General features: G+C 70.0%; 51 protein-coding genes, 1 rRNA gene and 1 riboswitch (1 of these 53 cut by a window edge). Of the genes, 26 read left to right on the forward strand and 26 right to left on the reverse strand.

Annotated elements, in window-relative coordinates; genetic code table 11:
* The first annotated feature begins 3 nt into the window (after positions 1–3).
* A 5S ribosomal RNA gene (gene rrf, locus ABGA98_RS43210) occupies positions 4–120 on the forward strand.
* Positions 121–176: 56 nt separating this feature from the next.
* Here rrf and ABGA98_RS43215 read toward each other — a convergent pair.
* Together ABGA98_RS43215 and ABGA98_RS43220 are read right to left on the reverse strand one after the other, a co-directional pair.
* Positions 177–659, reverse strand: a complete 483-nt coding sequence (locus ABGA98_RS43215) for a GNAT family N-acetyltransferase (protein ID WP_347624293.1) — start codon at positions 657–659, stop codon at positions 177–179.
* 218 nt (positions 660–877) lie between these two features.
* The gene (locus tag ABGA98_RS43220) at positions 878–1,642 is read right to left on the reverse strand and encodes a PhzF family phenazine biosynthesis protein (RefSeq protein WP_347624359.1); all 765 of its coding nucleotides are present in this window, start codon (positions 1,640–1,642) and stop codon (positions 878–880) included.
* 168 nt (positions 1,643–1,810) lie between these two features.
* Between ABGA98_RS43220 and ABGA98_RS43225 the strand changes: the two genes are divergently transcribed.
* Positions 1,811–2,194, forward strand: coding sequence for a cell division protein SepF (locus tag ABGA98_RS43225; protein ID WP_132331033.1), 384 nt, complete (start codon positions 1,811–1,813; stop codon positions 2,192–2,194).
* Positions 2,195–2,658: 464 nt separating this feature from the next.
* Here the strand turns inward: ABGA98_RS43225 and ABGA98_RS43230 are convergent, their stop codons facing one another.
* From ABGA98_RS43230 to ABGA98_RS43250, 5 genes are all read right to left on the reverse strand, one after another.
* The gene (locus tag ABGA98_RS43230) at positions 2,659–3,948 is read right to left on the reverse strand and encodes a hypothetical protein (RefSeq protein WP_347624294.1); all 1,290 of its coding nucleotides are present in this window, start codon (positions 3,946–3,948) and stop codon (positions 2,659–2,661) included.
* Positions 3,949–4,109: 161 nt separating this feature from the next.
* Positions 4,110–5,837: an arginine--tRNA ligase gene (gene argS, locus ABGA98_RS43235; RefSeq protein WP_347624295.1), complete on the reverse strand. Its 1,728-nt coding sequence runs from the start codon at positions 5,835–5,837 to the stop codon at positions 4,110–4,112.
* Positions 5,834–8,176, reverse strand: a complete 2,343-nt coding sequence (locus ABGA98_RS43240) for an HAD-IC family P-type ATPase (protein ID WP_347624296.1) — start codon at positions 8,174–8,176, stop codon at positions 5,834–5,836. The genes argS and ABGA98_RS43240 overlap by 4 nt, the downstream gene beginning before the upstream one ends.
* Positions 8,177–8,187: 11 nt before the next feature.
* The gene (plsX, locus tag ABGA98_RS43245) at positions 8,188–9,207 is read right to left on the reverse strand and encodes a phosphate acyltransferase PlsX (RefSeq protein ID WP_347624297.1); all 1,020 of its coding nucleotides are present in this window, start codon (positions 9,205–9,207) and stop codon (positions 8,188–8,190) included.
* Positions 9,208–9,382: 175 nt separating this feature from the next.
* On the reverse strand, positions 9,383–9,940 hold the full coding sequence (locus ABGA98_RS43250) for a DUF1707 domain-containing protein (RefSeq protein WP_347624298.1): 558 nt from the start codon (positions 9,938–9,940) through the stop codon (positions 9,383–9,385).
* 176 nt (positions 9,941–10,116) lie between these two features.
* Between ABGA98_RS43250 and ABGA98_RS43255 the strand changes: the two genes are divergently transcribed.
* A complete protein-coding gene (locus ABGA98_RS43255) occupies positions 10,117–11,433 on the forward strand; it encodes a lysine 2,3-aminomutase (RefSeq protein ID WP_347624299.1) in 1,317 nt (438 codons plus the stop codon).
* A 460-nt stretch (positions 11,434–11,893) separates the two neighbouring features.
* Positions 11,894–12,718: a hypothetical protein gene (locus ABGA98_RS43260; protein WP_347624300.1), complete on the forward strand. Its 825-nt coding sequence runs from the start codon at positions 11,894–11,896 to the stop codon at positions 12,716–12,718.
* A 785-nt stretch (positions 12,719–13,503) separates the two neighbouring features.
* Here the strand turns inward: ABGA98_RS43260 and ABGA98_RS43265 are convergent.
* The 3 genes from ABGA98_RS43265 to ABGA98_RS43275 form a co-directional block, all read right to left on the reverse strand.
* Positions 13,504–13,677, reverse strand: a complete 174-nt coding sequence (locus ABGA98_RS43265; protein ID WP_165975076.1) for a hypothetical protein — start codon at positions 13,675–13,677, stop codon at positions 13,504–13,506.
* Between the two features lie 169 nt (positions 13,678–13,846).
* Positions 13,847–14,713, reverse strand: a complete 867-nt coding sequence (locus tag ABGA98_RS43270) for an ABC transporter ATP-binding protein (protein ID WP_347624301.1) — start codon at positions 14,711–14,713, stop codon at positions 13,847–13,849.
* On the reverse strand, positions 14,706–15,641 hold the full coding sequence (locus ABGA98_RS43275) for an ABC transporter permease (protein ID WP_347624302.1): 936 nt from the start codon (positions 15,639–15,641) through the stop codon (positions 14,706–14,708). Before ABGA98_RS43275 ends, ABGA98_RS43270 begins: the two co-directional genes overlap by 8 nt.
* Before the next feature lie 472 nt (positions 15,642–16,113).
* Here ABGA98_RS43275 and ABGA98_RS43280 point away from each other — a divergent pair, with 472 nt between their 5' ends.
* The 5 genes from ABGA98_RS43280 (at position 16,114) to ABGA98_RS43300 (ending at position 21,846) form a co-directional block, all read left to right on the forward strand.
* Positions 16,114–17,754, forward strand: a complete 1,641-nt coding sequence (locus ABGA98_RS43280) for an ABC transporter substrate-binding protein (RefSeq protein ID WP_347624303.1) — start codon at positions 16,114–16,116, stop codon at positions 17,752–17,754.
* Between the two features lie 126 nt (positions 17,755–17,880).
* Positions 17,881–18,825, forward strand: coding sequence for an ABC transporter permease (locus ABGA98_RS43285; protein ID WP_347624304.1), 945 nt, complete (start codon positions 17,881–17,883; stop codon positions 18,823–18,825).
* A complete protein-coding gene (locus tag ABGA98_RS43290) occupies positions 18,818–19,786 on the forward strand; it encodes an ABC transporter permease (protein ID WP_347624305.1) in 969 nt (322 codons plus the stop codon). The genes ABGA98_RS43285 and ABGA98_RS43290 overlap by 8 nt, the downstream gene beginning before the upstream one ends.
* A 13-nt stretch (positions 19,787–19,799) precedes the next feature.
* Positions 19,800–20,846 (forward strand): ABC transporter ATP-binding protein, encoded by a 1,047-nt coding sequence (locus ABGA98_RS43295; protein ID WP_347624306.1) that lies wholly within the window; start codon positions 19,800–19,802, stop codon positions 20,844–20,846.
* The gene (locus ABGA98_RS43300; protein WP_347624307.1) at positions 20,830–21,846 is read left to right on the forward strand and encodes a dipeptide ABC transporter ATP-binding protein; all 1,017 of its coding nucleotides are present in this window, start codon (positions 20,830–20,832) and stop codon (positions 21,844–21,846) included. Before ABGA98_RS43295 ends, ABGA98_RS43300 begins: the two co-directional genes overlap by 17 nt.
* 52 nt (positions 21,847–21,898) lie before the next feature.
* Here ABGA98_RS43300 and ABGA98_RS43305 read toward each other — a convergent pair whose 3' ends face one another.
* The 4 genes from ABGA98_RS43305 to ABGA98_RS43320 form a co-directional block, all read right to left on the reverse strand.
* On the reverse strand, positions 21,899–23,083 hold the full coding sequence (locus ABGA98_RS43305) for a lipid-transfer protein (RefSeq protein WP_347624360.1): 1,185 nt from the start codon (positions 23,081–23,083) through the stop codon (positions 21,899–21,901).
* The gene (locus ABGA98_RS43310) at positions 23,080–23,484 is read right to left on the reverse strand and encodes an OB-fold domain-containing protein (protein WP_347624308.1); all 405 of its coding nucleotides are present in this window, start codon (positions 23,482–23,484) and stop codon (positions 23,080–23,082) included. Before ABGA98_RS43310 ends, ABGA98_RS43305 begins: the two co-directional genes overlap by 4 nt.
* Before the next feature lie 25 nt (positions 23,485–23,509).
* On the reverse strand, positions 23,510–24,658 hold the full coding sequence (locus ABGA98_RS43315) for a S8 family serine peptidase (RefSeq protein ID WP_347624309.1): 1,149 nt from the start codon (positions 24,656–24,658) through the stop codon (positions 23,510–23,512).
* A gap of 361 nt (positions 24,659–25,019) precedes the next feature.
* Entirely contained in the window at positions 25,020–25,826 is an 807-nt protein-coding gene (locus tag ABGA98_RS43320; protein WP_347624310.1) for an SAM-dependent chlorinase/fluorinase, read from the reverse strand.
* 117 nt (positions 25,827–25,943) lie between these two features.
* Here ABGA98_RS43320 and ABGA98_RS43325 point away from each other — a divergent pair, with 117 nt between their 5' ends.
* Together ABGA98_RS43325 and otsB are read left to right on the forward strand one after the other, a co-directional pair.
* Positions 25,944–26,246, forward strand: a complete 303-nt coding sequence (locus ABGA98_RS43325; protein WP_347624311.1) for a DUF3263 domain-containing protein — start codon at positions 25,944–25,946, stop codon at positions 26,244–26,246.
* 39 nt (positions 26,247–26,285) lie between these two features.
* Complete coding sequence (gene otsB, locus ABGA98_RS43330; protein ID WP_347624312.1) at positions 26,286–27,056, forward strand: trehalose-phosphatase; 771 nt, start codon at positions 26,286–26,288, stop codon at positions 27,054–27,056.
* Positions 27,057–27,160: 104 nt separating this feature from the next.
* On the opposite strand, the gene ABGA98_RS43335 is transcribed toward otsB, so the two are convergent.
* On the reverse strand, positions 27,161–28,585 hold the full coding sequence (locus ABGA98_RS43335; protein WP_347624313.1) for a trehalose-6-phosphate synthase: 1,425 nt from the start codon (positions 28,583–28,585) through the stop codon (positions 27,161–27,163).
* 178 nt (positions 28,586–28,763) lie between these two features.
* Between ABGA98_RS43335 and ABGA98_RS43340 the strand changes: the two genes are divergently transcribed.
* The 6 genes from ABGA98_RS43340 (at position 28,764) to ABGA98_RS43365 (ending at position 33,857) form a co-directional block, all read left to right on the forward strand.
* Positions 28,764–29,318 carry an RNA polymerase sigma factor gene (locus ABGA98_RS43340; RefSeq protein ID WP_132511701.1) on the forward strand — a complete coding sequence of 185 codons (555 nt, stop codon included), beginning with the start codon at positions 28,764–28,766 and terminating at the stop codon, positions 29,316–29,318.
* A gap of 79 nt (positions 29,319–29,397) precedes the next feature.
* Positions 29,398–29,539, forward strand: a riboswitch (SAM riboswitch).
* A gap of 13 nt (positions 29,540–29,552) precedes the next feature.
* Positions 29,553–30,785, forward strand: coding sequence for a threonine synthase (thrC, locus tag ABGA98_RS43345; protein WP_347624314.1), 1,233 nt, complete (start codon positions 29,553–29,555; stop codon positions 30,783–30,785).
* A 24-nt stretch (positions 30,786–30,809) separates the two neighbouring features.
* A complete protein-coding gene (locus ABGA98_RS43350) occupies positions 30,810–31,085 on the forward strand; it encodes a MoaD/ThiS family protein (RefSeq protein ID WP_132331077.1) in 276 nt (91 codons plus the stop codon).
* 241 nt (positions 31,086–31,326) lie between these two features.
* On the forward strand, positions 31,327–31,527 hold the full coding sequence (locus tag ABGA98_RS43355; protein ID WP_106250594.1) for a cold-shock protein: 201 nt from the start codon (positions 31,327–31,329) through the stop codon (positions 31,525–31,527).
* Positions 31,528–31,879: 352 nt separating this feature from the next.
* Positions 31,880–33,508 carry a chaperonin GroEL gene (groL, locus tag ABGA98_RS43360; RefSeq protein WP_347624315.1) on the forward strand — a complete coding sequence of 543 codons (1,629 nt, stop codon included), beginning with the start codon at positions 31,880–31,882 and terminating at the stop codon, positions 33,506–33,508.
* Positions 33,509–33,659: 151 nt separating this feature from the next.
* The gene (locus ABGA98_RS43365) at positions 33,660–33,857 is read left to right on the forward strand and encodes a hypothetical protein (protein WP_347624316.1); all 198 of its coding nucleotides are present in this window, start codon (positions 33,660–33,662) and stop codon (positions 33,855–33,857) included.
* A 52-nt stretch (positions 33,858–33,909) separates the two neighbouring features.
* Here the strand turns inward: ABGA98_RS43365 and ABGA98_RS43370 are convergent, their stop codons facing one another.
* Positions 33,910–34,440, reverse strand: a complete 531-nt coding sequence (locus ABGA98_RS43370; RefSeq protein WP_347624317.1) for a YbhB/YbcL family Raf kinase inhibitor-like protein — start codon at positions 34,438–34,440, stop codon at positions 33,910–33,912.
* Between the two features lie 64 nt (positions 34,441–34,504).
* Positions 34,505–36,568, reverse strand: coding sequence for an AAA family ATPase (locus ABGA98_RS43375; protein WP_347624318.1), 2,064 nt, complete (start codon positions 36,566–36,568; stop codon positions 34,505–34,507).
* Positions 36,569–36,689: 121 nt separating this feature from the next.
* On the opposite strand from ABGA98_RS43375, the gene ABGA98_RS43380 reads away from it, so the two are divergent.
* Positions 36,690–37,025, forward strand: coding sequence for a hypothetical protein (locus ABGA98_RS43380; RefSeq protein ID WP_347624319.1), 336 nt, complete (start codon positions 36,690–36,692; stop codon positions 37,023–37,025).
* A gap of 222 nt (positions 37,026–37,247) precedes the next feature.
* Here the strand turns inward: ABGA98_RS43380 and ABGA98_RS43385 are convergent, their stop codons facing one another.
* The 3 genes from ABGA98_RS43385 to ABGA98_RS43395 form a co-directional block, all read right to left on the reverse strand.
* Positions 37,248–38,894, reverse strand: a complete 1,647-nt coding sequence (locus tag ABGA98_RS43385; protein WP_347624320.1) for a DNA repair helicase XPB — start codon at positions 38,892–38,894, stop codon at positions 37,248–37,250.
* A gap of 146 nt (positions 38,895–39,040) precedes the next feature.
* Positions 39,041–39,397: a DUF4190 domain-containing protein gene (locus ABGA98_RS43390; RefSeq protein ID WP_347624321.1), complete on the reverse strand. Its 357-nt coding sequence runs from the start codon at positions 39,395–39,397 to the stop codon at positions 39,041–39,043.
* A gap of 94 nt (positions 39,398–39,491) precedes the next feature.
* Positions 39,492–40,970, reverse strand: coding sequence for an AMP-binding protein (locus ABGA98_RS43395; RefSeq protein WP_347624322.1), 1,479 nt, complete (start codon positions 40,968–40,970; stop codon positions 39,492–39,494).
* Between the two features lie 340 nt (positions 40,971–41,310).
* Here ABGA98_RS43395 and ABGA98_RS43400 point away from each other — a divergent pair, with 340 nt between their 5' ends.
* Entirely contained in the window at positions 41,311–41,994 is a 684-nt protein-coding gene (locus tag ABGA98_RS43400) for a hypothetical protein (protein WP_347624323.1), read from the forward strand.
* A gap of 27 nt (positions 41,995–42,021) precedes the next feature.
* Here ABGA98_RS43400 and ABGA98_RS43405 read toward each other — a convergent pair whose 3' ends face one another.
* Entirely contained in the window at positions 42,022–44,541 is a 2,520-nt protein-coding gene (locus tag ABGA98_RS43405) for a helicase C-terminal domain-containing protein (protein ID WP_347624324.1), read from the reverse strand.
* A gap of 45 nt (positions 44,542–44,586) precedes the next feature.
* Here ABGA98_RS43405 and ABGA98_RS43410 point away from each other — a divergent pair, with 45 nt between their 5' ends.
* Complete coding sequence (locus ABGA98_RS43410) at positions 44,587–45,537, forward strand: hypothetical protein (RefSeq protein WP_347624325.1); 951 nt, start codon at positions 44,587–44,589, stop codon at positions 45,535–45,537.
* Here the strand turns inward: ABGA98_RS43410 and ABGA98_RS43415 are convergent.
* Positions 45,530–46,147 (reverse strand): helix-turn-helix domain-containing protein, encoded by a 618-nt coding sequence (locus tag ABGA98_RS43415; RefSeq protein ID WP_347624326.1) that lies wholly within the window; start codon positions 46,145–46,147, stop codon positions 45,530–45,532. The two genes, ABGA98_RS43410 and ABGA98_RS43415, sit on opposite strands and share 8 nt — an antisense overlap.
* A 61-nt stretch (positions 46,148–46,208) precedes the next feature.
* Positions 46,209–46,604, reverse strand: coding sequence for a hypothetical protein (locus ABGA98_RS43420; protein WP_347624327.1), 396 nt, complete (start codon positions 46,602–46,604; stop codon positions 46,209–46,211).
* Positions 46,605–46,717: 113 nt separating this feature from the next.
* Between ABGA98_RS43420 and ABGA98_RS43425 the strand changes: the two genes are divergently transcribed.
* Complete coding sequence (locus ABGA98_RS43425) at positions 46,718–47,326, forward strand: HAD hydrolase-like protein (protein WP_347624361.1); 609 nt, start codon at positions 46,718–46,720, stop codon at positions 47,324–47,326.
* A 94-nt stretch (positions 47,327–47,420) separates the two neighbouring features.
* Complete coding sequence (locus ABGA98_RS43430; RefSeq protein ID WP_347624328.1) at positions 47,421–47,816, forward strand: cold-shock protein; 396 nt, start codon at positions 47,421–47,423, stop codon at positions 47,814–47,816.
* Positions 47,817–47,821: 5 nt separating this feature from the next.
* On the opposite strand, the gene ABGA98_RS43435 is transcribed toward ABGA98_RS43430, so the two are convergent.
* Positions 47,822–49,348, reverse strand: a complete 1,527-nt coding sequence (locus ABGA98_RS43435) for an MFS transporter (RefSeq protein WP_347624329.1) — start codon at positions 49,346–49,348, stop codon at positions 47,822–47,824.
* 125 nt (positions 49,349–49,473) lie between these two features.
* Between ABGA98_RS43435 and ABGA98_RS43440 the strand changes: the two genes are divergently transcribed.
* Positions 49,474–50,274, forward strand: a complete 801-nt coding sequence (locus tag ABGA98_RS43440; RefSeq protein WP_347624330.1) for a DUF3027 domain-containing protein — start codon at positions 49,474–49,476, stop codon at positions 50,272–50,274.
* A gap of 220 nt (positions 50,275–50,494) precedes the next feature.
* The gene (locus tag ABGA98_RS43445; RefSeq protein WP_347624331.1) at positions 50,495–53,527 is read left to right on the forward strand and encodes a hypothetical protein; all 3,033 of its coding nucleotides are present in this window, start codon (positions 50,495–50,497) and stop codon (positions 53,525–53,527) included.
* A gap of 61 nt (positions 53,528–53,588) precedes the next feature.
* Here the strand turns inward: ABGA98_RS43445 and ABGA98_RS43450 are convergent, their stop codons facing one another.
* Positions 53,589–55,052, reverse strand: a complete 1,464-nt coding sequence (locus tag ABGA98_RS43450) for an alpha/beta hydrolase (RefSeq protein WP_347624332.1) — start codon at positions 55,050–55,052, stop codon at positions 53,589–53,591.
* 116 nt (positions 55,053–55,168) lie between these two features.
* Positions 55,169–55,381: a DUF2530 domain-containing protein gene (locus tag ABGA98_RS43455; protein WP_347624333.1), complete on the reverse strand. Its 213-nt coding sequence runs from the start codon at positions 55,379–55,381 to the stop codon at positions 55,169–55,171.
* Between the two features lie 82 nt (positions 55,382–55,463).
* Between ABGA98_RS43455 and ABGA98_RS43460 the strand changes: the two genes are divergently transcribed.
* Complete coding sequence (locus ABGA98_RS43460; protein ID WP_347624334.1) at positions 55,464–56,906, forward strand: NCS2 family permease; 1,443 nt, start codon at positions 55,464–55,466, stop codon at positions 56,904–56,906.
* 360 nt (positions 56,907–57,266) lie between these two features.
* Positions 57,267–57,400, forward strand: partial view of a MarR family transcriptional regulator gene (locus tag ABGA98_RS43465; protein ID WP_347624335.1) — the 5' portion only. The gene runs 214 nt beyond the window's last position; the window shows 134 of its 348 coding nt (coding positions 1–134); its start codon is at positions 57,267–57,269; its stop codon lies off the right edge, out of view.

The following is a 57,400-nucleotide window of genomic DNA, read 5'->3' on the forward strand; positions in this document are numbered from 1 at the left end:
GGTTACGGCGGTTATGGCGGGAAGGAAACACCCGGTTACATTCCGAACCCGGAAGTTAAGCTTCTCTGCGCCGATGGTACTGCACTCGGGAGGGTGTGGGAGAGTAGGTCACCGCCGGACAATCTTTCTGGAGGGGGTTTCGACGCGCACAGCGTCGAAACCCCCTCTTTTTTGTGTTACTCGAAGGGCTTGGGGGGAACGGCGAGGCGGTAGACCTGCCGGGAGCCGCCTTCCGGCCCGGGATCGGTGGCCTCGGCAGGAGTGAAGCCGAGCCGCTCGTAGAAGGCGCGTGCACCGCTGGCGGAAGCGCCAGGGTGGTCAGCGCCGAAGGTGACCACCTCGACGCTGCCCGGGCCACGTACGTACCTGCGCATCGCGTCCGCCATCAGCGCCCGGCCGATGCCCTGCCCCCGCGCCTGCTCCGAGACGACGAGCCAGCGGATGTGGTATGTCGGGGCATGTGAGGTTCCGAACAACAGTCCGCCGAGGAGACCCGGGCCCGAAGAGACTGCGACGAGCGCCGTCGACCGGCGGAGGTTCTTGTGCACGGCGTCGTGGAAGCCGGGCTCCACGACCATGGGCCCGAACCAGTGTTCGACCTCAGAGGCCAGGCTGAGGAAACCGGGGAAGTCGTGCTCGTCCGCGACTCTGACCATCATTCATGCAGTGTGCCAGTTGTGCGGTGCACGTCGCTGAGAGGGGAGCGCATCCCCATGGTGCTGGCAGAGCAGAGGTACGGCGATGCTGCGCTCGGCAGGTTGATGTGACGAGCCTGTTCGGCTCGTTCGCTTTCGGAGAGGCGGCATGACGAACAGAGGGTGTCCGCGCACGAGACGCTCGCGGTCGGGGCGCAGGCCGCCTCCCCTAGACGGAGCTTTCAGACGTCCAGGATGCCGGAGAGTACCGTTACGGCCCGGCCGGCCAGGTGGACGCGGTCGCCGTCGTGAGTCACGTGCACGAGGCCCCCTCTCTCCGACAACTGGGCCCCCACCAAGGAAGGGCGGCCGAGGCGGGACGACCAGTAGGGAGAGAGCGCGCAGTGGGCCGAGCCCGTCACCGGGTCCTCCGGGACGCCGACATTGGGGGCGAAGAAGCGGGAGACGAAGTCGGTCTCCGTGCCCCTCGCGGTGACGATGACACCTCTCGCGTCGACGGCGGCCAGGGCTGAAATATCGGGGGTCAGCGACCGTACCGATTCCTCTGACTCGAGCTCGACCAGCAGGTCGAGGTGGCTTTTTCCGACGCGGACCGGGGTCGCGCCGAGCGCTTTCTCCAGGCCTGCGGGAACGGTGGAGGGGGTCACCTCCTTCGCCGGGAAATCCATGGTGATCATGCCGTCGGAGCGACGATTCACGGTAAGCGTCCCGCTGGCCGTGGTGAATTCGAGCCGGCCGCTCGCCGCCCCGGTCGAATAGAGGACGTGGGCGGTCGCGAGGGTGGCGTGACCGCAGAGCGTGACCTCGACCACGGGCGTGAACCAGCGTAGAGAATCTCCGAGCAGGTAGGCGGTCTCGGAGAGGTTCATCTCGGCGGCTACGCTCTGCATCCATCGGTCAGTAACCGGAGAGTCCAGCAGGCAGACCGCTGCGGGATTACCCTTGAAAGCTGTGTCCGTGAAGGCGTCCACAGTGAAGAGGCGCATGTGCTCGATGCTATCCAGGGGTCGGATATCCAGCTGCAACCGGGCTGCAAGCCGTACAAAATGGAATTAGTCCTGGGCGTGTCGCGTGGCGAATGCGGAATCGTCGGTTACCGTCCAATGTGTAGGGACGTGCCGATTACGGTGAGTTCCTGAGGAAAGGACAAGCCGATGGGGGCTGTGCGCAAGGTGGTGAGCTACCTTGGCCTGGGCGGAATCGACCAATACGACGAGGGCTACGACGACGACGGGCACTACGAGGACGAATACGTGCCGGCTACGGAGCGGGCCGCCAGACGGTGGCGCGCGAACGTCGACTCGTCACGCATCGTGATGGTCCAGCCGCTCAAGTACAACGACGCGCCGATGATCGGTCAGCACTTCCGCGACGGGCAGACGGTGATCATGGACGTCACGGGCATGCCGATGCCCGAGGCGACGAGGATGGTCGACTTCGCCGCAGGGCTGGCCTTCGGGTGTGAGGGAAGGATCGAGCGCATCGCCGACCGCGTCTTCCTGCTCGCGCCGGCACACGTGGAGATCGAGGTTTCGTAGGAGACCCGCTGTGATGCGGGCCGCGGGTCTCCTGGCGGGACCAGAGCTCCTTGTCGCGCGCGGGCGCGACGGGACAGCGGCCGGGTCACACCGGGAACGGGCAGCGGTGCGTTCGCACGTTCAGCCCCGCAGGCCAGGCCTGCAGGTCAGTCGCGATGGCGGGCCGGTGAAAGCCCCACGTGTGCGGGTCTCAACCCCACGTGCGGGCGGGGGAATCCCGGCGCGGGCCCTTGCAGCACGGTACGGGCAGGGAAGCCCAGCGCGGGCCCTGGAGCACTGTACGAGCGGAGAAGCCCGATGCGGGCCCTGAGGCTCCGTACGGGCAGGGAAGCCTGCTGCGGGCCCATGAACCACTGAGTGGCGAGGAAGCCCAGCACCGGGGCTGCGGCAAAGTCGGCTGCGCGTTCTCAAGTCCACCGTGGGCAGGAAGCCAGGTGGTCAACCTTTTCGTACGGGCGGGAAGGTCAGCCTGCGCGTGGGCCGCGGCGGATCAGCCGGGCCAGCTCCACCGCGTCGGCGGCGGCCTGCTTCGCGCGGGCGTCGGCTTCGCGGGCGTAGGCGTGCAGGGCCCACACCGCCCCCTCGGCCAGTTCTTTCAGCTCGCCCACCTGGGCCGTCACGTAGCGGGCGTCGGCTTCGACGAGCTTGCGGCGCAGCCAGAGCTGCCAGCCCGCCAGGCCGATCATGGCCACGGCGGCCGCGACGAGCAGGTGGTTGAGGAAGACCGCGCCGACGAGGCAGGCGACCCCGGCGACGATCAGCACCATGGCGGCCCATGGCCGGCCGCGCGGCACGACCCCGTCGGCGACGATGGCGTCCTCGGCGGCGGTCATCGAGAGCTCGTCGGGGCCCTCGGGCCGCAGGTGGATGCGGTGGCCGAGCAGCGGCACCGTCAGCGTCTCCGGCGGCTCCAGGCGGCTGTCGGCCTCCAACTCCTCGGCGACGCCCCGCAGGATGGGCGCCGCCACGTGGAGGGCGATCGCCGCCAGATGCGGGTCGGCGCCGGGGCGCAGGTCGTCGAGCAGGTGTGAGCTGAGCGAGGCCATCGGGCCGGCCGGTCCGCTCTGGCCGATCAGCGAGCGCAGCACGGCGAGTGGTTCGTCCTCGGCCCAGGACGTGGCGGGGCTGCCGGTGCTGTTGTCGAGCGGAGCGGAGGAGTCGTGGTCGGACTGCCGGGCCGAGGTGATCTCGGAGACGCGGCCGCGCAACCTCGCCAGGCGGGCGGCGGCCACCGCGGGCTTGGCCAGCTCGGGGATCTCGGCCATCTCGGGGAAGTCGACCAGGGACGGCGGCACGACGACCGACGGCTCGTCCGGCACCAGCGACCGCATCCACTGCCGCGGGTCGGCGTGTTCCTGCACGGCCAGTACGTCGAGCTTGCGCAGCACGAAGATCTTGCCGGCGGGGCCGTAGGCGCCTCTGGCGGCGGCCAGCCAGAGCGAGCGCTGCCCGTGGGTGACCGGCCGGTCGAGGGACAGCTCGCCGAAGGCGGTGCCGAGCCATGAGGCGTGGATGCGGCTGCCCTGCCCGGACACGGCCAGGGCCAGGCAGAGGAAGAGCGCGGTCTGTTGCTGGTCGCGCCCCGCCGCCCTGCTCAGCGGCTCGAGGGGGTCGTCGCCGGCGAGGATGGCGACCAGCGCCTCGACAGCGGGAGGCAGCCAGTAGCCGGGGATGTCGCGGAAGCCCGGGGCGGCGGGAGGTGCGGAGCCGTTGGCGGCGAGGTGTGCCAGCAACGCCTCCGCGTAGCGATGCACCTCCGTCGCTGCTTGGGGGCTCGCAGTCAGGTCCGTGCTCAAGGCAGAGAACTCCCCCATTTCGGCCTCAGTTCATGACCGCGTAAAGCCTAGCCGCTGGGGCGCGCCAACTCGGTGAAGGCGCGCCCACGACGGAACGGGAGCTTTGGGTCAACTGCGTGTTACATGCGCTCGGGAACGGGGACGCCCAGCAGGTCGAGCCCGGTCTCCAGCACGGCCATGGTCAGCGCGCACAACGCGAGGCGGGAGGCGCGCGTCTCCGGCGGCACTTCCGGCCGGAGCACCGGGCACTGCTCGTAGAACGTGCTCAGGAGGCTGGACGTCTCGTAGAGGAAGGCGCACAGCCGGTGGGGTTCGGACTGCTCGGCCACCTGCTCGACGAGCGAGCCGAAGCCGAGCAGATGGAGGGCCAGGGCGCGCTCGGCGGGGTCGCCCAGCAGGATCGGGCCCTTCGCGTCGGAGGGCTCGATGCCGGCCCGGCGGAAGATGGAGCGAATCCGGGCCGTGGCGTACTGCATGTAGGGGCCGGTGTTGCCGGTGAAGGCGAGCATGCGGTCGAAGTCGAGGACGTATTCGCTGTCGTGGCTGACCGACAAGTCGGCATATTTCACTGCGCCCATGCCGACAGCACGCGCGATCTCGCTCTTCGTGGCCTCGTCGTAGCCCCGGTCGGAGATCGCCGCCGTGGCCCGGTCGATGGCCTCCTGCAGCAGGTCGACCAGCTTGATGGACTCGCCGGAACGGGTTTTGAACCGGCGGCCGTCCTTGCCGAGCATCATGCCGATCTGGACGTGCTCGGCTGAGACCGTGTCGGGCAGCCAGCCCGCCACCCGCGCCGCCGCGAACACCATGCGGAAGTGCAGAGCCTGATCGGAGCCCACGACATAGAGGATGCGGTCGGCCTTGAGGTCGTGGACGCGGTAGCGGATGGCCGCCATGTCGGTGGAGGCGTAGCCGTAGCCCCCGTCGCTCTTCCTGACGATGAGCGGCAGGGGCTTGTCGTCGGAGCCGGTGAAGCCGGGCGGGAACACGCAGAGCGCGCCGTCGCTGATCACCGCCGCCCCGGAGGCCTCCAGGTCGTCGCACGTCTTCTGGAGCATGGGGTTGTACATGCTCTCGCCGGCGAGATCGGCGTCGGTCAGCGTGACACCGAGCAGCCGGTAGATCTTGTTGAAGTAGCGGACGGTGGCGTCCATGAACACGTGCCAGAGCCGCATCGTGTCGGGGTCGCCGGACTGCAGCGTGGTCACCCGCACCCGGGCGCGCTGCTTGAACGCCTCGTCGCTGTCGAACTTGGCCCGCGCCGCCTGATAGAACTCCGTGCCCATGCCGGCCTCGAGCTGCTCGACCGCGGCCTCCTCGCCGATGTCGAGCAGGTGCTCGACGAGCATGCCGAACGGGGTGCCCCAGTCGCCCAGGTGGTTCTGCCTGATCACGGTGTTGCCGAGGTGCTCGTGCAGGCGGGCCAGCGAGTCGCCGACGATCGTCGTGCGCAGGTGGCCGACGTGCATCTCCTTGGCCGCGTTGGGCGCGGAGTAGTCGATCACCACGGTCTGTGAGGGCGTGATCGAGCCGACGCCCAGCCGCGGGTCGGCCAGCACGCGCTGGGCCTCGGACTCGATCCACGAGTCGTCGAGGGTGATGTTGAGGAAGCCGGGGCCGCTGACCTCGACCGTGCCGGGGAAGTCGGACAGCGCGCCCTTGATCGCCTCGGCGACCTCCCGCGGTGCCCGTCGCAGTCGCTTGGCCAGGCTCATCGCGACGTTCGCCTGGAAGTCGGCGAACTGGGAGGGCCGGATCAGCGGGTCTGCGTCGGCGTGCTCGGGGCCGAACGCGTGCGCCAGCGCCTGCTGGACGCGCTCGGTGAGCACAATCTGCGGGTCGGTCATGCTTTAAGGGTACCGGCGAGCCTGACCGCGATGCTGATCGCCGCGGCCGCCACGACGGAGATGCCGACGGCCGTCAGATCCCTGGCGACGTCGCCGGGCTGGAGCGCGAAGAACTCCCTGACGAAGGGCAGCGTCAGGCTGACGGCGAACAGCACGGCCATGACGCCGACGAGGACCGTACGCCACCAGTTGAGCGGCCTGGCGATCAGCACGAGCACCCACCAGGTGGTGAGGAAGAGAGCGATCACCGCGGACGTCTGGGCCTGGACGAGCGTCGTCGTGCTGTCGTGGGCGACCCAGAACGCCAGCAGCACCGCCGCCGCGCACAACACCCCGGCGGGTACGGCGAAGCGCAGCACCCTGGGGACGAACCCCGGTCTGGCGCGTTCGAGCGTGGGCGTGAGCGCGAGGAAGAGCACGGGGATGCCGATGGTCAGGGCGTTCGTCAGCGTCGAGTGGCGTGGCGCGAAAGGGAACATCAGCCCCGCCAGCCCGACGACCACCGACAACACGATCGCGTAGAAGCTCTTGGTGAGGAACAGGTGGGAGACGCGTTCGATGTTGGCCAGCACCCGGCGGCCCTCGCCCACGAGGTGCGGCAGCGTGGCGAACTTGTCGTCCAGCAGCACCACCTGGGCGACCGCCTTGGTGGCCGGGCTGCCCGCCCCCATCGCGATGCCCAGGTCGGCGTCCTTCAGCGCGAGCACGTCGTTGACGCCGTCGCCCGTCATGGCCACGGTGTGGCCGCGGGACTGGAGGGCGGCGACGAACTCGCGTTTCTGCCGCGGGGAGACCCGGCCGAAGACCGTGTGGGAGTCCAGCAGCTCGCCGAGCCTGTCCGGGTCGTCGCGTGGCAACGTCCTGGCGTCGATCGAGCGTTCGCCGCCGGGGATGCCCAGGCCGGTCGCGATCGCCGAGACCGCGTCGGGGTTGTCTCCGGAGATGACCTTGACCGTCACGCCCTGCTCGCCGAAGTAGCGCAGGGTGTCTCGTGCGTCGGGCCTGACACGCTGCGTGAAGGTGACGAGGGCGACGGGCTCGGGCTCCGCCCATGACGCGTCCGCCGACAGGACGTCCGTACGGCACAACAGCAGCACGCGGGTGCCGGCGGCGGCCAGCTCGGCGGCCCTGTCGTAACACTCGCCCCCGTCGAGCAGCACGTCGGGAGCCCCCAGCACCCAGGTGCCGCGCTCGCCGAAGTCGGCGCCGCTCCACTTGCGCGTGGAGGAGAACAGCACGGTCGCGCGGGCCACCCACCCGTCCTCGACCTCGGGGAAGCGGGCGCGGATGGCCTGGGCGGTGGCGTTGGGCCGCTGGTCGAGGTGGGCGAGGGCGGCCAGCGCCGCCTCGACCGGCTGGCCGTCGCTCAGTGGCAACACCTGGTCGAGGTCCATCCCGCCGGCCGTGAGGGTGCCGGTCTTGTCCAGGCAGAGCACGTCGACCCTGGCCAGCCCTTCGACCGCGGGCAGCTCCTGGACGAGGCACTTGCGCCGCCCGAGGCGCACGACGCCGACGGCGAAGGCGATCGAGGTCATCAGCACCAGGCCCTCGGGGATCATGGTGACGATGCCCGCGACCGCGCCGGTGACCGCGGTGCCGAGATCGGCGGAGTTGCTGAGCTGGCTGTAGAGCAGCAGGCCGCCGACCGGGACGAGGAGCCAGGTGACGTACTTGATGAAGCCGGCGATGCCGTCCCGCAGCTCGGAGCGGGCGAGGTGGAATCTGCTGGCCTCCTCCGCGAGCCGCACGGCGTACGCGTCGGTGCCGACCTTCGTGGCCACGAACGCGCCGGAGCCCGCCACCGCGAAGCTGCCCGACAGGACCTCGTCACCCGGCCGCTTGTGCACGGGGTCGGCCTCGCCGGTCAGCAGGGACTCGTCCACCTCCAGCCCGTCGGACTCGACGACCTCGCCGTCGACCAGCAGGCGCTCGCCCGGGCCGAGCAGGATGAGGTCGCCCAGGACGATCTGGCGGGCCTCGATCCGCTGCTCCTCGCCGTCGCGGCGAACGCGTACGGGGGCCTCGTTGATCACCGCGAGGCGGTCGAGCGTGCGCTTGGCGCGCAGCTCCTGGACGATGCCGATCAGCGCGTTGGCCACGATGATCAGCCCGAACATGACGTCCTGCCACTCGCCGAAGACGAGCACGAGGACGCTGAGGACCCCGATGACGAGGTTGAACAGCGTCAGGACGTTGGATCTGAGGATCGCGCTCAACGACCTGCTCGAGCGGCGCGGGATGTCGTTGGTCTGCGCCTGCGCCACCTGTGCGGGAGTCAGGCCCCGCAGCGTTGAGGCAAGCCCGTCCACATGTCCCCCTGTCGCGTGGATCGGTCTCACACCCTAAAGGGTCACCACAGCCTGTGGGAGCGATGCGTGGCGGCGATCCGCTCGCCGACCTCGGTGACGGTGCCGCTCGACGACAGGTCGTCCGCGAGCCGGCAGGCCGCGCTGATCCCCTGGGCCCTGGACGAGCCGTGGGCGATGACGACGGTGCCGTTCAGCCCGAGCAGGACGGCGCCGCCGTACGCCTCGGTGTCGAGGCGGCGGCGCAGCTCGCGCAGGCGCGAGCGCTGCATGGCGGCGCCGAGCCTGGCCAGCCTGCTGTCGCCGATGCTCTCCTGGAGCTCGGCGAACGCGTAGCGGACCGCGCCCTCCATGGTCTTGAGCGCCACGTTGCCGGTGAAGCCGTCGGTGGTGATCACGTCGGCCCGGCCGGTCAGCAGGTCGTAACCCTCGACGTTGCCGGTGAAGTGGATGCCGGGAGAGCCCTGCAGCAGCTCGTGTGCGCGCTTGACGAGCTTGTTGCCCTTCTCGGCCTCTGCGCCGATGGTCAGCAGGCCGACCCTGGGCTGCTCGACGCCGTGGGCCAGCTCGGCGTAGGCGGCGCCGAGATGGGCGAACTGGACCAGCATCTCCGGCTTGGCCTCGGCGTTGGCCCCGGCGTCGAGCAGCAGGGTGGGGTGCGGGAGCGTGGGCAGGGCGACGGCTATGGCCGGCCTGAGCACGCCCTGCTGGCCTTTCAGCCTGAGCCTGCCGGTGGCCACGATGGCCGCGGTGGAGCCGGCGGAGACCACCGCGCCGGCGTCGCCGCGGCGTACGAGGTGGCAGGCGACGGCGAGGCTGGAGCGGGGGCGGCGCAGGCTGGCCAGCGCGCCCTCGTCCATGGCCAGGGCCTCCTCGGCCCGGACGATCGGGATCTCCCTGGTCGCGTCGTGGTCGGCGAGCGCTTCGTAGAGCACGCGGGGCGAGCCGACGAGAACGACGCGCAGGCCGCGCTCGCGTACGGCGTGGACCGCTCCCGCCACGGTCTCGTGCGGTGCGTGGTCGCCGCCCATGGCGTCGAGCGCGATGGGCCTGCTGTCGAACAATGATCACCTCGTACGGCATCGAGCCCGCCGTCATGGCTTGGCCGGAACGCGGGCTCGGATGTCCGCATCGTAGGCACGGCAGTGCCAGGTTAACCGGCGGGTAGGCCCTCTTGGTTCCCGCATGGGGCGCTTCCAGTCGTGCCAGGCCCGCTCGCCGTCGCGAGGTGGGGCGCCGTCAGCGCAGGTTCCAGTCGGACATCCCGCGCGACACGATCACCTTGGAGAACTTCGACGCACCCGTGACCCGGATCAGCGGACCGTCGGCCTCGGAGCCGCCGGTCACGTTGCGCTTGCCGAACATCGAACTGCCCTCGTCGATCACGTGGGCGTTCTCGGGGACGCGCACGATCAGCTTGCTGAACCAGGCGTTCGTCTCGATCGTGATCTCGCGGCCGGGCAGGACGGCGTCGGACAGGTCGATGATCAGCGCGCCGAACCGCGCGGACAGCCTGGTGTTCCTGGAGGCGACCCAGCGGCCCTTGCGCACGACCTTGCTGAACTTCGAGTCGATGACCTGCTGTTCGATGGCGGCAGGCACGTTTGCCGCGGCCACGTGGGGCAGGTCTTCGGTGATGGGGACGAGCTCTCCGACTGTTTTCGCGGTGTAGGTGAGATCGAGGCGGTCCGCGTGCTCGACGCTGGTGAGTCTTCCTGCGGCGAGTGCCTCGGACAACACGGCGGCCACGCGGTCGCGGTCGGCGTCGGAGGCGCGAAGGTCCGGATTGTCAGTCACGAGACGAGTGTAGGCCCATTCGCGATATGTCGCGAGTGTCGCCAAACCTCCAGAGAAACTTGGAGCCCGGTGGAACCGGTGACGCGACTGGGAGCGTCCGGGTATTAAGAACCGTAGACGCGCGACAGGGTCGTGAGGTTTACATCAGATCGAACAAAAAAGATGGGACAGGCCTAGTGATCTTGAACCAGGCAGGCACCCGACGCTTCAAGGCGTACACGTCCAAGCATCTCGACGAGCTGCTGCAGCGTGCGGGGCTCGGCGATGAGGAGCGGCTGAAGGTTCGCGCCGTGGCCACGGTGTTGCCGTTCCGGACGAACGCCTACGTCGTGGAGGAACTCATAGATTGGTCGGCCGCGCCCGACGACCCGATATACCGGCTCGTCTTCCCTCAGGAGGACATGCTGCCCGCCGAAGACGTCGCCCGGCTGGCCGACCTGCTCAAGGCCGAGGCGCCCAACGCCGAGATCCAGGCTGAGGCCAACCGCGTCCGCGCACAGCTCAACCCGCATCCCGCGGGCCAGAAGGAGCTCAACGTCCCGAAGATCGACAATGAGCCCGTCCCTGGCATGCAACACAAATATCCCGAGACCGTGCTGTTCTTCCCCAAGCAGGGGCAGACCTGTCACGCCTACTGCACCTACTGCTTCAGGTGGGCGCAGTTCGTCGGCGACGCGGACCTGAAGTTCGCCTCTGACGACATCGGCCAGATGGTGAGCTACCTGCGCAGCCATCCCGAGGTCACCAGCGTCCTGATCACCGGCGGGGACGCCATGATCATGGGCGAGCCCGTCATCAGGCGATATATCGAGCCGCTGCTGGAGCTGGAGCAGCTCGAGTCCATCCGCATCGGCACCAAGGCGCTGGCCTACTGGCCGCAGCGCTTCGTCACCGACCCCGACGCCGACGCCACGCTCGGCCTGTTCGAGGAGGTCACGAACGCCGGCAAGAACCTCGCGTTCATGGCCCACTTCTCGCACCCGCGCGAGCTGGAGTCGCCGCTGGTGGAGTCGGCGGTCAAGCGCATCCTCGGCAGCGGCGCCACGATTCGCACCCAAGCGCCGCTGATCAGGTCCATCAACGACGACCCCGCCGTGTGGGAGCGCATGTGGCGGCGGCAGCTCAGGATGGGCATGATTCCCTACTACATGTTCGTCGAGCGCGACACCGGTCCCCAGGACTACTTCGCGGTGCCGCTGGCCCGTGCGTACGAGATCTTCCGGGACGCCTACGCGTCCGTCTCCGGGCTCTGCCGCACGGTCCGCGGTCCGTCGATGTCCGCCACGCCCGGAAAGGTGTGCGTCGACGGCGTCACGGAGATCGCCGGGGAGCGGGTCTTCATGCTCCACCTCATCCAGGCGCGCGACCCCTCACTCGTGGGGCGGCCGTTCTTCGCGCGCTACGACCCGACCGCGGTGTGGCTGAGCGACCTCCGGCCGGCCTTCGCCGATCGTTTTCCGTTCGAGCAGGAGGAAGCCCTGCTGCCCGTCTGACGGTCGCGCGCGTCCAACGCGACCGGAAAATTACGCCCCGGCCCGTGACATTTGTTTTCGCGACCCATTGTTCACGGGCCGAAGGGTGGTTATGAGGCGGCCCGCGCGAAGTGCGCCGCGCGGGCGTGCGCTATCAGAAACAAGACCCTCCTATTTCCGTTTTGTCTTCCCGCTCAACGCTCCCCCCTCACTCGGTAACCGTGCTGCAAACCCCTTCCACATGGGCATTCATGAGCCTGCGGCCGGTCACAGCGAGTGATAGAACTGCTGGCGTAGCTCAGCCGTGACGGCACGCCCGATGTGGTGCCCATAGCGTGTACGCCACGGCATTCGGGGGTTATCGATTCGCATTTCCACCGCATTCGAGAGCGATCGATCACGAGCCGGGAAGGCAATCATGAATCGAGTAGTCAAGGCGGCGGTAGCCGTCACAACATTTGGCTTGGCGGCGGCTTTGGCCGTGCCGGCCCAAGCGGACGTCCTCTCCGGCAGCCGGAGCGCAGGCACCACCGCGACGAGCCCGCTCAGCGGCGGGATCACCGGCGAGCTGATGAGCGCGCTCTTCGGCGTCCCCGCCCAGCCGCAGGGGCTGACAGAGGCCGAGAAGGACGCCCTGGCCGAGTACAGGAGGATAGCCGACAACCAGCGGCGGACCATGGGCACGCCCAACTCGGCCGAGGACGTCACCAAGGGCGGCGACCCGCTGGCCGAGCTGTCGCCGATCGTCGGCGGGATGGGGCTCAGGAACAGCCGCGGCGTGACGTCGTCGCTGCCCCTGCTGCCGGGCGCGGCCCGCATGGCGGAGGCGGCGAACCCGTCGGCCAAGACGTTCCGGCAGGGCAGGAGCGAGGTCACCACCCAGGCCGCGACCGTGCACGGCGTCGTCGCCGCCCTGGCCGGCCTGGCCGAGTCGTCCCTCGGCGACACGCTGGTCAAGCTGCCAGCCACCGAGGGCGCGCCCGTCAAGGGCGTCGCGGCGCAGACCTCCATGTCCGGTCTCACGGAGGTCGCCAAGAACGCGCTGCCGGGCATCCCCGGTGGACGGCTGTCCACGGTGATCGGGAAGGTCGCGCCCGCCGAGGTGGCCCCGGTCGCCGAGGCGCTGCCCGGCGTGCCCAGGGCCGCCACCCTGGACGAGCTCACGCCGCTCGTCCAGGAGGCTTCGGGCGCCGTCGAGACCAGCGGCACCAAGGCCGCCGGGTCCTACCGCGACGTGATGACCGCGCTGGGATGGTCCACCAGCGCGCTGACGAGCTCGGTGCGGAAGTCCTGGGACCGCGACTAGCCACGACGGAGGCGCCGGCGAGCGTGGCTCGCCGAGGGCCGGCATGAGGGTTCGCGGGCGTCACAGGTGCCGACGCCGGGAGCCAGGTCGTGCCGGTGACCCGTAGGCCGTCTCCTCTGCAGGAGGAGCGGCACATCGCCGTCCACGGATCGGGATCTCACCGTGGCCGGGACGCCGTCGCGCTGACGTGCCAGGCCGGTGGAGCGCTCACAGGTGCCGAGCGCTCCGGGCCGGCCGGGCATGGGTCGCGAGTCGTCGCGCGTACGGGCCGCGCACGCGGGTGGTCTCATGACGGGCGAGGGCGGACGCGTCCGCGCCCGGGGCGAGCTCGCGCACCGCGCCGCCACTGCAGGGCGGCGGCGCGCCGCACGAGCCGCCCGCCGCCGGCCCCACCCCGGGGTCGGCGGCCTGCTTTTTTCCTTCCCTTACGGCACCGCCAAGGTCACCCCACCCCGCGCACGTGGCTGAGGGCCTCCAGGGAGACGCCATCTGACCGCCACGTGGCGGGCCGCCGACACGCTCGCATCGCCGGCCGTCCAAGGCTGGACCTGCCGCCCGGAGGCGCCCGGGAGCGCGTTGACGACGCGGGTGGCTCGATGAGCGGCGAGCGCATGAAGTGCGGGCCCGAGAGGACCCTTTCCCGCGGCGTGGTGGAACCATGGCGTTCCGTCTCGTCAGTACGGCGTGTCGCGGCGGGGCGGGGGAGGCCGGACGACGCCGTGCGGCGGGGTCAGGGCAGACCAACGCGATGCGGCCGGGCCAGGGCGGCCTGGCGCCGTGCGGGGTCAGGGGAGGCGGACGCCGGTGCGGCGGGCTATCTGGGCCTGCAGCCTGGCCATCTGCCAGTGCAGCTCCAGGAGCTGCTCGGCGAGCTGCATCCGCGGGATCTCGGACACGTCTTCGGTGGCCAGGTGGTCAATCGCGGCCGAAAGCTCTCCCATCGCGCGCTCCCACTCCATCGCCGTTCCTCAGATCGAATTGGCGTTCGAATTCTATCGGAACGGCAGGCTCGCTGTCAGTCATTAACCCCTCCCGTCGCCCGTGTTTCGTACACGAGATCGAATGCTGGGCAGGGCGAAAGGCGCCACACCGGCGGCGGGTCGGTGCGGCGGCGGGGTGGGAGCGGGGTCAGCCCTTGTTGTAGGCGGCGATGACCTCTTTCGGGTCGCCGTCCATCTTGATCTTGCCTTTGTGCAGCCAGATGACGCGGTTGCAGGTCTCCTCGATGACCTTGTGGTCGTGGGCGACGAGGAAGACCGTGCCGGCCGACTCGCGGATCTTGCGGATGCGCTCCTGGCTCTTCTTGCGGAACTCGCGGTCGCCGGTCGCCAGGGCCTCGTCGATGAGCAGGACGTCGTGGGTCTTGGCGGAGGAGATGGCGAAGCGCAGGCGGGCGCCCATGCCGGAGGAGTAGGTGGACATGGGCAGCTGGACGAACTCGTCGATGCCGGAGAAGTCGACGATCTCCTGGTATTTCTCGCGGACCTCGGCGGGTGTCATGCCCATGGCGTAGCAGCCGAGCACGATGTTGCGCTCGCCGGTCAGCTCGCGCATGAGAGCCGCGTTGACGCCGAGCAGCGACGGCTGGCCGTCGGTGTAGACGGCGCCCTTGTGCGGCGGTAGCAGGCCCGCGATGGCCCGCAGCAGCGTGGACTTGCCCGAGCCGTTGCGCCCCACGATGCCGATGGCGTCGCCGTGGTAGGCCACGAACGTGACGCCCTTGACCGCGTGGACCTCTTTCATCTGCGGGCGCCCCTGGCGCTTCAGAAGGCGCGTGAGGGCGTTGACCGCGTTGCCCTTCTCGCTCTCCGAGGCCGCGCCGTAGACGCGGTAGACGATGTGGAGGTCGTCGACGATGACGGTCGGAGTGCCCGTGGGGACGTCAAGAGGCCGCTTGCCCGAGGGCTTCGGTTCGGGACGCGCCTTCGCATCCTTGCCCGGGACGGCGGGCTTCTCGCCCTTCACCTGTGACAGCTCCTTGGTCAGTTCAGCCACGCCCGTACCTCTCCTCGGACCGCCAGAAGTACCAGAAGCCGAAGCCGAGTGCGAACACCGCCCAGAATACGCAAGACAGCACCACTGTTGCCGGGGGGTGGTAACCGTACTGCGGGTTGTGCGACCCGATGAGGATCTCGCGCATCCACTCGATGTAGGAGGCGGCTGGGTTGAGGTACATCACGTCCGCCACCCACTGCGGCAACTCCGCCTTCCCGACGACCTTGTCCTGGATCGAGAAGAACACGCCCGAGGCGTAGAGCCAGGTGCGGGAGATGAACGGCAGCAACTGGTTGAGGTCGCGCATCTGCGCGCCGAGCCGGGCGACCACCAGGCCCATCCCGACGTTGAACATCGTCTGGAGCAGCAGCACCACCGGGATCATGAGCCAGAACCAGGTCGGCCACTCGCCGGTGGCCCAGACGATGGTGAGGAGCACGCCCATGGAGATGGCGAGCTGCTGGAGCTCCTGGATCGTGTACGCGAGCGGCAGCGAGGCCCTGGGGAAGTGCAGGGCCCGGATCATCGACAGGTTGCCGGAGATCGACTTGGCGCCGGCGGTGACCGTGCGCTGCGTGTAGGTGAAGATGAACATCCCGGTCAGCAGGAACGCCGGGTAGTTGGTGATGCCGTCTCGGCCGCCGAGGACGACGCCGAACATCACGTAGTAGATGCCGGCGTTGAGGAGGGGAGTCAGCACCTGCCACAGCTGGCCGAGCGCCGAGCTCGAGTATTTCGAGACGTTGCGCGAGGTCGCGTATGTCAGGATGAAGTGGCGCCGCTGCCACAACTGGCGCAGGTAGACGGGGAACCTCGGCCGCGCGATGGCACGGCGAAGCCCATATCGCTTGGCGAGCTTGGCCAGCGGCTCCTGCCCGCTCCGGCCGCCCGCCTGGGCGTCCGCGACAGCGGATTCCGGCTGGCTCATGGCAAGGACTCTATTGGATCCCGGTCGGTGAGGTGCCTGTCGCACGGGTCGGCGACAGTCAGTTGGACGGAGTCTCGGGACGCTGGGTTCCAAGGCGTCGTCAAGACCTGCTCAACCGTAGCCCAGCCGGGCGGGGTGTGACGGCAAGGGCGCGAGCGCCTTCGTGTAGGGGGTAATTTTCATCGACAGTTCACGTCCATGCAGGACCTGCTTGGGGTGTTCTGGGCGGTTTCATACCGATAGGGCTAATTGTCTGTGACGGTGGATAGGCGTACGTGTGACCGAACTGCAACGCGCCAGAGACGTCCTGGTGGCAAGTAGTGAGGGATAGTCGCGATCGACTGGCAGGGCGTCGGCTGGTTTGACCATGTCAGCCAAACCCGGGGGGATACCAGGACCCCCCCGTCAGGCTGCTCACGATCACCGCAGCTCAGCGCTTACGCCCACCTGTAGAGGGAGGAATTCTTTCACCATGCGTGTTACTAAGGGCGCACAGATCGTCGCCGGTACCGCGCTGCTCGCCCTCGCGGTTGCCGCGTGTGGCGGCGGTGCCTCGGACAGCGGTGGCACTGCCGCGGGCGGCGGGGACACCACGCCGGTCCGCATGGAAGTCGGTGAGCCTCAGGAGCTGCTGAACCCGCAGAACACCACCGAGACCGAAGGCGCCGAGGTTCTCGCCGCGCTCTTCTCTCCGCTCGTCGACTACGACGAGAACAAGCAGCCAGTCGAGGAGGCCGCCGAGTCGATCACGACGGAGGACAGCAAGGTCTGGACGATCAAGCTGAAGTCCGGCTACACGTGGCACGACGGCACCGCCGTGACCGCCGCCGACTACGCGCGCGCGTGGAACTATGGCGCGCTCCAGGACAACGCCATGAGCGCGTCCTACTTCTTCGGTCGCATCGACGGATACGAGGACGTCCACCCGGGCGAGGGCAAGAAGCCGTCAGCCAAGGAGATGAAGGGCCTCAAGGTCGTCGACGACCTCACCCTCGAGGTCACGCTCGCGGCGCCGTTCTCGCAGTTCAAGACCATGCTGGGCTACACCGCCTTCTACCCGATGCCGGAGTCGGCCCTCGGCCCCGACGGCAAGGTGACCCAGGCCTACGGCGAGCAGCCGATCGGTCAGGGCCTGTTCAAGCTGGACAAGCCCTACAAGAAGGGCACCGACGCGACCATCGAGATGTCGGTGTACGACAAGTTCCCGGGCAAGAAGCCCTCGAACTGGACCAAGCTCCAGTTCAAGCTCTACACCAGCGCCGAGACCGCGTACAACGACCTCCAGGCCGAGAACCTCGACGTCGACGACTCGCTGCCTCCCTCCGCGATCGCCAGCGCCAAGGCCGCGCTCGGCGACCGCTACTTCGACGAGCCCGACGCCTCGATCGGCTACATCGGCGTCCCGCTGAAGTACAACCCCGACTTCCAGGACGTGCAGGTCCGCCGGGCGATCTCGCTGGCCATCGACAGGAAGACCATTGCCGAGACGGTCTTCTCCGGCACCCGCGCGCCCGCCGACGACTTCATCAACCCGGCCATCCCCGGCTACCGTCAGGGCGCCTGCGACGCCTGCACGTACAACCCGGCCGAGGCCAAGAAACTGTACGACGAGGCCGGCGGCCCCAAGACCATCGAGATCGGCTACAACGCCGACGGCGGCCACAAGGAGTGGATCGAGGCCGTCGCCAACAACCTCCGCGCCAACCTGGGCATCGAGGTCACGCCCAAGCCGTTCGAGAAGTTCCAGGGCATCCTGGACGCGCTCGACAACAAGGAGTACAAGGGCCTGTTCCGCATGGGCTGGTCGATCGACTACCCGGCGGCCGAGAACTACCTGACCCCGATCTTCGGCACCGGTGCCATCGAGTCGGGTTCCAACTACGGCGGCTACTCGAACAAGGAGTTCGACGAACTGGTCAAGAAGGGCGACCAGGCGACCGACGCCGCCGAGGGTCTGAAGTACTACCAGCAGGCCGGCGACATCCTGATCAAGGACCTCCCCTACATCCCGGTCTACTTCTACCGGAGCAACTTCGGGCACTCCACTAAGGTGAAGAACGTCAAGCTCAACCTGCTCAACCAGATTGACTGGGCAGACGTCGAGAAGGCCTGACGTCGTTCGCCGGGGTGGACGGCCACGCCGTCCACCCGTCGGAGGGCTGAACTTGGAGGCAGCCACTCGAGCCGGGTAGATCACGGACTCCGAGGGCTGCCTCCAGGTGTGTACCGGAGGGCTTGAATGGGCCGTTATGTCATCAGGCGCTTGATCCAGGCGATCCCCGTCCTGTTCGGCGCCACGCTACTCATCTTCTGCATCGTCTTCGCGCTGCCCGGAGACCCCATCGCCGCGTTGTTCGGCGACAAGCGTCCCGACCCCGCGATCGCCGAGGTCCTGCGCGAGCAGTACCACCTCAACGATCCGCTGCTGGTGCAGTACTGGTACTACATCAGCGGCGTGCTCTTCGCGGGCGACTTCGGCGTCAACTTCGCCGACGTCCCCGTCTCCCAGATCATGGCGGGCAAGTTCCAGGTCACCCTGAACCTCGCGCTGACCGCGCTGGTCATGGAGGCCGTCATCGGCGTCGGCCTGGGCCTGTGGGCCGCGCTGCGCCGGGGCAGGGCCACCGACACCATGATCCTCGCCTCGACGCTGCTGTTCATCTCCGTCCCCACGCTGGTGACGGGATTCGTGTTGCAACTCCTGCTCGGCGTGAAGCTCAAACAGTGGACGGGCGCCGACATCTTCCCCGTCGCCGGCACGTTCGCGGGCTGGCGCAGCTACCTGCTGCCCGGCTTCGTGCTGGCGGGAACGTCGATCGCCTATCTGACCAGGCTCACCAGGACCAGCCTCGCGGAGACCCTGAGGGCCGACTACATCCGCACGGCCACGGCCAAGGGCCTGTCGAGACGCCGCGTCATCGGCAGGCACGGGTTGCGCAACGCGCTGATCCCGCTGGTCACCTTTCTGGGCGCCGACCTCGGCAACCTGATGGGCGGCGCGGTCATCACCGAGACGATCTTCAACCTGCAGGGAATCGGAAATCAGCTCTTCCAGTCGGTTTACTTGCGGGAACAACCGGTGGTCGTGGGCATCGTCACCATCCTGGTGCTGATCTACATCCTGGCCAACCTGGTCGTCGACATGTTGTACGCCCTGCTCGACCCGAGGATCCGCTATGAGTAACCCAACCCCGCCGGTCGGGCCCGGGCTCCCGGATACGCAGACCTTGGTCACGGAGCCCACCCAGGCGCCGGAGCGCGAGGGCAAGCAGGCCAAGGGCGGCAAGCCCGCCAGCCTGTGGACCGACGCATGGTACGACCTGCGGCGCCGGCCGATGTTCATCATCTCGGTGATCATCATCTTCGTCCTGCTGGTCATGTCGTTCTGGCCGTCGCTGTTCACCTCGATCGACCCGTTCAACGCCAGGAGCTGCGACCTGTCGACGGCGCGGCAGGGGCCCAGCCCCGGCCACCTGTTCGGCAGGGACAACCTGGGCTGCGACCTCTACGCCAGGACCATCTACGGCGCCCGCAACTCGATCATCATCGGCGTGTTCACCACGATCGTCACCACGTTGATCGGCAGCCTGCTCGGCATCATCGCCGGCTACAAGGGCGGCGCCGTCGACGCGGTGTCCTCGCGGTTCACCGAGATCTTCTTCGCCATCCCGGCGATCCTCGGCGCGCTGCTGATCGCGGCCACCTTCCGCGGCAAGGCCAACAGCATCCTGCTGGTCATCGTCGCGCTGGGAGTGCTCGGCTGGCCGATGACGTACCGCATCATGAGAGCGGCCGTGATCACCGCGAAGAACCAGGACTTCGTGGTGGCCGCCAGGGCGCTGGGCGCGGGAGCGGGCCGGATCATGTTCCGTCACCTGCTGCCCAACTCGCTCGCGCCGGTCATCGTCGTGGCCACGATCAACCTGGGCGGTTTCATCGCCGCCGAGGCCGCGCTGTCGTTCCTGGGCGTCGGCGTGCTGTCCCCGGACATCTCGTGGGGTCTGATGATCGCCGACGCGCGCAACCGGTTCCTGGAGGCGCCGCTTCCGCTGGTGTTCCCCGCCGCGTTCCTGTGCGTCACCGTGCTCGCGTTCATCATGATGGGCGACGCGGTGCGCGACGCGCTCGACCCGAAGCTCAGGTAGAAGGGGGGATCACGTGAAGAAGACGTCAGCGGACGTGCTGCCTGAGCTCTCCGAAGGTGGGGCGCTGGGCGACCATCCACTGCTCGCGGTCGACAACCTGCACGTGGAGTTCCGCACCCGCGCCGGGATCGTACGCGCGGTCAACGGGGTGAGCTACACCGTCAACCCCGGCGAGACGCTCGCGGTGCTGGGCGAGTCGGGTTCGGGCAAGTCCGTGACCGCGCAGGCGATCATGGGCATTCTCGACATGCCGCCCGCGGTGATCCCCAAGGGGGAGATCCGCTTCAAGGGCACCAACCTGCTCCAGCTGTCGGAGGAGGCCCGCACGCAGGTGCGCGGCCAGCGGATCGCGATGATCTTCCAGGACGCGCTCTCCGCGCTCAACCCGGTGTTCACCGTGGGCTGGCAGATCAGCGAGATGTTCCGGGTGCACCGGGGCATGTCCAAGGCCGACGGGCTGAAGAAGGCCGTCGAGCTGATGGACCGCGTGCGCATCCCGGCCGCCAAGCAGCGCGTCCACGACTATCCGCACCAGTTCTCCGGAGGCATGCGGCAGCGCATCATGATCGCCATGTCGATCGCGCTGGACCCCGAGGTGCTGATCGCGGACGAGCCGACCACGGCGCTCGACGTGACCGTCCAGGCACAGATCATGGAGCTGCTGGCCGAACTGCAGCGTGAGAGCCAGATGGGTCTCATCCTGATCACCCACGACCTGGGCGTCGTCGCCGACGTGGCCGACAAGATCGCCGTGATGTACGCGGGGCGCATCGTGGAGAACGCCCCCGTGCACGACATCTACAAGGGGCCCGCGCATCCGTACACGAAGGGCCTGCTGGAGTCGATCCCCCGGGTCGACCTCAAGGGCCACGAGCTGTACGCGATCAAGGGGTTGCCGCCCAACCTGCTCGATCTGCCGACGGGCTGCTCGTTCCACCCCCGGTGCCCGTACCGTCAGGACGACTGCGTGACCGACACGCCCCCGCTCCACGAGGTCAGCGGCACGCGGAACAGCGCCTGCCACTACTGGAGGGAGGTCCTCGATGGCGAGCTCCAGTGAGCGCATCCTCGAGGTGCGCGACCTGGTCAAGCACTTCCCGCTCACCCAGGGCATCGTGGTCAAGAGGCAGATCGGCGCCATCAAGGCCGTCGACGGCGTCTCGTTCGACCTGCACAAGGGCGAGACCCTGGGCATCGTGGGCGAGTCGGGCTGCGGCAAGTCCACCCTCGCCAAGGTCCTCATGGCGCTCGAACGGCCCACGTCGGGCTCGGTGACGATCAACGGCCGCGACATCGCCAAGGCCAGGGGCAACGAGCTCAAGCGCATGCGGCGCAACATCCAGATGGTGATGCAGGACCCGTACACCTCGCTGAACCCCCGGATGACCGTCGGTGACATCATCGGCGAGCCGTACGAGATCCACACCGAGGTGGCGCCCAAGGGCGACCGCCGCACGAAGGTGCAGGAGCTGCTGGAGGTCGTAGGCCTCAACCCCGACCACATCAACCGCTACCCGCACCAGTTCTCCGGCGGCCAGCGGCAGCGCATCGGCATCGCCCGCGGGCTGGCGCTGCAGCCGGAGATCATCGTCTGCGACGAGCCGGTGTCGGCCCTCGACGTGTCGATCCAGGCGCAGGTCATCAACCTGCTGGAGCGGCTGCAGAACGAGTTCGACCTGGCGTACATCTTCATCGCCCACGACCTGTCGGTGGTGCGCCACATCTCCGACCGGGTCGGGGTGATGTACCTCGGCAAGTTCGTGGAGCTCGGCAAGGACACCGAGATCTACGACCGGCCGGCGCACCCGTACACGCAGGCACTGCTGTCGGCGGTGCCGGTGCCCGACCCCGAGGGGCGGGAGCAGCGCGAGCGCATCATCCTCCAGGGTGATCCGCCGTCGCCGGCCAACCCGCCGTCGGGCTGCCGGTTCCGTACGCGGTGCTGGAAGGCGCAGGAGATCTGCGCGGAGGAGGAGCCGCTGCTGCAGATCCGGCCGGGTACGGCGCACGAGAGCGCCTGCCACTTCGCCGAGACGCACGACGTCGTCCACGTCGGCTGAACCATCGTGCAAGGGAGGGCCCTCCGAGTCCGGCTCGGAGGGCCTTCGCGCTTCAGAGGGTGGCGATGAGGGCGGAGCCGTGGCCGAACAGGCCCTGGTTGACGGCCAGGCCGGCGCGGGGGCGGAGGACCTGGCGAGGGCCCGCGCGCTCGCGCAGCTGGGTGGTGAGCTCGCAGAGCTGGGCGATGGCCTGGGCGGGGACGGCCTCGCCGAACGAGGCCAGGCCGCCCGACGGGTTGACCGGGAGGCGGCCCCCGATGGCCGTCTCGCCGGCGCGCAGCAGCTTGTCCGCCTCCCCCGGCGGGCACAGGGAGGCGTCCTCCATCCAGTCCAGTTCCAGCGCCGTCGACAGGTCGTACACCTCCGCCAGCGAGACGTCCTCTGGCCCCACCCCGGCCTCCTCGTAGGCGGCGTGCGCGATCGCCGCCCTGAACGGCTTCTCGGGCGGCGGAACGGCGGCCCAGGAGTCGGTGGCGAAGTTCGGCAGTTCCAGGACGGCGCTGGGGAAGGTCGGGGTGACGGTGGCCACGGCGGCCAGGCGTACCAGGGGGGTCGTGCCGCGGCGGCGGGCGTACTCCTCCGAGGCGAGCACCACGGCGGCGCCCCCGTCGGAGGTGGCGCAGATGTCCATCAGCCGCAGCGGATCGGCGACCATGGGGGAGGCCAGCACCTCGTCCACGGTGACGGGCCTGCGGTAGCGGGCCATGGGGTTGAGCGAGCCGGCCCGCGCGTTCTTGACCTTGACGGCGGCGAAGTCGGCATGGGTGGAGCCGTAGACGGCCATGCGCCTGCGGGCGTAGAGGCCGAAGTACGCGGGGTTGGTGGCGCCGAGGAGCCGGAAGCGCAGCCAGTCGGGGTCGTCGGGCCGGTCGCCGCTCACCGGCGCGAAGAAGCCCTTGGGCGTGGAGTCCGCCCCCATGACCAGGGCGACCTCGCACAGGCCCGCCAGGATGCGGGTGCGCGCGATGTCGACGGCCTGGGCTCCCGAGGCGCAGGCGGCGTAGCAGGAGGCGATCCTGGCACCCGACCAGCCGAGCGCCTGGGCGTAGGTGGCGCCGGCGACGAAGCCGGGGTAGCCGTTCCTGATCGTGTCCGCACCGACGAGGAAGTCCACGTCGGTCCAGGCCACGCCGGCGTCGTCGAGGGCCGCGCGGGCCGCCGCCACGCCGTACTCCACGAAGGGACGGCCCCACTTGCCCCAGGGGTGCATGCCCGTGCCCAGCACCACGACGCTCATGACGGCCGCCGCCACATCCACACCTGGGGCCCGTCGGCCAGCGGTCCCGAGGTGAGCTCCAGTTCCATGCCCACCTCCAGCTCCGCCACCGTCAGGCCCGTGACCTGGCCGAGCACCACGATGCCCGCCTCTTCCAGCTCGACCGCGGCCAGGGTCACCGGCTCGTACGGCTCCGCCGCCACGTACGGCGCCGGCGGCGGGTAACAGGCGTTCGTGTACGACCAGACCCGCCCGCGTCTCGGCAGCCGGACCTCGCGCAGGTCCGTGCCGCCGCAGCGGGGGTCGGGGCAGAGGCCGTGCCGCGGTGGGAAGCAGACGGTGCCGCAGTCCGCGCATCTGGTGCCGAGCAGGCGGACGCCGTCGTGGTCGATGGCGAACCAGCCGTCGATCGCAAACGTCATAGCCGGAGTATCACACAAGCGCTTGCTAGGTTACATCCCTTCGCCGCCTGCACTGCGTCACCAGCACCCGCGCCGACATCGCCGCCACGAGCATCACCATGCCCGCGATCACCGGCGTCCTGGAGGACGGCGGCGCCTCGCAGAAGTACGGTCCTGGCACCGCTCCTCCTGGCGCGGGCACGTCCAGCCGGGTGGCCACCCGCAGGGCGAGCGCCGCGTCGACCACCCCGTGCCCGTAGGCGCGGCTGTGGCCGCCGGCCGGCCGCCTCCTGGTGCCGAGCTCGATGGCCCGCCGCACGTGGTACGGCGACAGGCTCGGATGCGCCGACCTGATCAGGGCCGCCACGCCCGCCACCATGGCCGCGGCCGAGCTGGTGCCGTCGCCGATCACGTACGAGCGGCGACCGTCGGCCGTCACGATGTCCGTGCCCGGCGCGACCACCGAGACGTAGTCCTGCCTGTTGGAGAATCCGGCCACCGCGAGCCGCCGGTCCACGGCGCCGACGGCGATCACGCCGGGGTAGGCGGCGGGGAAGTTCTTCCTGTTGGCGGCGGCGCCGTCGTTGCCCGACGAGGCCACGAGCACGGCGCCCCTGGCGATCGCGTACTGGACGGCCTCTTCCTCCGTCGCCGACCCCTCCCAGGAGCCGCTGCCCCCGCCGAGCGACATGCTGATCACTTCGGCGCCGTGGTCGGCCGCGTAGCGGATGCCCCTGGCCAGCGCGTTGCGCCCGCCCGAGCGCTGCTTCTTGCGCTGCGGGTCGCCGTTGTCCAGCGTGACCCTGACGGACAGCACCCTGGCCTCCGGAGCCACCCCGAGGACGCCGCCCTCACGCTCCTCACCGTGCCCGTGACCGGCGATCAGGCTGGCCATGGCGGTGCCGTGGCGCCCCCACCGGTGCGGGCTCCTGGCCACCCCGGTCAGGTCGGGTCCCTGGATCACGGCGCCCGCCAGGTCGGGGTGGCGGCCGTTCACACCCGTGTCGAGCACGGCCACCACGGCGCCCGCGCCCTTGCTCGTCCGCCAGGCGTCGGGCAGCCGCATCGCGTCGAGCTGCCACTGGCCGGCCCGCGCGACCCGGCCGACGTCGTCGGAGGCGCCCGGAGCGGCGGCGCCCAGCACCGTGCCCACTGCCAGCGCTGTCACCAAGGCGGGCACGAGGATCCTGCTCATCTGGTCAGCCCCCGGACCGGTGCCGTCGCGGACCGTTCTGTGCTGGAGAGGGCCGGCGGCGGGCTGTCGCCACCCACCGGGGCGACCCCGGCCGGCACGTACGTGACCCGCGCGCCCGGGCTGAGGCCTGGCGCGGCGAAGATCGGTCGGACTGACCGGCGTTCGGGCACAGGAGGCTCCGGGGCAGGCAGGAGCGGGGACGGCATCGACAGCGGGACAACGGAAAACTGGTACACGTCGACCTCGAAAGGGAGGGGGAGGGGACGTTTGACCCGCATTCTGACACGCGACCGCTGCGTCAGCCCGACGCTTCAGTAAACAGACCGATACGCGGAGTAATTCCGATCTGTGGCTTTTTGCCCTAAGAAAGAGGGGAAAGCCGGACACGTGCTCCGGGCGGGAGCCCCAGGCGCTGCGCCGCGTCACCGGAGTTCACGGCGATCGCGATCAGCCCCGCCGAGTCCGCGAACGCCACCAGTTCGCCGGGCGGCACCGCCGAGAACGTCTCCCGGTACGGCAGCGAGAACTGCCGCCGCCCCAGCCGCACCCCCAGAGTGTCGCCCACCCGCACGCCCAGCGCATGCAGGTCGCCCGCCGTGATCGACAACTGCGTGTTGCCGTAGCGGTCGACCGAGACGACCTCGCCCTCCACCGAGCCCTCACGCAACTGGGAGGTCGGCTCCGGCAGCGAGACCAGCCTGCCGACCGGGATCTCCGGCCCCAGCTCCGCCGGGCTCAGACCGCCGCACAACCGCGCGGCGACCGGCGCGAACACGTCGCGCCCGGGAAACGTGGGCGAGACCGGCCGCAGGAAGTGCCGCTCGTCGCTGATCTCGTGGGCCGCCTGCGCGCCGCCGCCGGCGTGCACGGCCCACGACAGCAGCCCGTTGTCGGGCCCGATGAACACCCGGCCGCCCGCCTCGACGGCGACCGCGCGCCTGGAGGCGCCCGCCCCCGGATCGACCGCGGCGATGTGGACGCCCACCGGGAGGTAGGGGATGGTCTGTGCGAGCACGGCCGCGCCGCGTCGTACGTCTCCCGCGGGGATCAGGTGGCACACGTCGATCACCCTGGCCTCGGGGGCGATCCCGGCGATCACTCCATGGCAGGCCGCCACATAGCCGTCTTCGAGCCCATAATCCGTGAGCAGCGTGATTACTGAGGTCACATCTGGTGACTGTACGTCTGTCGAACCGCCATGAACAGCAGCGCCCCGCACATTACGATGGCCACGGGCCGCGTGCGTGCGACGTGAACGTCACACGCCCCTTTCGAGGAGGACACCATGGGAGCACCGCTCAGCGGTGACAATGCTGCCCAGGAGCCGTCCCGCCGGCAATCACTCTCACAACGCGATCACGAGCTCCTCGCCTTCGAGCGCCAGTGGTGGCGCCACGCGGGCGCGAAGGAGCAGGCCATCAAGGAGACCTTCGGGTTCTCCGCCACGCGCTACTACCAGCTGCTCGGCGAGCTGATCGACAGGCCCGAGGCGCTCGAGCAGGACCCCATGCTGGTCAAGAGGCTGCGCAGGTTACGCTCCACCCGTCAGCGTGACCGGGCCGCCAGAAGGCTTGGCATGCGCCCCTGACCGGCTGGGTACGGCAGCCGCGTGAGGAACATCCCTGGAATGGAAGCGATCCTGAGCGATCCGGCAGGCGCCGTGATCGGGCTCGACTTCGACGGCACGCTGTCGCCGATCGTGCCCGATCCCGCCGAGGCCGTGATCCACCCGAAGGCCCCCGAGGTTCTCGCCAGGCTGGGCGCCCACGTTCTCGCGGTGGTCATCGTGACCGGCAGGCCCCCGGCCACCGTGCTGGAGCTGGGGCCAGGGCTGGCCGACGTGCCGGGGCTGGTCGTGCTCGGACACTACGGGTTCGAACGCTGGGAGCATGGCCGTGTCTCCGCACCCCCGCCCCCCGCCGGCGTGCCGCGCAGCGAGGCCGAACTGCCGCTGCTGCTCGACTCGCTGGGCGTCGAGGGCGTGACCGTCGAGGACAAGGGCCGGGCCGTGGCCGTGCACACCCGGCGCAGCCCCGACCCCGACGGCACCCTCGCCAAGCTGCGCGAGCCGCTGGCCAAGCTGGCCGAGAAGCACGGCCTGGTGATCGAGCCCGGCCGCTACGTCCTGGAGCTGCGGCCGCCGGGCATGGACAAGGGCCAGGCGCTCAGCCTGTTCCTGGCCGAGCGGGCCGCGAGATCCGTCCTGTTCGCCGGCGACGACCTCGGCGACCTGGCCGCGTACGACGCCGTCGACGCCTCCAACCTGCCGGGCGTGACCGTGTGCAGCGGCTCCACCGAGGTGACCGCGCTGGCCGAGCGGGCCGACATCGTGGTGGATGGCCCCGAGGGAGTGGTGGCGCTGCTCGGCGAGCTGGCGTCCGCGTTCAGCGGTTCGTGAGCGGCCGCCGCTACGGTCCTGCACATGTCGAAGCGCCCCGGCGCGAGTACAGGCGATTCGCCGTCGTGGCGGGTCCACAGGCCAGGGCCGTGTTCCGGCAGCCCTCAGGCGAGGGCGTCGAGCTGGGCCTCCAGCCACTTCTGCGGCGGCAGGGCGGTGGCCGCCGCGCGCAGCTTGTCGCGGCGCGTCCGCCGCTCGTCCTCCGGCATGACGAGCGCGTCGTGCAGCGCGGCGGCGGTGCCGCTGATGTCGTAGGGGTTGACCAGGAGCGCGTGGGAGCCCAGCTCGGCCGCCGCCCCCGCCTCCCGCGACAACACCAGCGCGCAGCGCGGCGACAGCACGGGGCCCTCCTTGGCCACCAGGTTCATGCCGTCTCGGATGGGGTTGACCAGCAGCACGTCGGCCATCCGGTACGCGGCGAGGGAGCGCGGATAGTCGTCGTCGACGTTGAGGATCAGCGGGTCCCAGTCTTCGGTGGCGTACTCGTCCTCGATCTGCCGGGCGCAGCGCTGCACCGACGCGGTGTATTCGCGATATTCGGGCAGGTCGTGCCGGCTCGGGTAGGCGAAGGCCAGGTGCACGACCCGGCCGTGCCACTCGGGGTGGGCGCCGAGGAACTCGCCGTAGGCCACCAGGCCGCGCACGATGTTCTTCGACAGCTCGGTGCGGTCGATGCGGACGATCAGCCTGCGGTCGCCCACCTGCTCCTTCAGCGCGGTCATGTGCGACTCGACGTCGGGCTCGCAGGCCCGCTCCCAGAGGGCGGCGCCGTCCACGCCGAGGCTGTGCACGCCGATGCGGGTCGTCCTGCCGGCGTGGGTGACGCTGCGCCCGACGCGGTCGGCCTCCGCGCCCAGCAGGGCCTCGCAGCAGTCCATGAACGCCTGCGCCCACCTGTCGGTGAGGAATCCGGCGTGATCGGCTCCCAGAATGCCTTCCAGGACCTCTCGCGCCACCTCGTCGGGCAGCAGGGAGAAGTATTCGGGCGGCGCCCACGGCGTGTGGCTGAAGTGGGCGATGCGCAGGTCCGGCCGCTCGGCGCGGAGCATCGCCGGGGTCAGGGTCAGGTGGTAGTCCTGCACCATCACCCTGGCCTCGTGGCCGGCCTCCTCGGCCAGCGCCAGCGCGAACGCGCCGTTGTAGTCGCGGTAGGACTCCCACTCGCGGCCGAACTTGGTGCCGAAGAGCGGCGCGTTGGGGATGTCGTAGAGCAGGTGGTTGACGAACCACAGCGTGGAGTTGGCCACGGCGTTGTAGGCGCGGTGGAAGGTGGCGGGCGGGATGTCGAGCATGCGCAGCGGGCCGGTGTCGTAGCCGGCCTGGTCGATGCGGCCGCCGGGGGCCAGGCGCACCGCGCTGCGGTCACCGTCGGACAACGCCGCGCAGACCCACAGGACGCCGTCGTCCTTGGCCACGCCGGACAATCCCGACACCAGCCCGCCGCCGCCGCGCCGCATGGTCAGCTCGCCGTCGTCGGAGACGGTGAAGGAGACGGGGCCGCGGTTGGAGGCCACCAGGACGTTGTTCACCGCGCCCGCTCCGGCCGCGCGGGCCGCCGGCAGGGCGGCGAGCTGGTGTGAGACCTCAAGGTGACTCCTTCCGGCTGGCGGGTCGGTGCAGACGGGACCACACTGATCATCGTGGTGAACGGCCCATCGGAAAAGGAAGGATGCCAACAAGGCTCCCTATGACCCTAGGATCCCAGGCATGGCGCTTGATGAGCTAACCGAGGAACTCGCCCGCTCCGCCGCGGCCGGAGACCACCGTGCTCTTGGCGAGCTGCTGCGGCGGATCGAGCCCGATGTGATGCGTCACTGCGCCCGCATCCTGCCCTACCACCAGGACGCCGAGGAGGCCTCCCAGGACACCCTGCTGGCCGTGGCGCGCAACATCGGGCGCTTCGAGGGGCGGGCCAGGTTCAGCACCTGGCTGCACATCGTGACGGCCAACTGCGCGCGCACGACCTACCGGTCGCTCAAACGCCGGGCGGCCGAGCAGAGCTCGGACGAGCTGCCGATGCAGAAGCCCGACGTGCGGCGCGTCAGCGTGATCGCGGGCTCGCGGCTCGACCTGCTCGACGCCATGGAGGCGCTGGAGGCCGACAAGCCGGATCTGGCGCAGGCGCTGGTTCTGCGCGACATCGTCCAGCTCGACTACAACGAGGTGGCCGACCAGCTGGGCATCCCGCTCGGCACCGCGAAGTCGCGCATCCACCAGGCGCGCAAATATGTGCAGGGCGTGCTGGGAGACGACTATCGCTGAGATCGTACGTCTCATTATTTGAGACGGGAGGACGTTTCCGCCACGTGGGCGGGTAGAGTCCGAGTCGACAACTGAATATTGCTCATCCAGAGGGGTGGAGGGACCGGCCCTGCGAAGCCCCGGCAACCCTCCCGGCTTGTGACTCGCGACCTGGCGAGGCCGACCGGGACAAGGTGCCAATTCCGGTCTGTGGTCAAGGTGGCCGCAGACGAAGATGAGGGAAGGCCTCGCTTCATGTCGCACGATTTCGGTCCCGCCGTCGGTCTGTCCTGCCGCGAGTGCGGCGCGCGTTACCCGCTCGGTCCGAGCTTCGCCTGCCAGGAGTGTTTCGGGCCGCTCGAAGCGGCCTACGAGTTCGGCGAGGTGACCCGCGCGGCCATCGAGTCGGGCCCCGCCAACATCTGGCGCTACCGCTCGCTGCTGCCCGTGCCGGCCGACGTCGCCGACAAGCCCAACATGAACCCCGGCTGGACCAAGCTGGTCAGGGCCGGCAACCTCGGGCGGGCGCTCGGCATCAGATCCCTCCACGTCAAGGACGACTCGGGCAACCCCACCCACTCCTTCAAGGACCGCGTGGTCGCCATGGCCGTCGAGGCGGCCCGCAACTTCGGCTTCCACACGCTCTCCTGCTCCTCCACCGGCAACCTCGCGGGCGCGGTGACGGCCGCCGCGGCGCGGGCCGGGCTGGAGGCGTGCGTGTTCATCCCGGCCAACCTCGAACAAGCCAAGATCGCCATGGCCCGGGTGTTCGGCGGCCGGCTGGTCGGCATCGAGGGCACCTACGACGACGTCAACAGGTTCTGCTCCGAGTTGATCGGCGACCCGCTCGGTGACAAGTGGGGGTTCACCAACATCAACCTGCGCCCTTACTACGCCGAGGGCTCCAAGACGCTCGCGTACGAGATCGCCGAGCAGCTCGGGTGGCGGTTGCCCGAGCAGATCATCATCCCCATCGCCTCGGGCTCGCAGCTCACGAAGATCGACAAGGGCTTCAAGGAGCTGGTGGCGCTGGGGCTGGTCGAGGACACGCCCTACAAGATCTTCGGGGCTCAGGCGGCCGGGTGCTCGCCGGTGTCGACCGCCTACAAGGCGGGGCACGACGTCGTGCAGCCGGTCAGGCCCGACACCATCGCCAAGTCGCTGGCCATCGGAAACCCCGCTGACGGGCCGTACGTGCTGGACATCGCGCGGCGGACCGGAGGGGGCGTCGAGGACGTCACGGACGCCGAGATCGTGGCCGCCATCAAGCTCCTGGCCTCGACGGAGGGCATCTTCGCCGAGACCGCGGGCGGCGTGACCGTGGGCGTGCTGAAGAAGCTCACCGAGACCGGGCAGCTCGACCCGGAGGCCGAGACCGTGGTGCTGAACACCGGCGACGGCCTCAAGACGCTCGACGCGATCAGCGGCGACGCCAGGCCCACGGCCGTGATCAAGCCCTCCCTCGACGCGTTCCGCGCGACTGTCTGACAACCAGGAAAGGCGAGGTAAACCATGAGCGTTTCTGTGCGGATTCCCACCATTCTGCGCACCTACACCGGGGGCAACGCGGAGGTCAGTGGCGAGGGCGCGACTCTTCGTGACGTGCTGGCCAAGCTGGACTCTGACTACCCGGGTATCGGCGCGAGAATCCTGGATGAATCGGGCAAGATTCGGCGTTTTGTCAACGTTTATGTGGGGGAAGAGGACGTCCGATTCGCCCAAGGGCTGGACACTCCGGCGCCGGAGGGCACCCAGATCTCCATCATCCCCGCCGTCGCCGGCGGTTGAGTGCGGCAGATCACACTTCGGCGAAGGCGCCCCTTGCGGGCGCCTTCTTCTTTTCCCAGCAATTCAACGTTGAACCGTCGATGAGAGGAAATGCGCAGTCTGCGGATTGACTCTGTTGCCAAACCCCGTGCCACAGGTATGGTCGAGGGCGATCGCCTGGCTGATTTTCCGTTAAGTCAGGCGATTACGGGTCTCGCGAAGGAATGGGCGAGGTCTGGGAGCCCAGTAAGAGGAGTCGGAAGTGGCGCAGGGCACCGTCAAGTGGTTCAACGCGGACAAGGGCTACGGCTTCATCGCGGTAGACGGTGGTAAGGATGTATTCGTCCATTACTCAGCGATCATGATGGACGGGTACCGCTCTCTCGAACAGGGACAGCGTGTCGAGTTCGAGATCACGCAGGGCCAGAAGGGGCCGCAGGCGGAGTCCGTCAGGACGGTCTGATTACCGCACTGGTATGCACCGGCGGGTTCGCACGGCAGCGCAGTCCGGGCGAACCGTCACCTTTCTTCGTCGATCCTGGTACGGCGAGCCGTGTGCGCGAACCGCGGCCAGCGGTGCGCCCACGGGGCGGCTCGCCGGACAGACGACTGACCTGGGGGAAGTGCCGACCACGGGTGAGTTCGCTTGCACTCGGCAGGGTAGAGTGCTAAACAGTTCGTTGGCACTCTGTGCAGCAGAGTGCCAACACCGGATCGAGACGATGGGGTCTGCCGAACGGAGATGCTGACCCATGCCGTCGCGGGCGTCGGCTCGGTCCACGACAAGCCACCCTGCATCTGGGAGGTCTAGCCTTATGGCAGCCAAGATGATCGCGTTTGACGAGGACGCCCGGCGCGGTCTCGAGCGCGGTATGAACCAGCTCGCCGACGCCGTCAAGGTGACCCTGGGCCCCAAGGGGCGCAACGTCGTGCTGGAGAAGAAGTGGGGCGCTCCCACGATCACCAACGACGGTGTGTCCATCGCCAAGGAGATCGAGCTCGAGGACCCGTGGGAGAAGATCGGCGCGGAGCTGGTCAAGGAAGTCGCCAAGAAGACGGACGACGTCGCCGGCGACGGCACCACGACCGCCACCGTGCTCGCCCAGGCGCTGGTGCGTGAGGGCCTGCGCAACGTGGCCGCCGGCGCCAACCCGATGGCTCTGAAGAAGGGCATCGAGGCGGCCGTCGAGCGGGTCAGCGAGGAGCTCTCCAAGCTGGCCAAGGACGTGGAGACCAAGGAGCAGATCGCTTCGACCGCCTCCATCTCCGCAGCCGACCCCGAGATCGGCGCGCTCATCGCCGAGGCGATGGACAAGGTCGGCAAGGAAGGCGTCATCACCGTCGAGGAGAGCAACACCTTCGGCCTCGAGCTCGAGCTCACCGAGGGCATGCGCTTCGACAAGGGCATGACGTCGATGTACTTCGTCACCGACTCCGACCGCATGGAGGCCGTGCTCGAAGACCCGTACATCCTGATCGTCAACGGCAAGGTCTCCGCCAACAAGGACCTGCTGCCGCTGCTCGACAAGGTCGTGCAGTCCGGCAAGCCGCTGCTGATCATCGCCGAGGACGTCGAGGGCGAGGCCCTGGCGACCCTGGTGGTCAACAAGATCCGCGGCCTGTTCCGCTCCGTGGCCGTCAAGGCCCCGGGCTTCGGCGACCGCCGCAAGGCCATGCTCAACGACATCGCCATCCTGACCGGTGGTCAGGTCATCGCCGAGGAGGTCGGCCTCAAGCTCGAGACCGCCACCCTCGACCTGCTGGGCCGTGCCCGCAAGGTGGTCGTGACCAAGGACGAGACGACGATCGTCGACGGCGCCGGTGACGCCGAGCAGATCTCCGGCCGGGTCAACGAGATCCGCGCCGAGATCGAGCGCACCGACTCCGACTACGACCGCGAGAAGCTCCAGGAGCGGCTGGCCAAGCTGGCCGGCGGCGTGGCCGTCATCAAGGCGGGCGCGGCGACCGAGGTCGAGCTCAAGGAGCGCAAGCACCGCATCGAGGACGCCGTCCGCAACGCGAAGGCGGCCGTCGAGGAGGGCATCGTCCCGGGTGGTGGCGTGGCGCTGCTGCAGGCCGGTGCCAAGGCGTTCGACAAGCTCGAGCTCAACGGCGACGAGGCCACCGGTGCGGGGATCGTGAAGAAGGCTCTCGAGGAGCCGCTGAAGCAGATCGCGGTCAACGCCGGCCTCGAGGGCGGCGTCGTGGTCGAGCGCGTGCGCAACCTCACCCCGGGTGAGGGTCTCAACGCCGCGTCGGGCGAATACGTCAACATGTTCGAGGCCGGCATTATCGACCCGGCCAAGGTGACGCGCTCGGCGCTGCAGAACGCCGCCTCGATCGCGGCGCTCTTCCTCACCACCGAGGCCGTCATCGCCGAGAAGCCGGAGAAGACCCCGGCCGCTCCCGCCGGCATGCCCGGCGGCGGCGACATGGACTTCTAGGTCCTGTTTAGCGAGGCACGTCCCAAAAGAGCGGTCCGGTTTTTCCGGGCCGCTCTTGCTTTTGTTTGACTGCCATTACGTTTCGCAATTGATTCGCTACTTCGAGTGAGAAAGGGTTGTCACCACATCACCTCATCGAAGGAGCAGATAAGTGTTCTCCCGCAGTAAGCGCATGCTGGGCGTCGCCGTTCTCGGCCTCGCCTCCGTGACCCTCACGGCCGTTCCCGCGCATGCCGACAACCCTGTCGTCTTCACCCAGACCGTGACCCGGAGCGGGCCGCTGTGCGCGCTGCAAGCCTGGGTGCCGCTGCTCGGCAACGTGGGGCCGCTGGCCAAGACCTGCGGCTAGCGCCCACGCGAAAGGCGCCCCACCAGCGTGCGGTGGGGCGCCTTTCGCGTCGTCAGACCCCGTAGTGGGGGATGAGGTGGCCGCGGGCCAGGGTGTTGGCGGTGATGTTGAAGCCCACCACCGCCGGGCTGGCGCCGCTGTCCAGGCCGAGCGAGTCGACCCCCAGCGCGTGGACCGTGAAGACGTAGCGGTGCGGGTCGCCAGGAGGCGGGGCGGCGCCGCCGTAGTCTTTCGTGCCGTAGTCGTTGCGGGCGTGCACCGCGCCCGCGGGCAGACCCTTGAACTCCGGGGCCGTGCCCGCGCCCGTCGGCAGCCCGGTGACCGAGGCGGGGAGGTCGAAGAGCACCCAGTGCCAGAAGCCGCTGCCTGTGGGGGCGTCGGGGTCGAAGCAGGTGACGGCGTAGGAGCGGGTCTCGGCGGGAGCGCCGGACCAGCGCAGCTGGGGCGAGAGGTTCTGGCCGGTCATGCCCCAGTCGTTGAAGACGTGCAGGTCGTTGAGTCGCTCGCCGTCCTGGAGGTCGTCGCTCTCCACCACGAGCGCGGGGACCGACGGCAGGTGTTCATGGGGAAGGGGCGCTGGCACGGCATCCTCCTAGGTTGAGAGCTCCTTGCCCAGCCATCCTAGAAGCGGCCGTGCCGGACGCCCGTCAGCCGGCCAGCTGTGCCGGCAGCGGCTTGTCGTGCAGGACCGTCAGCGAGGTCACCGCCCGGGTCAGGACCACGTAGAGCCTGGCCAGGCCGCGGGGCTCGGCCGCGACGATGTCGGCGGGCTCCACGACGACGACGTGGTCGTACTCCAGGCCCTTGGCGAGTGTCGCGGGCACGATGAGCAGGCGGTGCTCTTCGGCCGAGTCGGGGTCGAGAACGGCGTGGGGGAGGCCGGCGAGGGCCTCGGAGACCGCGTCGACCATCGCGTCAGGGGCGATGACGCCGATCGAGCCGTCCTTGGCCAGGGCCTCCTCGGCGGCCTGCGCGACCGAGCCGCCCTCGCGGACGGTGAGCGACCCGGCGCCGGGCCGCAGCGACTGCGGGGCGGCCAGGCCTGGGGCGATCGAGGGGAGCAGGCGGGCAGCGTAGTCGAGGACCTCCCTCGGCACGCGGAAGCCGAGCGTCAGCTCCGTGACCTCGCCCTCGTGCTGGCCCAGGTGGCCGAGCACCGACTCCCACGAACGCGTCGACCACGGCGTGGTGCCCTGGGCGAGGTCGCCGAGCACGGTGGCCGAGCCGTTGCGGCAGCGGCGGCCGAGGGCGCGCAACTGCATCTCGGACAGGTCCTGGGCCTCGTCGACCACGAGGTGGCCCAGCGACGGTGTGCGTTCCATCAGGTCGCGGAGCTCGTCGAGGAGCGCGGCGTCGGCGGCCGACCATTTGGCGGACTTCCAGCTCCGGTACGGCTTGCGCCACAGGAGCGTTTCCTGCTCTTCGGGCGACAAATCTGATTTAGCGGCTCGCGCTAGGAATTCCGGATCTGACAGCAAGCGGTGAAGGACCTGTTCGGGCGTCAGTTTGGGCCAGACCGCTTCCACGAGTTGTTTCACCGGTTTCGACCGGGCCACCGCGTCCTGCACCCGGTCGTCGGGCGACTCGCCGCGCTGCTCCATGCGTACGAGGACCATGTGGGCCAGCCGTTGCGCCAATGCCGCCCGGCCGGGGTTGTAGCGCGTGGTGCCGCGCAGGGAGGCCACGATCTCGCGTACTTCGTAGTCGGCCACCCGGTGCCGGTAGGCGCCCTTGGTGTAGACGAGGCCCTCCTCCGGTTTCACGATGTGCAGCCAGAGAGCGCGTTCGAGCACCGCCGCCATCCTGGCGTCGCCCTTCACCGCGGCCACCATCGGATCCTCGGGCGCGGCGTGCTCGCCGAGCAGGTCGGCCACCGTGGTCTGGTCGACCTTGACCTCGCCGAGCGCGGGCAGCACCGAGGAGATGTAGGACAGGAACGCCCGGTTGGGCCCGACGATCATCACGCCCGACCTGGCCAGCCGCTCGCGGTGGGTGAACAGCAGGTAGGCGGCGCGGTGCAGGCCGACGGCGGTCTTCCCGGTGCCGGGGGCGCCCTGCACGCACACCGTCTGGGCCAGGGTGGAGCGGACGATCTCGTCCTGGTCGGGCTGGATCGTGGCGACGATGTCACGCATCGGGCCGGTGCGGGGGCGTTCGATCTCCTCGGTGAGGATCCTGGACGGGCCGATCTCGACGCCTTCGCCGAGCGGCTCGTCCTCGAACGCGGTCAGCGCCCCGCCGTGGTAGCCGAAGCGGCGCCGGCGTGCGATCCCCATGGGGTCGGCGGGACTGGCCTGGTAGAACGCGCGGGACACCGGCGCGCGCCAGTCGATGACCAGCGGCCTGCTGTGGCCGTCGTGCACGTGGCGGCGCCCGACGTAGATCGTGGCGGGCAGGTCGTCGCCTTCTCCCTCGTGCCCATGGTCGCGATCGCTCGGCCCGTCGCTCTCTGGTCGCGGGCCCTTCCGCTCCGCGCGGTCGAGGCGGCCGAAGAACAGCGGGGTGTCGGGATGGTCGGCGAGCGCGGCCACCCGCTGGTCGAGCAGCGACTGGAGGATCTGCTGCGACACCCAGTCGCCGGCCGCGTCGGACGAGAGGGACTGGGCGTGGGCGCGCATGGCTTTGAGCGCGGCTCTGGACTCGGCCAGGTGGGCCTGCTCGTCGGCGAGCACGTCGGTGGGTATGTCGGGGGCCAGTTGGTGTGCGGGCATGCGGAAGCGCCTCCCTGGTTGAACGACGGAGGTGGTTACAGGCAGCGAATCCGCCAGTTTAGTCGCCATGATTGCGGGCTTCCAAAGCATTTAGCTCCGGCGGCCTGGGTACGCATAGGGGGTGGTGCGGGTCCGGCTCCGTTTCTCGCCGATCATTCCCACGGTCGCGAGCCTCCTCCTGGCGGCGCTGTGGGGACTCTCGGTGTTCGCGGGGTGGGGGCTGCAGGCGTTCTGCGCCGGTGGCGAGTCGACGGCGACGTGTTCGCAGCGTCTCGGCACGGTCTTCACGCTGTCGGGGGTGTTCGCGGTGGTCGCCGCGTGCTGCACGGTGGCGGCCTGGCTCCTGCCGTGGTCGCGGCACGACCCGCGCACGTTCGGCCACCTGATGGGCGCCGGCGTGCTGTTCTGGATCGTCGCGGGGGCGGTGCTCTTCGTCGGCGGTCTGCTGGTCAGGTAGAGGGGCAGATCCGCTCGCAAGGGATCAAGCTCGGAATACCGAAAAATTCGGGCATATCAGGTGGGTTTGTCGGATCATGGGGGTATGTCGCAGGCGGCGTGATAGTACGCAGGTGAGGGGGGTGGTTCGATTGTCTTCGACCCGCGGAGTCTCGTGGACGTGAAGCCACGCTGATGCCCGGCCGCTCGGGCGAGCGGCTGGGCATGACCGCCGGCATCGCCGTCACACGCCGCCGAGCACGTCGTCGGCGTCGATGATCTGGTACGCGTACCCCTGCTCGGCGAGGAACCGCTGCCGGTGCGCCGCGAACTCCTGGTCGACCGTGTCGCGGCTGACCACCGTGTAGAACCGGGCGCCCCCGCCGTCGGCCTTGGGCCGCAGCACGCGTCCGAGCCGCTGCGCCTCCTCCTGGCGCGAGCCGAACGTCCCCGACACCTGGATCGCGATGGCCGCCTCGGGCAGGTCGATGGAGAAGTTGGCCACCTTCGACACCACCAGCACCTGGATCTCCTTGTCGCGGAAGGCCTGGTAGAGGCGCTCGCGCTCCTTGACCCGGGTCTCGCCCTTGATGACCGGCGCGTTGAGGTGCTCGCCTAGCTCGTCGAGCTGGTCGATGTACTGGCCGATGACCAGCACCTGCTCGCCCAGGTGGCGGCGGACCAGCGCCTCGGTCACCTGCGTCTTGGACGGCGTGGTCGCGCAGAACCGGTAGCGCTCCTCCGACTCGGCCATCGCGTACGCCAGCCGCTCGTCGTCGGTGAGCGTGACCCGCACCTCGACGCAGTCGGCCGGCGCGATCCAGCCCTGGTTCTCCATCTCCTTCCACGGCGCGTCGTAACGCTTGGGGCCGATCAGCGAGAACACGTCGCCCTCGCGGCCGTCCTCGCGCACCAGCGTCGCGGTCAGCCCGACCCGCCTGCGGGCCTGCAGGTCGGCGGTCATCCTGAAGATCGGGGCGGGCAGCAGGTGCACCTCGTCGTAGACGATCAGACCCCAGTCGCGGGCGTCGAACAACTCCAGATGGCTGTAGACGCCCTTCCGCCTGGTGGTCATCACCTGGTAGGTGGCGATGGTGACCGGGCGGATCTCCTTCTTCGTGCCGGAGTATTCGCCGATCTCGTCCTCGGTCAGCGACGTGCGCTTGAGCAGCTCGGTCTTCCACTGGTGGGCCGAGACCGTGTTCGTCACCAGGATCAGCGTGGTGGCCTGGGCGTGCGCCATGGCGGCCGCGCCGACGAGTGTCTTGCCCGCGCCGCACGGCAGCACGACCACGCCGGAGCCGCCGTGCCAGAAGGCGTCGGCCGCCTCCTGCTGGTAGGGGCGCAGCTTCCAGTCGTCCTGCCTCAGCGTGATCGGGTGCTGCTCCCCGTCGACGTAGCCGGCCAGGTCTTCGGCGGGCCAGCCGAGCTTGAGCAGGGCCTGCTTGACGTTGCCCCGGTCGCTCGGGTGCACGATCACGGAGTCGGGGCCGAGCCGCTCGCCCAGCATCGGCTGGATCTTCCTGGAGCGCAGCACCTCCTCCAGCACGGCCCGGTCGGTGGAGGTCAGCACCAGGCCGTTGGCGGGGTCCTTCTCCAGCCGCAGGCGGCCGTAGCGCGCCATGGTCTCGGCGACGTCGACCAGCAGGGCGTGCGGCACCGGGTAGCGGCTGAAGCTGATCAGCGCGTCGATGACCTGCTCGGCGTCGTGGCCGGCCGCGCGGGCGTTCCACAACGCCAGCGGGGTGACGCGGTAGGTGTGCACGTGCTCGGGGGCGCGCTCGAGCTCGGCGAACGGCGCGATCGCCTTGCGGCACGCGTCGGCCCGCTCGTGGTCGACCTCGAGCAGCAGCGTCTTGTCCGATTGGACGATCAGCGGTCCATCGCTCACTGGCTTGTCTCCGTGGGGTTGGGGCGGGCCCTGCAGGACCATCGTCTCCTGATCCCGGCTCGGCCGCTCCAGTGTGCAACATTCAGGGCGTCGGGATTAGTCCTGCCGCCCTTGGACGCGGCCTCGTGGAGACCCGCTGAGCTCCGTCAGTCGTCGAGGTAGCCGTTGAGGCCCAGGAAGAGGATCGTGCCGATGCCCAGCACGAAGCCCACCCCGAACAGGACCCAGCTCCAGATCACCATCGTGCGGGCGGTCTGCGGCTCGTTGCGCGCCTTGCTCAGCGCCAGTCCCGCGAGGATCGCGCCCGGCAGGCCGAGGACGTTGCAGCAGGAGACGAGCGCGAGGAGGTTGAGCACGAGCGAGACGATCGCGTTGGCGAGCGGGCCTTCGTCGCGCGGAGGCGGCGGATAGCCGTAGCCGAAGCCGTACTGCGGGGGCGGCTGGTCGCCGTAGGGCGCGCCGTACGGCTGGTACGGATAGCCCGATGGGTCCTGCTGGCTCATGGTCACCTCCAGACAGGTCAACACTTATCACGGAATTGAGGCGCGGCTGACCGAGAGAGCGTACCCGGTGCGGCCGTGACGTGCTCGCGGCTCCTCAGCCGAGCAGCGCGCGCAGCGCCTTGCGGTCGAGCTTGAGCACGCTCGTGACCGGGATCGAGTCGGCGAACCTCACTTCCCGCGGATATCTCACCCGGCCGACCCGGTCGCGGGCCCACCCGATCAGCTCCTCGGCTCCGGTCTCGGCGCCCGGCCTGAGCTGCACGAACGCCACGACCTCCTCGCCGACGCGCGGGTCGGGACGGCCGACGACGCCCGACATCACCACGTCGGGGTGCTGGTTGAGCGCGTCCTCCACGTCGCGGGGGAACACGTTGAAGCCGCCGCGGATGATCAGGTCCTTCTTCCTGTCGACAATGTAGAGGTAGCCGTCGTCGTCCACGCAGCCGATGTCGCCCGTACGCAGCTCGCCGCCGGCCAGCGCCGTGCCCTCGGGGTCGGGCTCGTGCTCGCCCCAGTAGCCGAGCATCAGCGACTCGCCGGAGACGCAGATCTCCCCGATGTCCCCGGTCTCCGTGGCCTCGCCCTCGCTGTCGCGGATGGTGATCGTGTAGCCGGGCAGCGGCAGGCCGACGCTGCCGACCCTGCGCCGGTCGGGCGGGTTGAAGGTCGTCACGGCGCTGGTCTCGGTCAGTCCGTAGCCCTCCAGGATCTGCACGCCCGGCATCCTGCGCTCGAACTCCGCCAGCGTCTCCCTGCCGAGCGGGGCCGCGCCGCACGTGAGGAAGGCGAGGTCGGGCAGCGGATGCGACTCCAGCGGTTCGGCGAGGAGCATCCGGATCATGGACGGGACCACGGTGCCGTACTGGACGCGCTGCTCGGCGGCCAGCGACAGGAACGCTTTCGGCTCGAACCAGCGCATCAGCACCGCCTGCTGCGGCTCCGTGGCGTGCATCGAGGCGACCGAGGTGATCAGCCCGTACGCGTGGGACAGAGGTACGGGCACCAGCGCGCGGTTCCTGCCCTCCTGGCGGGACAGCTCGTAGGCGGCCCTGGCCACGTGCCAGAGGCCCCGGTGGCTCAGCATGACGCCCTTGGCCTTGCCCGTGGTGCCGCCGGTGTACATGAGCGCGGCCAGGTCGCCGGGGTCCCTGTGCACGAGCCCGTGTTCGGAGGCCCGCTCCAGCTCGGCCGTGTCCACGAAGATCGCGATGTCGACGGCGGCGGCGCGTACGGTCTCCTCCAGCTCGGGCGAGGTGACGATCGCGCGGGCGCCGCTGTCGATCAGGATGTGCCGCAGCTCCGCGGGCCCCACCAGGAACACCACCGGCGTCACCACCGCGCCCGCCGCCCACAACGCCTGGTAGAGCAGCGGCACCTCGGGCGAGGTCGCCATCATGACGGCCACCCGGTCGCCGGGCCGGATGCCGGCTTCGACGAATCCGCCGCACATGCGGCGCGCGCGTTCGGCGAGCGCGTGGCTGCGCAGCCACACCCCGTCGTAGAACATCGCGTCGTGGTCGTCGAAGCGGCTCCATGACTCCTCGGCCAGGCTGCCCAGCGTCTGCTCGGTCACATGCCCAACCTGATGCGAATGACGTTGCGCCGTCAACCCTTGATGTCGTGCCGGGGCACCCTTGACGGGCCCATGCGGGCGATACCCGGCGGGGTCGGTAAATCGATATAAAGCTCCGGCTGCGGCCATTTGTGCTTTCTGCTCGACCTCGATCGTTCCATGGTGGAAGATCTAGGCGAAGGGAGTGGTCGACGTGTCCCCATAAACCCGTGAGTCGCCTGAAAGGCCTGTTCAGGGCGCTGTTGTGACGCTCTGTATTGCCTTCGTGGAAAAAGAAGAAAGTTTTTGATCTTCCATCTTTCCTGTAGACAAGTTTCCAGTCAATCACCGAGGTGGCTTCGTGACCGACACGCCTGAACCAGGCGAGATCGACCTCGACACCATAACGCTCAGTCAGAGCGTCATCGCCGTCAATGACCGGCCGCGCGCCACGACCGGCCCGGTCACGCACGACCTCAGCCGGCGGGAGGCCGACATCCTGCTCCGCTCCTACCGGGAGCCGGGCTGCTTCCCCGAGGCGGTGCGCCGCCTGGCCATGCGGCACCTGCTGGTCCTCGTGGGCGCGGAGGAGACCGGCAAACGATTAGGGGCCATCGCCCTGCTCTCGCGCATGTCGCTGGCCGAGAGCACGATCACGGTGCTGTCCCCGGCCGCCACCGCTCTGGAGCTGCTCTCCGCGACCGACTACGGGCCCGGGCAGGCGTACGTGCTGCACGACTGGATCGCGGCCGGCGCCCAGCGGATCGAGCTGGTCAACCTCGCCCGCAAGCTGGCCGAGCTGGGCTCCTACCTCGTCATCACCAGGAACGGCGGGCCCTCCCAGGCGGTCGAGGTGGAGCAGCCGTGGTGCGCCCCCGACCCCGGCGAGCTGTTCGACCTGTGCCTGAGCACCTACGGGCCGCGCGCGGGCACCGGCGCCGAGCAACTGGCCGACGCCAGGAACCACGCGCTCACCCTGCCGACGCCCGCCGCGGTGGTCCAGCTGGCCACGCGGCTGGTCCGCGACGGCGAGCCGGCGCGCTGATCGCGGCCCTCACCGGCCGGGCCCGCGTCAGAGGCCGGTCACGCCCGTGATGCGGTGGAGGGCGAAGCGGTGCACGGCCGCCCTGGTCTCGTCGTAGGCGGTCAGGTAGCCGCCCTCCATCCGGGCCGGCTCCAGGATGCGCGAGGTCGCGTTGCCCTGGGAGTCGAGATAGCCGATCCACACGCGTACGCCCTGCTTGATCGCCTCCTGCAGGGCCGAGATCGTCGCGGTGGCGGGCCCGCGCGGCACCTGGCCGTTGGGCGCGTCGACGGGCTCGCGCCGCGCCAGGTGCGCCGCGTCGCCGGCCCGCAGCGCGCGTACGGCCGCCGCCGCCACCTCCGGGTCGAGGCCGTTCGCCGACGCGATGGTGCGCACCGGCGCCGTGCCCTCGGTGCGGCGGCTTTCGAGCTGGGAGACGATCACGTCGCCCTCGATCGACTCCGCGACCGGGGCGTACCCCATGGCGCGCAGCGAGTCGACGAGCGCCGCCCGCGAGGAGCGGGAGGCGATGACGGTGGGGGCGAGCCGGCGCAGCCGCAGCGCGGCGGAGCGGCGGTCGGCGGTGATCTGGTCGAGCAGCGCCGGGTCGTCGCACCGGATGTACGCGCTCGCGGTGCCCACGCGGATGCGGCCGTGCCGTCTGGCCACGTCGGTCACCAGGTAGGACAGCGCCTGCGGCACCGGCGTGGCCGAGTGACGGCCGAGCACCGACAGCAGCTCTTCCGCGCCGTGCCCCGCGTCGAGCGCCCGGCGTACGGAGCCCTCGCTGAACCGGTAGACCGTGGCCCCGCCCTTCGACTCGACGTCGGCGGTGAGCGCCATCCAGCGGTTGAGCTCGCTGGTCAGCGGGCCCGGCGCGACGGCGGTGAGGTCGGCCTGGAGCAGCACGTGGTCGACGGGCTCCGGCAGCAGCGGCGCGAGCACCCCGGCCGGGTCGTCGCCCTCGATCAGCGCCCGCCCGTGCCCGGCCAGCGCGCCCAGCCCGGTCATGCCCACCTGCTCGGCCTCCCGCAGCGCGAACTCGATGAGCTGCTCGCGCAGCGGCCCCCGGCGGCGCGGCTGCTCCCACGCCAGCCGTTCGAGCACGGAATCACGCTCGGGCGCGAGGCCGGGGGCGGAGGCCAGCACCCGCAGCGTGGCCTCCCTGACCGCCGCGGCGGACGAGCGGCGCAAATCGGCGTGGAGAGCGTTGAGCGGCCTGTCGCGCTCGTCACCGCGTTTGGCGCTGCTGTGTTTGATGGTCGCGCCCGCTTCGCCGGTCGTTGGCATCGCCGTGCCCGCTCTCTCCCGGCGAGCTCCTGCGCTGCTGTGTTTGATGGTCGCGCCCGCTTCGCCGGTCGTTGGCATCGCTGTGCCCGCTCTCTCCCGGCGAGCTCCTGCACTCCGGTCGCCGACCAGCCCGGGCACCCGGTCCATGCGCAGCCAGGTGGCCGCCAGCGTGATCCACCGGTCGGCGGCCGGCCTGATCCGCCACAGGTCGTAGCCGGAGGTCGGCAGCCATTCGCCGTCGACGCCGCCGCCCGCCGCGATCAGGCCGGCCGCGTGCGCCACCTCGACGACCAGCGCCGTCACCCATTCGGGCAGGTCGAGCTCGCCCGCCGTACGTTTCAGGTCGCGTACGCCCAGCCCGCCGGTGCGCAGCACGCCCGGCGGATCGGCGCCCCATCGCTCGCACAGCTCCTCGACGGACCTGACGAACGAGAACGCCTGCCCGGCCGCCGTGCGGTCGGCCAGCTCCGGGTCGCGCGCGATCCCTTCGAGCGGTGGCGGCGTGGCCCGCAGACCGCGGTGCACCCGCCCGCCGCGCAGGTAGAGCCCCACCTCGCGGGGCAACGTCACGCTCTCCTCGCCGGTGGCCGCCAGCAGGCCGCGCGCGAGCAGTTCCTCGATGGGCGAACGGGCCGAGGCCACGCGCACCTCGCGCCTGGCGTTGGGCACCCGCCCGGTCGGCGGGCCCCAGACGAGCTGGTCGAGCGCCCCCCTGGCCTCGGCCGAGACGGCGCCGACGAGCGCGGCGGGCTCGGCCAGGACCGCCGCCAGCCGCTCCTTGCCCGGCCCTTCGGTGCCCGGCGCGACGTCGTCGGCCATCTCCTCCAGGTGCTCGGGCGCGTGGTGCCGGAACGCGTCGACGGCACTCGGGCCGAGCCCAGCGGGGTCTTCGAGCACCTTGCGCACGCCGGGGCCCAGGTCGAGGGCGTCGTCGGGACCGTAGACCAGGGCGAGGTCGGACAGCCTGCCGAGCGCCTCGGACAGCGCCGGCTCCGGGTCGGCCCGCCCCGTCTCCTGGTCTCCGTCCAGGGCCGCGCCGATGAGGTCGCGCAACTGTTTCCTGGATGTCGGCCCGGGCTGGACGGCGAGCGTCTCGACGACCGCCAGCGTGAACCGGTCGAGCCGGTCGAGCCCCCTGCCGATCGCCGACGGGCTGGCCGCGCGCGACGCCAGGCCCTCCAGATGCGCGGGCACCGGAGTGATCAGCTCGGGACGCGCGGACACGAGCACCCGCAGCTGTCCGTCGGTGCGTCCCCTGATCCACTCCGTGAACTCCATCGATGCCATGGTATGTGCACCCCGATTGGGGCAGCATTGCTTGACGTGATTGAGCGAGCCGACCAGCAGGTGCTGAACTACGTCTCCAAGGCGGCCGACGCCGCGCACGGCGTGCTCAGAGCCGACCAGCGGCTCGACTTCGCCAAGCGGTTGCGGGCCAGGATCGAGACCGAGCTGGGCGGCGGCAGGAAACCCCGCGACGTGTCGAAGGTGCTGGCCAGGTTCGGCGATCCGGCCGCGCTGGTCGAGCGCGAGGCCGGCCGGCTGGCCGCGGCCGGGATCGCCACGCTGCGCTCCAGACCGCCGGCGGCCCCCACCACCACGCCCGTCACGACCCCCACCGCCTCTACCACCGGGCCCGTGACGGGCCCCGCCGACGCGCCCGGCACGACCCCCGCGTCAGGCGCCGTCCCGGCTCCCGGCACCCCGCCGAAGGAAGAGGCCGGCGCCACGCTGCGCTTCGCCGCCGTCGCCGACGACCGGGACCTGCCGCCGGGCGTACGCGAGCACCGCAGGATCGCCCAGGAGCGTCTGACCCGGCGGCCCGGCATGGACCTGCCGTTCGCGGGGCTGCGCAAGGCCGCCATGTTCAGCGCCAATCCGCTGGCCACCGACGGCAGGGACGCCAGGACCATCGTCAAGGAGCACCCGCGCGACACCGCCGCGATGGTGATCCTGGTGGTGGCGGCGCTGCTGGTGCCGTTCGACCTGCCGCCCGTGGCGATCTTCCAGGTGCCGGTCATGGTGTGGGCGCTCGGCGCCGCGCTCGTGCTGTTCAGTGACACCTGGACGATCCGCGACAAGGTCCTCGGCATCGGCGCGCCGATGCTCGGCTACTCCGTGGGCGGAGTGCTGATCGGCGGCCTGCGGGTCGGCATGGAAGCCGGGGTGTCGGCATTCGTGACGCAGTTCTTCGACGTCAGCGGGACCATGTTCATGATCGGTACGGGGCTGGGCGTGGTGTGGCTGGCCTACCGGCTGCTCGACGTCACCTGACGGGCGCCGGGCTGGGGAGCAGGCCGACGGCCAGGCGTACCCACGCGGTGACGAACTGGTCCTTCTCCGCGTGCCCGGGAAGCTCGCCCACGGTCTCCTGGAACAGCCGGTAGTGCACGACCGAGCCGCCGAGCACGGCCGCGATGCCCGCCCAGTCGAGATCCACGTCCTGGTACTCGGGCTGCGCCATGAACCAGGTGACGATCGCGTCGAACATGGGCTGCAGCAGCCCCTGCCTGACCACGGCGACCAGCTCGGGGAACTGGCTCAGGTCGCGGAAGAACACCCGGGTCAGCTCCGACTCCTCGCGCACCTTCGCCAGCCCCGCGCGGCACATGTGGGCCAGGCGCTCCTCCAGGTCCGCCGACGCCTCCATGGCGCTCAGCTCGGCCAGGCTCTCCGCCACCTGGCTCCTGGTGCGCGCGGCGTGCTGGTTGATCGCGGCGGCGAGCACTTCGTATTTGGACTTGAAATGCCGGTAGAGCCCTCCGGCGCCGGGGGACAGCCCTGAGGCGGCCTCGATCTCGGCCACGGACGTGGCGGCGTAGCCCCGCTCGGCGAACAGTCGCAGAGCCTCGTCGACGATCCGCTCACGGGTCGATCTGGTCATGTCTATCCTGATACCTCCGGTAAGGAGCGTAGCCGTTACCCAGAACGGCTCACCGTCGCCCTCACGGAGCGGCGCGCCGGATCAGGCCCGCCAGCGCGGAGCCGATGATCAGCCACACGATCGCGGCGAGGCCGTAGTTGACGAGCGCCGTCCATCGCGGATCGGCGAGCTGGAACAGGCCGGCCAGGCCCAGGGACAACCATGCGGCGAGCGATTCGACGAACTGGTACCAGATGTTGGCCGGGTTGGCCCTGAACACGGTGAACACCGCGTAGAGCAGCACGGAGAGCGCGGCCACCCTGCAGGCCACCTTCACCAGGTAGGCCGCCGCCGACACCGTACGCCGCCACGGCGTCGCGACCCGGCCGCCGGGCCTGGCGGGCCGGTGCGGGCGGGGCGGGGCGGAGGAGGCGACGAGCCGGTCTCCGGCCTGCGGCGGTCTGGGGGTGTTGGTCACGGCCGCTCCTCTCCGATAAGTAATTCCTTTCTTCCCATTACTAGGGTTCCAGAACAAGGGCCCGTTACGGGGAGTAGGGCACTGTTTGGCATCCTTCTCATGTGGTGACTTCGGTGGGGTTCGACCTTGACATGACTTTGGCAGACACGCGGGCGGGGATCGCGGCCACGTACGACGAGCTGGCCGTCCGCCTCGGTGTGCCCTTCGACAGCGCGGCGATCGTGGAGAGGCTGGGCCCTCCGCTGGAGAGGGAGCTGGCCAACTGGCTGCCGCCCGAGGCGGTGCCCGCGGCAGCCGATCTTTACCGTCAGATCTATCCGGAACTCGGGGTTCCGGTGCATACGGCGATGGCGGGTGCGCACGACGCGATCGAGGCCGTACACGCGGCCGGCGGGCGGGTCATCGTGGTCACCGCCAAGAACCTCAGGGACGCGATCGGCACGGTCGAGCTGCTGGGGTTGCCCGTGGACGAGGTGGTCGGCTCGGCGTTCGGCACCGAGAAGGGATCGGCACTCGCGCGGTTCGGCGCGGCGGCCTATGTTGGTGACCATGTCGCGGACATCGAAGCGGCGCGTGCGGGTGGCGCGGTGAGCGTGACGGTCGCGACGGGCCCGTACACGGCTGGAGAGCTGCGAGATCACGGAGCGGACGTGGCGTTGACCGACCTGACCGATTTCGCCGCCTGGTTCGCCGGCTGGCGCACCCAAGCGGAACTTGGGTAATTCACCGCCATTTACCCGGTCGCCCTGGCGCTCTTCGGGGCATAACCTACATCCATCCATCCTTCGTTTTCGACTGTTTGAACGAGGTCCTCCTGTGCCGAGTGGCAAGGTCAAGTGGTACGACGCCGACAAGGGATTCGGCTTCCTCACCCGCGACGACGGCGGTGAGGTCTTCGTGCATTCATCCGCGCTGCCCACCGGCGCAGGCCCGCTCAAACCAGGCCAGAAGGTCGAGTTCGGCGTGGCCGAGGGCCGCCGGGGCCAGCAGGCGCTCTCGGTCCGGATCCTCGAGCAGCCGCCGACGCTGGCGAAGGCCAAGCCCAAGGGCAAGCGGAAGAAGCCGGACGAGATGGTGGTCATCGTCGAAGACCTGATCAAGCTGCTCGACGGCGTGTCGACGTCCTACCAGCGGGGCAAGCACCCCGACGCGGCGCACACCAAGAAGATCGCGCAGGTGCTGCGGGCGGTCGCCGACGACCTCGACGCGTAACGCGTTCAGCCGTTGGGATTGGTCAGCGGCTTGGTCGGGTCGAGGGTGTCCTGGCGCTGCTGAGGCTGGTCGGCGGCGGCCTCGGCGCGCCGCCGGTGCAGCTTGGCGTCGGCGGCACGCGTGTGCCTGATCCTGGAGACCAGCAGCCACGCGAGCGCGGCGGTCAGCGCGACCGCCAGCGTGACCAGCCCGGCCGTGCTGCTCTCCGACAGCGAGAGCACCAGCCCGGCCAGGCCGCCGAACACCCAGGCGAGCTGGAGCACGGCCTCGACCACGCCGAACGTCGACGAGCGCACCTCCTCGCCGATCTCCCGCTGCACGATCGCGTCGAGCGCCAGCTTGCCCAGCTCCTGCGCGAAGGCCGTGATCAGCGAGATCGCCAGCGCGGCCCACAGGCCGAAGAAGATCGCGGTCAGGACGGTGGTCACGCTGGTCACGGCCAGCGTGGCCAGCACGATGAGCTGCGGCGCGTGGTTGCGGGTCCAGTTGGCGACGGCGGCGCCCGCCAGGCCGCCCAGCCCGGCCGCGGCCGCGAGCAGCGCGATCGTCCTGGGGATGTCGAAGAACGGGTCGGCCGCCGCCTGCGACGGCGTCGCCGCCAGCCACGGCACCGCGCGGTCCTGCACCAGGAACAGCAGGAAGAACAGCAGGAACCCGGAGAAGACCCGGACGGCCACGTTGGCCCAGACGGCCTCGGCGACCGTGGGGCCCACCTTGAGCAGCGTGCGCCAGCGTGGCGCGGCGCCCTCCTCCTCCAGGTCGGGCGAGTCGATGTGCCGCGGCAGGCGTACGGCGGCGACCCCGAGCAGCAGGAAGCCCACCATCGCGATGCGCAGCACCGCCGCGCTCCCAAGCCACGCGGTCAGCCCGGCCCCGACCGGCACCGCCACACCCGCGGCGACCAGCGTGAACAGCGCCACCCTCGCGTTCGCCGACACCAGCGTGATGTCGGCGGGCAGCACGCTCGGCATGATCGCCGCCCTGGACACGTTGTGCGCCTTCGACAACACCAGCACGCCCAGCGCCCCGATGAACAACGTCGGCAGGTCGCCGGGCCCCACCGCGGCGGCCATCGCGAAGCACAGCAGGCCCCGCCCGAACAGCGTGCCCGCTATCACGTAGCGCCGCCCCGACCTGAACCTGTCGAGGATCGGCCCAACGAACGGCGCCAGCAGCGCGAACGGCAACATCGTGATGACGAGGTAGAGAGCGACGGAGCCGCGCGCCTCACCCACGGGCACCCCGAAGAACACCGTGCTCGCCAGCGCCACCGTGACCAGCGCGTCGCTCGCGCTGTTGCCCGCCGACAACTCGATCAGGCGGCCGAGACCGGTGCGGTCGGCGCCGTCGGCGTGGGTGAGGCGGCGCGTGGCCCGGCCGACCTTCTGCGCGCCCTTCGCGGTGACCTTGCCCGCCCGCGCCGTGCCGCTGACCGTGGCCCTGCTCGCGCGCAGAGTGGCACGACCCGCGTCGGCGACGCCGTGCGCCATCCGCCGCGAGACCTCGCGCGCCCGCTCCCAGCCTCCCTGCACGCCTACCAGTCTTACCCGATTCGCCCGCGATCTCGGAGCGGGATCCCCCGTTGTGGGACTCTTAGGTCCCGCCATGGGTGAGAATGAAGTGTGAGCGAACAGCACCTTTCGGCGGAGGCGGTCCGATGAGCCGCACCAGGGCCCGCGTCTCCGCTCCCGACCAGGCCTGTGTCGCCGCGGTCGATCTGGCGCGTGCCGCGGCCGAGGAGCTGGCGCGTCCGGGCGAGCCAGGCGAGCACCTCGGCTACGAAGGCGAGGGCGACCGGATCGTCACCCACTATTTCGCCTGCCTCGACCGCGCCTATCGCGGCTGGCGCTGGGCCGTCACCGTCACGCGTGCCTCCCGCGCGAAGAAGGTCACGGTCAGCGAGGCAGTCCTGCTGCCCGGCTCGGGGGCGCTGCTGGCGCCCGAGTGGCTGCCGTGGAGCGAGCGGCTGCGGCCGGGCGACCTCGGCGTGGGTGATCTGCTGCCGACCGCGGAAGACGACGACAGGCTGGTGCCGGGTTTCACCGAGACCGACGAAGACACCGACCGCCAGATGGTTTTCGAATACGGCCTGGGCCGAGCCCGTGTGCTCTCGGCCATCGGCAGAGACCGGGCTGCCAGACGCTGGCACGCGGGCGAGCACGGGCCGCACACTCCGATCGCACACGCCGCTCCCGCGCAGTGCTCCACCTGCGGCTTCTACTGGTTGCTCGCGGGTGAGCTCCGGCTGTCGTTCGGCGTCTGCGCCAACGAATACGCGCCGGACGACGGCAAGGTGGTGGCCGCCGACCACGGTTGCGGCGCCCACTCGGAGGCCGCCGTGCTGCCGGCCCCCGTGGAGCAGGCCATCCCCATCCTCGACGATCTGGGCTACGACCTGATGGAGGAGGAGACGGGCTCGGTCGACGCGTCCGCCTCCGAGGAGCTCGGCCACTCGTGACCCGCCCGCGCGACATGAGTGGCTCGGCCGCTCCTGACCCGCCCGCGCGACATGAGTGGCTCGGCCACTCCTGACCCGCCTGCGCGGCTGAGGGGGTCGGCTGCTCCTCAGGGCGCATGCGCGGCGCCGTGAGGGTAGGTGGGGCGCGGATGCGCCTCACCTGTCGGTGAAGGCCGCTACCCTACGGTGGCCCCCTACCCTCACACCAGGATCGTGATAGATGAGCGACACCTACGGCACCGACCGGATGCGAGCGGCCGTGCTCTCCGCCTGGACGGCCTCGCCTGCCCGGTTCCGCGAAGACGCCAACGCGGAGGAGGACTTCGCGCTCGGCGGCTACCGCGACCGGCTGATCGTCGAGCTGGCGCAGAACGCCGCCGACGCGGCGTTGCAGGCGGGCGTGCCAGGGGTGCTGCGGCTGACCCTTCAGGGCAGCGTGCTGACGGCCGCCAACACCGGCGCGCCCCTTGACGCCACGGGCGTCGAGGGCCTGTCGACGCTGCGCGTCTCCGGCAAGCGCGACGACGCCGGCGCGGCGGGGCGCTTCGGCGTCGGGTTCGCGGCGGTGGTCTCGGTCTGCGACGAGCCGGCCATCGGCTCGCGCGGGCACGGCTCCGTGCGCTGGTCGCGCGCCGACACCTCCGCCGCGGTGGCGGAGATCCCCGACCTCGCCTCCGAGCTGGCCGACCGCTCGGGGCACGTCCCGCTGCTGCGGCTGCCGTACGACGCGCCGCCGCTCGACGTACCCGACGGTTTCGAGACGCTCGTCCGCCTTCCGCTCCGCGACCAGGCCGCCGTCGACGCGGTCCGGCGGATGCTCACCGAGACCAGCCCCGCGCTGCTGCTCGGCATGCCCGCGCTGGAGTCCATCGAGATCGACGTCGACGGGTCGGTCCGCACGGTTGTCGCCGACGGCTGGCACGTCGTGTCGGAGTCGGGCGAGTTCACGCCCGACGAGGTGAGCAGGCTCTTCGCCGACAGGCCCACCGAGGAACGTGCCCGCCCCTACTGGTCACTGCGCTGGGCGGTCCCGGTGACCGGCACCGGCGAGCCGGACTCGCCGCCCGGCACGGTGCCGGCCGTCGTGCACGCGCCCACACCCAGCGACGAGCCGCTCGACCTGCCCGCGCTGCTGATCGCGTCGTTCCCGATGGCCACCGACCGCCGCCACGTCGCCAAGGGCCCGCTCACCGACTTCCTGGTCGAGCGGGTGGCCGACGCCTACGTCCGGCTGCTCCAGGAGCTGCCGCGCACGTCCGAGTTGCTCGACCTGGTCCCGTCCCTCATGGGCAAGGGCGAGCTCGACGCCCGCATCCGCAGGGCCGTGCTGGCCCGGCTGCCCGAGACGCCGCTGCTGCCCGCGCTGTCGGCGCCCGCGCCGGCCGTCCAGACACCTTCGTTCGCCGAGGCCGAGGTCTACGAGCCCGACGCCGAGTGGCGGGTCGAGCACCCGGCGGCCGAGCCGGGCGACGACGGATGGGTGGTCGCGGGCCGCGAGGCCGCCGTCGTGGCGGGCGCCTCCGCCGAGCTGCTCGAGACGGTCGCCGGCTTCGTCCCCGGGCTGCTGCCCGCCGGATGGCCGGCCAGGCATCCGGCGATGACGTCGCTGGGCGTGCGCAGGGTCGAGCTGGCCGACGTCGTCGACCTGCTGTCGGGTGAGGCCGTGGAGGCGCGCGAGCCGGCGTGGTGGCGCTCGCTCTACGACGTGCTGCCCGTCGACGATCCCGAGTCGCTGGGCGCGCTGCCGGTGCCGCTCACCGACGGCCGGCTCGTGCGAGGGCCGCGCGGCACGCTCATCCTGACCGACGGCGGCGCCGACCTCGACCTGACGCCGCTCGGGCTGCGCATCGTGCACCCGGAGGCCGCCCATCCCGCGCTCCTGCGGCTCGGCGCCGCCGAGGCCACGCCCCGCACGATTCTCGACGACCCGCTGACCAGGGCCGCCGTCGCGCAGTCGCTCGACAGCCCCGACCCCGAGCCGGTAGCGCGGGCCGTGCTGTCCCTGGTGGAGGCGTCCGGGCTGGCGCCCGGCGAGGCGCCGTGGCTGGCCGAGCTGGCCCTGCGTGGCACCGACGGCGAGCTCTATCCGGCGGGCGAGCTCATGCTGGCCGACGGGGCGCTGGCCGGGCTGGTCGAGCCCGGCACCCACCTCGGCGTGGCAGCCTCCGAGCTGGCGGAGACCTACGGCTCGCGCGTGCTCGCGGCCGCCGGGGTGCTCGACGGGTTCGCGCTCGTGCACGAGTCCGACGTGCTGCTCGACCAGGACGAGTGCGACCACGACCTCGACGGCGAGGACGACTGGCTCGACCACGTGCTCGACCTGCTGCCCGAGCTCGACGTGCCGCCGCTGGTGCCCGAGTTCGTGGCGGTGCGCGACCTGGAGCTCGTGGCCGACTGGCCGGCCGCGGTCGAGCTGCTGACCAGGCCGCCGCTGCGCGCCGCCCTCCACCCGCTGCGTGTCGAGGGCGTGGAGGTGCCCTCCTACACCGCGTGGTGGCTGGCCCGCCATCCCGTGCTCGGCGGGCGCAAGCCGCTGGAGCTGCGGCTCCCCGGCGCCGACCCCCTGTTGCAGGGCCTCTACGCCGACGCTCCCGCGGGCCTCGACGAGGGCGCGCTGTCCATGCTCGGCGTACGCACCACGCTGCCCGCGCTGCTCGACTCCCACGGCGGTCCCGAAGAGCTGCTCGACCTCATGGCCGACGAGTCGATCGAGGTCGACCGGGCGCAACTGCGCGCCCTGTGGGTCGCCCTGGCCGCCGTCGACCCCTCCAGGGTCGCGCCGCCCTCCCGTGTGCGCACGGTGCTGAAGGGCTCCATCGTGGTGGCCCCGGCCGACGACGTCGTGGTGGTCGAAGCCCCCGACCTGCTGCAGCTCGTCACCGACCGGCCGCTGGTGCTGGCCCCCTACGACCTGGCCGAGGCGCTGTCGGAGCTGCTCGACCTGCCGCTGGCGGGAGAGCTCACCTCCGGCGAGGTCACCTCCCAGGGTGAGGTCCTGCAGGTGCCTCGCGAGGTGCGTTCCCTGCTGCCCACGGCGCCGGAGACGTACGTCCAGCACGAGAAACTGCTCGTCGACGGGGTCGAGTGCTCGTGGCGGTTCTTCGAGGGGGCGGTGCACTGCACGGGGGTCGACGGGCTGGCCAGAGGGCTGGCGTGGGCCACGGGGCAGTGGAACGACCGGCTTGCGGTGGCCGCCCTGCTGCGTGATCCCCAGGCGGTTCCTCTCCTGCTCGCCGAGGCCGACCTCTCCTGACCCCGGCCGGGCACCCCCGCGCGTCCGGTGGCGCGTGGGGGTGCGGCGATCGCGGAGGCGGTCAGGCGGCGCAGGTGGCGCCCTCGCCGGGCACCTTGCCCTCCAGCAGGTACGCGTCCACCGTCTTCATGACGCACCCGTTGCCGGTCAGGTAGGCGCCGTGGCCCTCGCCCTCGTAGGTGACCAGGACCCCGGTCTTGAGCTGCTCGGTGAGCGCGGGGGCCCACCGGTAGGGGGTGGCCGGGTCGCCCCTGGTGCCGACCACGACGATGGGCGCGGAGCCTGTCGCGTCGACGCGCTTGGCGTCGTCGTTCCCGGGCACCGGCCAGTGGGCGCATGCCTCGCCCGAGCCCTCGACCGACAGGATGGGGAAGATCTTCTTGATCTTGGCGTTGGTCTTGGCCGTCTCGTCGGCCGTGGGCCGGTCCGCGTTGTCGGCGCAGTTGATGGCCTGGAGGCTCGTCATCATCGTCGAGTACGTCCCGTCGGCCCTGCGGCCGGTGTAGGAGTCGGCCAGGGCGAGCAGCGCTGTGCCGTTCCCCTTGATCGCCGCGGCGGCGGCCTGTTCCAGCATCGGCCAGCTCGCCTTGGCGTACAGCGGGGTGATGACGGCGAGCTGGGCCATGCTGTAGGTCAGCTCGCGGTCACCGACCTTGAGCGGTTCGGCCTTGAGCTCGTCGAGCAGGCTTTCGACGCTCTTCTCGACGGTCGCGGGGTCGGTGCCGAGCTCGCAGCTCTGTGCCACGCAGTCCTTGGCGAAGGCGTCGAAGGCCTGGTCGAAGCCGGTGGCCTGGATGACGGCGCGCTCATCGAAGGTCACCGTCGGGTCGAAGGCGCCGTCGAGGACGAAACGGCCGACGTTCTTGGGGAAGTGGGTGGCGTAGACGGCGCCGAGGTGGGTGCCGTAGGAGAAGCCGAAATAGTTGAGCTGCTCGTCGCCGACCGCTGCTCTGATGAGATCGAGGTCCTTGGCGGCGTTCACGGTGCCGACGTGCGGCAGGATCTTGCCGGAGTCCTTCTGACAGGCCTGCGCGAACTCCTTGGCCATCCGGTCCGCGTTGGCCTCCGCCTCGGCGGACAGAAGCTTGTCGACCTGCCCCCCGCACTTGACACCGGCGCTGCGCTCGACGCCGCGCGGGTCGAAGCTGACCAGGTCGTAGCGCTGGTTCAGGCCGGCGAAGGCCCGGCCGGCCACCGCCAGCGTGTCCAGTCCTGATGCGCCGGGGCCGCCGAAGTTGAACACGAGCGAGCCGAGCCGGTCGCCGGTGGCCTTCATCCGGATCAGGGCGAGGTCGATCTTCTCGCCGCCGGGGTCGGCGTGGTCGAGAGGGGCCTCGATCGTGCCGCACTCGGTGCCGGCGGGCGGGGGGACCGGCTTGCCGTCAGGGCCCAGCAGATCCGTGCACTGGGCCCAGGCCACGCTTCCCGTGTCCTTGTCCTTGGCGGCCGGGGCGGGCTCGCCGGTGGTGCCGCAGGCCGTGAGAACCGTCGCGCCCAGGAGGAATGTCGCTATGGGCTTCTTCATGCCTATAAGCATGGTTCACCGGAGATGTGCTGACGTAGTGGGTGGAAACACCACTTGGGGGTGACTTCGAGGAGCGGTGGGAGATGACGAATGTCAGCCAGAACGGACTACGTCGGTCACTCCCGGCCGGGCCTGCGGACGAACCAGATGCCGAACAGGCCGAAGGCGATCCCGGTCACGCAGGTCCAGATCCACCATGTGTTCTCCGGGGCGGGATTGGAGATCAGCAGGACGATCAGGGCGACGGCCCACACGGCGGTGCCGACGGCCACGGCGGCGGTGTCGTTGGTCTTGATCGGCTCAGGGTCGGGGTGCCACTGCTGCTTCACGTGTCCACCCTAGCTTGCAATCGGGTCTCGAAATCATTACTGGCTCTTTCCGCAGCTCACCCCGCCTGCCACTGTTCGCGTCGTGAGCGACACACGTAGCAAAATAGATCATTTCTTCGCAATCTCCGCACGCGGTTCCACCGTCTCCCGCGAGGTACGGGGTGGCCTGGCCACGTTCTTCACCATGGCCTACATCGTGGTGCTGAACCCGATCATCATTGCCACGGGCACGGACGTGGACAAGCAGGTCATCGGTGATGGCACGACGCCGAACGTGGCGCTGGTCGCGGCCGGGACCGCCTTCGTGGCGGGAGTGCTGACGATCCTCATGGGAGTCATCGGCCGGGTGCCCTTCGCGATGGCGGCCGGGCTCGGCCTGAACGCCTTCGTCACGTTCAACCTGGCCAGCGTGATGACGTGGGAGGAGGCCATGGGCCTGGTCTTCCTCGAAGGCGTCATCATCGCCATCCTGGTGCTGACCGGGCTCAGGGTGGCGGTGTTCCATGCCATTCCCGCCCAGCTCAAGACCGCCATCAGCGTCGGCATCGGCCTGTTCATCGCGCTGATCGGCTTCGTGGACGCGGGATTCGTACGGCGGGTGCCGGCGGGGCCGCCGCTGGAGATGGGCATCGGGGGCAACCTCACCTCGTGGCCGATCTTCGTGTTCGTGGTCGGGCTGCTGGCCACGGCGGCGATGGTGGCGCGGAAGGTCAAGGGCGCCATCCTCCTCGGCATCGTGGGCACGACCGTGCTGGCGATCATCGTGGAGTTGCTCACCAAGTCGGGCGCGTTCTCGGCCGAGAACCCCGGCGGCTGGCAGCTGAACGTGCCCACGATGCCCGAGCAGATCCTCGGCTTCCACAACCCGCTGGTGTTGTTCACGGAGTTCGACCCCTTCGGGGCGTTCAGCCGGATCTCGGTGCTGCTGGCCGTGCTGTTCGTCTTCACCCTGCTCATCACCGACTTCTTCGACACCATGGGCACGATGGTGGGCGTCGGCCGCCAGGCGAACCTGATCCAGGAGGACGGGACGCTCCCGCGTACGAAGCAGATCCTGCTCGTCGACTCGATCGGCGCGGCGGCCGGCGGTGCGGGCTCCGTCTCCTCCAACACCACCTACATCGAGTCGGCCGCCGGCGTCGGCGAGGGCGCGCGCACGGGGCTGGCGAGCGTGGTCACCGGCCTGCTGTTCCTGGTGGCGATCTTCTTCGCGCCGCTCGTCACGGTCGTGCCGTACGAGGCCGCGGCCCCCGCGCTGGTCGTCGTCGGCTTCCTGATGATGACCTCGATCCGCGACATCGACTGGAACGACTACGAGATCGCGATCCCGGCGTTCCTCACCGTCGTGGTCATGCCCTTCACCTACTCGGTCTCGAACGGCATCGGCGCCGGCTTCGTCAGCTACGTGCTGATCAAGGCGGTGCGGGGCAAGGCGAGGGAGATCCATCCGCTGTTGTGGGCGGTCACGATCCTCTTCGTGCTCTACTTCGCGATCGGACCGATCCGCGCGCTCTTCGGCGTCTGAGCAGGTGGAAGCCGTCTCGCGCGTGCGGGGCGGCTTCCTGGTATCCAGGAGGGCAAAAACAGGTTAGGGAAATATCCTGTCTTCGCCTATAGTTAGCAAAGGTAATGACTCATGCTAACCAAACCCCAGCACAAGACGGACCTGCGCAGCGACGCAGGCCTGGCTTCGGCCTTGCGCGTTTCTCTGGCAAGGCTGACCAGGCGCCTACGACGACAGGCAGCGGCGCACTCGCTGACGCCCACCCAGTTCGCGACGCTCGCCGCCATCGAGCGCAGGAGCTCGCCAGGAGTGAGCGAGGGACGAGCCAACGAGAGGCGAAGCGGGCGCGACCATCAGAGCGAGCGCAGGAGCTCGCCAGGAGTGAGCGAGGAACGAGCCAACGAGAGGCGAAGCGGCCTCGACAGCCAGACGGAACAGCATTTCGGGATAACCCCCGGCGAATTGGCCGAGCTCGAGAAGGTGCAGCCGCCCTCGATGACGCGCGTGATCGCCAA

Origin of the sequence: Nonomuraea sp. B1E8 (assembly GCF_039871515.1) — a bacterium.
Classification (GTDB): domain Bacteria; phylum Actinomycetota; class Actinomycetes; order Streptosporangiales; family Streptosporangiaceae; genus Nonomuraea.

Coding starts and splice junctions, on each gene's coding strand:
- ABGA98_RS43215 (WP_347624293.1), bottom strand. CDS start 659: ATGATGGTCAGAGTCGCGGACGAGCACGACTTCCCCGGTTTCCTCAGC.
- ABGA98_RS43220 (WP_347624359.1), bottom strand. CDS start 1,642: ATGCGCCTCTTCACTGTGGACGCCTTCACGGACACAGCTTTCAAGGGT.
- ABGA98_RS43225 (WP_132331033.1), top strand. CDS start 1,811: ATGGGGGCTGTGCGCAAGGTGGTGAGCTACCTTGGCCTGGGCGGAATC.
- argS (WP_347624295.1), bottom strand. CDS start 5,837: ATGACCGACCCGCAGATTGTGCTCACCGAGCGCGTCCAGCAGGCGCTG.
- ABGA98_RS43265 (WP_165975076.1), bottom strand. CDS start 13,677: ATGGAGTGGGAGCGCGCGATGGGAGAGCTTTCGGCCGCGATTGACCAC.
- ABGA98_RS43275 (WP_347624302.1), bottom strand. CDS start 15,641: ATGAGCCAGCCGGAATCCGCTGTCGCGGACGCCCAGGCGGGCGGCCGG.
- ABGA98_RS43280 (WP_347624303.1), top strand. CDS start 16,114: ATGCGTGTTACTAAGGGCGCACAGATCGTCGCCGGTACCGCGCTGCTC.
- ABGA98_RS43285 (WP_347624304.1), top strand. CDS start 17,881: ATGGGCCGTTATGTCATCAGGCGCTTGATCCAGGCGATCCCCGTCCTG.
- ABGA98_RS43290 (WP_347624305.1), top strand. CDS start 18,818: ATGAGTAACCCAACCCCGCCGGTCGGGCCCGGGCTCCCGGATACGCAG.
- ABGA98_RS43300 (WP_347624307.1), top strand. CDS start 20,830: ATGGCGAGCTCCAGTGAGCGCATCCTCGAGGTGCGCGACCTGGTCAAG.
- ABGA98_RS43305 (WP_347624360.1), bottom strand. CDS start 23,083: ATGAGCGTCGTGGTGCTGGGCACGGGCATGCACCCCTGGGGCAAGTGG.
- ABGA98_RS43310 (WP_347624308.1), bottom strand. CDS start 23,484: ATGACGTTTGCGATCGACGGCTGGTTCGCCATCGACCACGACGGCGTC.
- ABGA98_RS43315 (WP_347624309.1), bottom strand. CDS start 24,658: ATGAGCAGGATCCTCGTGCCCGCCTTGGTGACAGCGCTGGCAGTGGGC.
- ABGA98_RS43325 (WP_347624311.1), top strand. CDS start 25,944: ATGGGAGCACCGCTCAGCGGTGACAATGCTGCCCAGGAGCCGTCCCGC.
- otsB (WP_347624312.1), top strand. CDS start 26,286: ATGGAAGCGATCCTGAGCGATCCGGCAGGCGCCGTGATCGGGCTCGAC.
- ABGA98_RS43340 (WP_132511701.1), top strand. CDS start 28,764: ATGGCGCTTGATGAGCTAACCGAGGAACTCGCCCGCTCCGCCGCGGCC.
- thrC (WP_347624314.1), top strand. CDS start 29,553: ATGTCGCACGATTTCGGTCCCGCCGTCGGTCTGTCCTGCCGCGAGTGC.
- ABGA98_RS43350 (WP_132331077.1), top strand. CDS start 30,810: ATGAGCGTTTCTGTGCGGATTCCCACCATTCTGCGCACCTACACCGGG.
- groL (WP_347624315.1), top strand. CDS start 31,880: ATGGCAGCCAAGATGATCGCGTTTGACGAGGACGCCCGGCGCGGTCTC.
- ABGA98_RS43375 (WP_347624318.1), bottom strand. CDS start 36,568: ATGCCCGCACACCAACTGGCCCCCGACATACCCACCGACGTGCTCGCC.
- ABGA98_RS43390 (WP_347624321.1), bottom strand. CDS start 39,397: ATGAGCCAGCAGGACCCATCGGGCTATCCGTACCAGCCGTACGGCGCG.
- ABGA98_RS43405 (WP_347624324.1), bottom strand. CDS start 44,541: ATGGAGTTCACGGAGTGGATCAGGGGACGCACCGACGGACAGCTGCGG.
- ABGA98_RS43415 (WP_347624326.1), bottom strand. CDS start 46,147: ATGACCAGATCGACCCGTGAGCGGATCGTCGACGAGGCTCTGCGACTG.
- ABGA98_RS43440 (WP_347624330.1), top strand. CDS start 49,474: ATGAGCCGCACCAGGGCCCGCGTCTCCGCTCCCGACCAGGCCTGTGTC.
- ABGA98_RS43445 (WP_347624331.1), top strand. CDS start 50,495: ATGAGCGACACCTACGGCACCGACCGGATGCGAGCGGCCGTGCTCTCC.
- ABGA98_RS43450 (WP_347624332.1), bottom strand. CDS start 55,052: ATGAAGAAGCCCATAGCGACATTCCTCCTGGGCGCGACGGTTCTCACG.